The organism is Cedecea neteri NBRC 105707 = ATCC 33855 (genome assembly GCF_001571265.1).
GTDB classification, from domain to species: Bacteria; Pseudomonadota; Gammaproteobacteria; order Enterobacterales; family Enterobacteriaceae; genus Cedecea; species Cedecea neteri.
Genome location: NZ_BCTL01000001.1, coordinates 114,602 through 163,965, shown reverse-complemented (window position 1 = coordinate 163,965; position 49,364 = coordinate 114,602). Strand labels below are relative to the sequence as shown.

Annotated in this window: 50 protein-coding genes and 1 riboswitch (1 of these 51 cut by a window edge); of the genes, 21 read left to right on the top strand and 29 right to left on the bottom strand. The window is 53.4% G+C overall.

Annotated features, from left to right (window positions below; all coding sequences use genetic code 11):
• Positions 1-139: 139 nt before the first annotated feature.
• The gene (gene dadX, locus CNE01S_RS00790; RefSeq protein WP_061272300.1) at positions 140-1,210 is read right to left on the bottom strand and encodes a catabolic alanine racemase DadX; all 1,071 of its coding nucleotides are present in this window, start codon (positions 1,208-1,210) and stop codon (positions 140-142) included.
• A gap of 11 nt (positions 1,211-1,221) precedes the next feature.
• Complete coding sequence (locus CNE01S_RS00785) at positions 1,222-2,520, bottom strand: D-amino acid dehydrogenase (RefSeq protein ID WP_061272298.1); 1,299 nt, start codon at positions 2,518-2,520, stop codon at positions 1,222-1,224.
• 325 nt (positions 2,521-2,845) lie between these two features.
• Between CNE01S_RS00785 and CNE01S_RS00780 the strand changes: the two genes are divergently transcribed.
• Positions 2,846-4,378 carry a SpoVR family protein gene (locus CNE01S_RS00780; protein ID WP_061272319.1) on the top strand — a complete coding sequence of 511 codons (1,533 nt, stop codon included), beginning with the start codon at positions 2,846-2,848 and terminating at the stop codon, positions 4,376-4,378.
• 46 nt (positions 4,379-4,424) lie between these two features.
• On the opposite strand, the gene fadR is transcribed toward CNE01S_RS00780, so the two are convergent.
• On the bottom strand, positions 4,425-5,144 hold the full coding sequence (gene fadR / locus CNE01S_RS00775; protein ID WP_061272296.1) for a fatty acid metabolism transcriptional regulator FadR: 720 nt from the start codon (positions 5,142-5,144) through the stop codon (positions 4,425-4,427).
• Positions 5,145-5,372: 228 nt separating this feature from the next.
• Here fadR and nhaB point away from each other — a divergent pair, with 228 nt between their 5' ends.
• A complete protein-coding gene (gene nhaB / locus CNE01S_RS00770; RefSeq protein WP_061272294.1) occupies positions 5,373-6,938 on the top strand; it encodes a sodium/proton antiporter NhaB in 1,566 nt (521 codons plus the stop codon).
• A gap of 145 nt (positions 6,939-7,083) precedes the next feature.
• Positions 7,084-7,614: a disulfide bond formation protein DsbB gene (gene dsbB, locus CNE01S_RS00765; RefSeq protein WP_039294405.1), complete on the top strand. Its 531-nt coding sequence runs from the start codon at positions 7,084-7,086 to the stop codon at positions 7,612-7,614.
• A 50-nt stretch (positions 7,615-7,664) separates the two neighbouring features.
• Here the strand turns inward: dsbB and CNE01S_RS00760 are convergent, their stop codons facing one another.
• The 6 genes from CNE01S_RS00760 to CNE01S_RS00740 form a co-directional block, all read right to left on the bottom strand.
• Positions 7,665-7,904, bottom strand: coding sequence for a putative hemolysin (locus CNE01S_RS00760; RefSeq protein WP_061272292.1), 240 nt, complete (start codon positions 7,902-7,904; stop codon positions 7,665-7,667).
• A gap of 24 nt (positions 7,905-7,928) precedes the next feature.
• A complete protein-coding gene (ymcF, locus tag CNE01S_RS25695; protein WP_425430204.1) occupies positions 7,929-8,183 on the bottom strand; it encodes a cold shock small protein YmcF in 255 nt (84 codons plus the stop codon).
• 67 nt (positions 8,184-8,250) lie between these two features.
• A complete protein-coding gene (gene ycgN / locus CNE01S_RS00755; protein WP_061272290.1) occupies positions 8,251-8,697 on the bottom strand; it encodes a cysteine cluster protein YcgN in 447 nt (148 codons plus the stop codon).
• Positions 8,698-8,786: 89 nt separating this feature from the next.
• On the bottom strand, positions 8,787-9,446 hold the full coding sequence (locus CNE01S_RS00750; protein WP_061272288.1) for a fumarylacetoacetate hydrolase family protein: 660 nt from the start codon (positions 9,444-9,446) through the stop codon (positions 8,787-8,789).
• 90 nt (positions 9,447-9,536) lie between these two features.
• Positions 9,537-10,598, bottom strand: a complete 1,062-nt coding sequence (locus tag CNE01S_RS00745) for a lytic murein transglycosylase (RefSeq protein WP_061272286.1) — start codon at positions 10,596-10,598, stop codon at positions 9,537-9,539.
• Positions 10,599-10,673: 75 nt separating this feature from the next.
• Positions 10,674-10,949: a YcgL domain-containing protein gene (locus tag CNE01S_RS00740; protein WP_061272284.1), complete on the bottom strand. Its 276-nt coding sequence runs from the start codon at positions 10,947-10,949 to the stop codon at positions 10,674-10,676.
• A 126-nt stretch (positions 10,950-11,075) separates the two neighbouring features.
• Between CNE01S_RS00740 and minC the strand changes: the two genes are divergently transcribed.
• The 3 genes from minC to minE are packed head-to-tail and all read left to right on the top strand — an operon-like array spanning position 11,076 to position 12,902.
• Entirely contained in the window at positions 11,076-11,786 is a 711-nt protein-coding gene (minC, locus tag CNE01S_RS00735) for a septum site-determining protein MinC (protein ID WP_061272282.1), read from the top strand.
• Between the two features lie 24 nt (positions 11,787-11,810).
• Positions 11,811-12,623: a septum site-determining protein MinD gene (minD, locus tag CNE01S_RS00730; RefSeq protein ID WP_008454070.1), complete on the top strand. Its 813-nt coding sequence runs from the start codon at positions 11,811-11,813 to the stop codon at positions 12,621-12,623.
• Between the two features lie 3 nt (positions 12,624-12,626).
• Positions 12,627-12,902 (top strand): cell division topological specificity factor MinE, encoded by a 276-nt coding sequence (gene minE, locus CNE01S_RS00725; protein ID WP_008454068.1) that lies wholly within the window; start codon positions 12,627-12,629, stop codon positions 12,900-12,902.
• Between the two features lie 139 nt (positions 12,903-13,041).
• Here minE and rnd read toward each other — a convergent pair whose 3' ends face one another.
• From rnd to yoaA, 5 genes are all read right to left on the bottom strand, one after another.
• Positions 13,042-14,163, bottom strand: a complete 1,122-nt coding sequence (rnd, locus tag CNE01S_RS00720) for a ribonuclease D (protein ID WP_138089256.1) — start codon at positions 14,161-14,163, stop codon at positions 13,042-13,044.
• 69 nt (positions 14,164-14,232) lie between these two features.
• Entirely contained in the window at positions 14,233-15,918 is a 1,686-nt protein-coding gene (gene fadD, locus CNE01S_RS00715) for a long-chain-fatty-acid--CoA ligase FadD (protein WP_138089255.1), read from the bottom strand.
• 201 nt (positions 15,919-16,119) lie between these two features.
• Positions 16,120-16,710: a Slp family lipoprotein gene (locus tag CNE01S_RS00710; protein WP_061272276.1), complete on the bottom strand. Its 591-nt coding sequence runs from the start codon at positions 16,708-16,710 to the stop codon at positions 16,120-16,122.
• A gap of 42 nt (positions 16,711-16,752) precedes the next feature.
• On the bottom strand, positions 16,753-17,448 hold the full coding sequence (tsaB, locus tag CNE01S_RS00705) for a tRNA (adenosine(37)-N6)-threonylcarbamoyltransferase complex dimerization subunit type 1 TsaB (RefSeq protein WP_061272275.1): 696 nt from the start codon (positions 17,446-17,448) through the stop codon (positions 16,753-16,755).
• Between the two features lie 68 nt (positions 17,449-17,516).
• Positions 17,517-19,427 (bottom strand): DNA repair helicase YoaA, encoded by a 1,911-nt coding sequence (yoaA, locus tag CNE01S_RS00700; RefSeq protein WP_061272274.1) that lies wholly within the window; start codon positions 19,425-19,427, stop codon positions 17,517-17,519.
• A 128-nt stretch (positions 19,428-19,555) separates the two neighbouring features.
• Here yoaA and CNE01S_RS00695 point away from each other — a divergent pair, with 128 nt between their 5' ends.
• Positions 19,556-19,900: a RidA family protein gene (locus CNE01S_RS00695; RefSeq protein ID WP_039294440.1), complete on the top strand. Its 345-nt coding sequence runs from the start codon at positions 19,556-19,558 to the stop codon at positions 19,898-19,900.
• Between the two features lie 21 nt (positions 19,901-19,921).
• On the opposite strand, the gene CNE01S_RS00690 is transcribed toward CNE01S_RS00695, so the two are convergent.
• Complete coding sequence (locus tag CNE01S_RS00690) at positions 19,922-20,122, bottom strand: YoaH family protein (protein WP_061272273.1); 201 nt, start codon at positions 20,120-20,122, stop codon at positions 19,922-19,924.
• A gap of 62 nt (positions 20,123-20,184) precedes the next feature.
• Here CNE01S_RS00690 and pabB point away from each other — a divergent pair, with 62 nt between their 5' ends.
• The 3 genes from pabB (at position 20,185) to sdaA (ending at position 23,700) form a co-directional block, all read left to right on the top strand.
• Entirely contained in the window at positions 20,185-21,552 is a 1,368-nt protein-coding gene (pabB, locus tag CNE01S_RS00685; RefSeq protein ID WP_061272271.1) for an aminodeoxychorismate synthase component 1, read from the top strand.
• A 3-nt stretch (positions 21,553-21,555) separates the two neighbouring features.
• On the top strand, positions 21,556-22,152 hold the full coding sequence (locus tag CNE01S_RS00680) for a CoA pyrophosphatase (protein WP_061272269.1): 597 nt from the start codon (positions 21,556-21,558) through the stop codon (positions 22,150-22,152).
• A gap of 183 nt (positions 22,153-22,335) precedes the next feature.
• Positions 22,336-23,700, top strand: coding sequence for an L-serine ammonia-lyase (sdaA, locus tag CNE01S_RS00675; RefSeq protein ID WP_061272267.1), 1,365 nt, complete (start codon positions 22,336-22,338; stop codon positions 23,698-23,700).
• 142 nt (positions 23,701-23,842) lie between these two features.
• Here sdaA and CNE01S_RS00670 read toward each other — a convergent pair whose 3' ends face one another.
• Positions 23,843-24,703, bottom strand: coding sequence for a LysR family transcriptional regulator (locus CNE01S_RS00670; protein ID WP_061272265.1), 861 nt, complete (start codon positions 24,701-24,703; stop codon positions 23,843-23,845).
• A gap of 96 nt (positions 24,704-24,799) precedes the next feature.
• On the opposite strand from CNE01S_RS00670, the gene CNE01S_RS00665 reads away from it, so the two are divergent.
• Both CNE01S_RS00665 and pdeD read left to right on the top strand, forming a co-directional pair.
• The gene (locus CNE01S_RS00665; protein ID WP_061272263.1) at positions 24,800-25,813 is read left to right on the top strand and encodes a nitrilase family protein; all 1,014 of its coding nucleotides are present in this window, start codon (positions 24,800-24,802) and stop codon (positions 25,811-25,813) included.
• A gap of 197 nt (positions 25,814-26,010) precedes the next feature.
• The gene (pdeD, locus tag CNE01S_RS00660) at positions 26,011-27,609 is read left to right on the top strand and encodes a cyclic di-3',5'-guanosine monophosphate phosphodiesterase PdeD (RefSeq protein WP_061272261.1); all 1,599 of its coding nucleotides are present in this window, start codon (positions 26,011-26,013) and stop codon (positions 27,607-27,609) included.
• Between the two features lies 1 nt (position 27,610).
• Here pdeD and yoaE read toward each other — a convergent pair whose 3' ends face one another.
• Positions 27,611-29,173, bottom strand: coding sequence for a CNNM family cation transport protein YoaE (gene yoaE, locus CNE01S_RS00655; RefSeq protein ID WP_061272259.1), 1,563 nt, complete (start codon positions 29,171-29,173; stop codon positions 27,611-27,613).
• A gap of 475 nt (positions 29,174-29,648) precedes the next feature.
• Between yoaE and manX the strand changes: the two genes are divergently transcribed.
• The 5 genes from manX to mntP all read left to right on the top strand — a co-directional run bounded on the left by manX (position 29,649) and on the right by mntP (position 33,824).
• Complete coding sequence (gene manX / locus CNE01S_RS00650) at positions 29,649-30,611, top strand: PTS mannose transporter subunit IIAB (protein WP_061272257.1); 963 nt, start codon at positions 29,649-29,651, stop codon at positions 30,609-30,611.
• A gap of 63 nt (positions 30,612-30,674) precedes the next feature.
• Entirely contained in the window at positions 30,675-31,475 is an 801-nt protein-coding gene (locus CNE01S_RS00645; protein ID WP_038482086.1) for a PTS mannose/fructose/sorbose transporter subunit IIC, read from the top strand.
• A gap of 12 nt (positions 31,476-31,487) precedes the next feature.
• Positions 31,488-32,339: a PTS mannose transporter subunit IID gene (locus tag CNE01S_RS00640; protein WP_061272254.1), complete on the top strand. Its 852-nt coding sequence runs from the start codon at positions 31,488-31,490 to the stop codon at positions 32,337-32,339.
• Between the two features lie 60 nt (positions 32,340-32,399).
• Complete coding sequence (locus CNE01S_RS00635; protein WP_061272252.1) at positions 32,400-32,858, top strand: DUF986 family protein; 459 nt, start codon at positions 32,400-32,402, stop codon at positions 32,856-32,858.
• 198 nt (positions 32,859-33,056) lie between these two features.
• A riboswitch (yybP-ykoY riboswitch) is annotated at positions 33,057-33,245 on the top strand.
• Positions 33,246-33,251: 6 nt separating this feature from the next.
• Positions 33,252-33,824, top strand: coding sequence for a manganese efflux pump MntP (gene mntP, locus CNE01S_RS00630; RefSeq protein ID WP_061272250.1), 573 nt, complete (start codon positions 33,252-33,254; stop codon positions 33,822-33,824).
• Here mntP and rlmA read toward each other — a convergent pair whose 3' ends face one another.
• The 7 genes from rlmA to mgrB all read right to left on the bottom strand — a co-directional run bounded on the left by rlmA (position 33,825) and on the right by mgrB (position 39,070).
• Entirely contained in the window at positions 33,825-34,628 is an 804-nt protein-coding gene (gene rlmA / locus CNE01S_RS00625; RefSeq protein ID WP_061272248.1) for a 23S rRNA (guanine(745)-N(1))-methyltransferase, read from the bottom strand.
• 55 nt (positions 34,629-34,683) lie between these two features.
• On the bottom strand, positions 34,684-36,429 hold the full coding sequence (gene ftsI, locus CNE01S_RS00620) for a peptidoglycan glycosyltransferase FtsI (protein ID WP_061272246.1): 1,746 nt from the start codon (positions 36,427-36,429) through the stop codon (positions 34,684-34,686).
• Positions 36,430-36,660: 231 nt separating this feature from the next.
• Positions 36,661-36,870 (bottom strand): transcription antiterminator/RNA stability regulator CspE, encoded by a 210-nt coding sequence (gene cspE, locus CNE01S_RS00615; RefSeq protein WP_001062678.1) that lies wholly within the window; start codon positions 36,868-36,870, stop codon positions 36,661-36,663.
• A gap of 12 nt (positions 36,871-36,882) precedes the next feature.
• Positions 36,883-37,026: a DUF2627 domain-containing protein gene (locus tag CNE01S_RS24200; protein WP_008454022.1), complete on the bottom strand. Its 144-nt coding sequence runs from the start codon at positions 37,024-37,026 to the stop codon at positions 36,883-36,885.
• A gap of 546 nt (positions 37,027-37,572) precedes the next feature.
• Positions 37,573-38,574 carry an MBL fold metallo-hydrolase gene (locus CNE01S_RS00610; RefSeq protein WP_061272244.1) on the bottom strand — a complete coding sequence of 334 codons (1,002 nt, stop codon included), beginning with the start codon at positions 38,572-38,574 and terminating at the stop codon, positions 37,573-37,575.
• Positions 38,575-38,590: 16 nt separating this feature from the next.
• Complete coding sequence (locus CNE01S_RS00605; RefSeq protein WP_039294484.1) at positions 38,591-38,872, bottom strand: YebO family protein; 282 nt, start codon at positions 38,870-38,872, stop codon at positions 38,591-38,593.
• A gap of 54 nt (positions 38,873-38,926) precedes the next feature.
• Positions 38,927-39,070 carry a PhoP/PhoQ regulatory lipoprotein MgrB gene (gene mgrB / locus CNE01S_RS24195; protein ID WP_008454016.1) on the bottom strand — a complete coding sequence of 48 codons (144 nt, stop codon included), beginning with the start codon at positions 39,068-39,070 and terminating at the stop codon, positions 38,927-38,929.
• A gap of 159 nt (positions 39,071-39,229) precedes the next feature.
• Between mgrB and CNE01S_RS00600 the strand changes: the two genes are divergently transcribed.
• On the top strand, positions 39,230-39,469 hold the full coding sequence (locus CNE01S_RS00600; RefSeq protein WP_045784647.1) for a YobH family protein: 240 nt from the start codon (positions 39,230-39,232) through the stop codon (positions 39,467-39,469).
• 42 nt (positions 39,470-39,511) lie between these two features.
• On the opposite strand, the gene kdgR is transcribed toward CNE01S_RS00600, so the two are convergent.
• Positions 39,512-40,303, bottom strand: coding sequence for a DNA-binding transcriptional regulator KdgR (kdgR, locus tag CNE01S_RS00595; RefSeq protein WP_061272242.1), 792 nt, complete (start codon positions 40,301-40,303; stop codon positions 39,512-39,514).
• A gap of 176 nt (positions 40,304-40,479) precedes the next feature.
• On the opposite strand from kdgR, the gene CNE01S_RS00590 reads away from it, so the two are divergent.
• Positions 40,480-41,853: an MFS transporter gene (locus CNE01S_RS00590; protein ID WP_061272317.1), complete on the top strand. Its 1,374-nt coding sequence runs from the start codon at positions 40,480-40,482 to the stop codon at positions 41,851-41,853.
• Between the two features lie 45 nt (positions 41,854-41,898).
• Here CNE01S_RS00590 and htpX read toward each other — a convergent pair whose 3' ends face one another.
• The 4 genes from htpX to CNE01S_RS00570 all read right to left on the bottom strand — a co-directional run bounded on the left by htpX (position 41,899) and on the right by CNE01S_RS00570 (position 46,308).
• Entirely contained in the window at positions 41,899-42,780 is an 882-nt protein-coding gene (gene htpX, locus CNE01S_RS00585; RefSeq protein WP_061272314.1) for a protease HtpX, read from the bottom strand.
• Between the two features lie 194 nt (positions 42,781-42,974).
• The gene (gene prc, locus CNE01S_RS00580) at positions 42,975-45,011 is read right to left on the bottom strand and encodes a carboxy terminal-processing peptidase (protein WP_061272240.1); all 2,037 of its coding nucleotides are present in this window, start codon (positions 45,009-45,011) and stop codon (positions 42,975-42,977) included.
• A gap of 20 nt (positions 45,012-45,031) precedes the next feature.
• Positions 45,032-45,715 carry an RNA chaperone ProQ gene (gene proQ / locus CNE01S_RS00575; RefSeq protein WP_061272238.1) on the bottom strand — a complete coding sequence of 228 codons (684 nt, stop codon included), beginning with the start codon at positions 45,713-45,715 and terminating at the stop codon, positions 45,032-45,034.
• Positions 45,716-45,819: 104 nt separating this feature from the next.
• Positions 45,820-46,308 carry a free L-methionine (R)-S-oxide reductase MsrC gene (locus CNE01S_RS00570; protein WP_061272236.1) on the bottom strand — a complete coding sequence of 163 codons (489 nt, stop codon included), beginning with the start codon at positions 46,306-46,308 and terminating at the stop codon, positions 45,820-45,822.
• Between the two features lie 146 nt (positions 46,309-46,454).
• Between CNE01S_RS00570 and yebS the strand changes: the two genes are divergently transcribed.
• Both yebS and CNE01S_RS00560 read left to right on the top strand, forming a co-directional pair.
• Complete coding sequence (gene yebS, locus CNE01S_RS00565; protein ID WP_061272234.1) at positions 46,455-47,699, top strand: membrane integrity lipid transport subunit YebS; 1,245 nt, start codon at positions 46,455-46,457, stop codon at positions 47,697-47,699.
• Positions 47,668-49,364, top strand: the 5' portion of a protein-coding gene (locus tag CNE01S_RS00560) for a PqiB family protein (protein WP_061272232.1). Its footprint extends 937 nt past the window's final position; 1,697 of the gene's 2,634 nt are visible here — the first part of the coding sequence; the start codon lies at positions 47,668-47,670; the stop codon falls past the right edge of the window. The genes yebS and CNE01S_RS00560 overlap by 32 nt, the downstream gene beginning before the upstream one ends.

The following is a 49,364-nucleotide window of genomic DNA, read 5'->3' as shown; positions in this document are numbered from 1 at the left end:
AGTGACGGTGACTCCCCTAAGACGTTAACCGGTTCGGGAGCTACAGATAAAACAGAACTGGAAGTGAACGGAATATTCGCCAACGTTTCATGAACAGTATTAGTGACGACAAAACGGCCTCTCGAAATCAACAGACGTATTAACTCACCATCACCGGCACTCGCGGCGCTAACGCACACATCAGCTCATAACCAACCGTACCTGCGGCGCTGGCGACATCGTCAATTTTGACGTTTTTGCCCCACAGCTCAACCGGGCTGCCGATACCGGCCTGCGGGCATGGCGTCAGATCTACGGTGATCATATCCATCGATACTTTGCCTACTACGCGGGTCATGACGCCATCTACCATGACAGGCGTACCGTCTGGCGCAATGCGTGGGTACCCGTCGGCATAGCCGCCAGCCACAATCCCGATTCGCTGCTCGCCGCTTGCGGTATAGCGGCTGCCATACCCCACGGTGTCGCCTGCTTTCAGGTTCTGAATCCCGATAATTTCGCTGCTTAGCGTCATTGCCGGCTGAATACCGCTGGTGGCCACATCCTGCCATTGTCCGCTCGGAGAAGCGCCATAAAGGATGATGCCCGGGCGAACCCAGTTAAAATGCGCTTCAGGATGCCACAGCGTAGCGGCCGAATTTGACAGTGAGCGAGGTGCATCAATGCCCTCCGCGGCCTGCTCAATGCGTTTCATCGGCTCAACAATGCCTTCTGGCTGCTCAGCATCGGCAAAATGTGCCATCAGCGTCAGCTCACCCACATTCGGGATAGAACGGAGTTTTTGCCAGATGCCGTGCACCCGATCGGGCGTAAATCCGAGACGATTCATCCCGCTGTTAATTTTGAGATAAACATCCAGCGGCGCGCTCAGCTTTGCGTTGGCTATCGCCTTAACCTGCCAGTTGCTATGCAGGCTGGTGGTCAGCCGGTATTTGTCGAACAGCGCCAGCTCATCGGCATGGAAGAACCCTTCCAGCATCAGGATCGGCCCTTTCCAGCCGCGCTCACGCAGCAAAATAGCCTCTTCAAGGTTCAGCATGGCAAAACCATCGGTCGCGCTTAATGCCGACCAGACGCGGTCGAGTCCGTGGCCGTATGCATTGGCCTTAACAACCGACCAGACGCGTGAATGCGGCGCGGCTCTGCGTACCACATCAAGATTGTTGCGCAGCGCGCTGAGATCCAGCGTTGCAATCACAGGACGGGACATAACGGCTCCTTTTAGTTATGTGCGCCGTGAAGCTGCCGGGCGCTCAATGGCGTAAAGCCTGGCGCATAGCGGGCAATCCCTAAATCCTCGCTTGGGATAGCCGGCGTGCGCCCGGAGATCAGGTCGCTCAGCATCTGGCCTGAACCACAGGCCATCGTCCAGCCTAACGTGCCGTGCCCGGTATTCAGCCAAAGATTCTTGAACGGCGTGCGCCCCACAATAGGCGTTCCGTCCGGGGTCATTGGGCGCAGGCCGGTCCAGAAAGTCGCCTGTTCCACATGCCCACCGCGTGGATAAAGATCTTTGACGACCATCTCCAGCGTCTCGCGACGGGGCTGCAGCAGGTCAGTATTGAAGCCAACGATTTCCGCCATTCCACCGACGCGAATACGGTTGTCAAAGCGGGTAATGGCAATCTTGTAGGTTTCATCGAGAATGGTCGACACAGGCGCGCCCTGTTCATCAGCAATCGGGATAGTCAGCGAGTAGCCTTTTAAAGGATAGACAGGAATATCGGCAATGCCCTTAAGCAGGCCGGTAGAGTACGAGCCAAAAGCCACCACGTAAGCATCGCCCTTCACCACTTCATGGCCGCACTGCACGCCGCTGATTTGCTGATTTTCGTATAGCAGGCGATCGACAGGCGTATTGAAACGAAACTCCACGCCCGCTTCCGCCGCCATCCGCGCCAGATTTTGAGTAAACAGCTGGCAGTCGCCGGTTTCATCGTTCGGCAGGCGCAGGCCGCCGGTCAGTTTATGGGCGACATCTGCCAGCGCAGGTTCAACGCGATTGAGCTGGCTGGCTTCCAGCAGCTCATACGGTACGCCCGCATCTTTCAATACGGCAATGTCTTTGGCCGCGCTTTCATACTGCTGCTCGGTGCGGAACAGCTGCAGCGTGCCGCCCTGCCGCCCTTCATACTGGATGCCGGTGGTGTGGCGCAGCTCTTTCAGGCAATCGCGGCTGTATTCTGCCAGACGCACCATGCGGCCTTTGTTTTCCATGTAATGGCGCGTATCGCAGTTGCGCAGCATTTGCCACATCCACTTCAGCTGGAATTGGGTTCCGTCGAGGCTGATGGCCAACGGCGCATGGCGCTGGAACATCCACTTAATGGCTTTTAACGGGACGCCCGGCGCTGCCCAGGGAGCGGCATAGCCCGGAGAGATTTGCCCAGCGTTGGCCGCGCTGGTCTCTTGCGCCGACCCTGATTCGCGATCGATGACGGTGACTTCATGCCCGGCCTGACGTAAATACCAGGCGCTCGCCACGCCGACGACACCACTTCCCAGCACCACAACACGCATATCTGCTCCGCAATTAGCTAAAAGAATAATCTTCTGATTACATATTGATAACTCAGTTGAATATGTTATTCAACATATGGCTTTATTATGGTGACTGAACTCACAGAGTTGCCCGCCAGCGCTGGGGCGAGATAATTAGCATCTCCTGTACGGGAAAACATTTTCGCCAAAATAAAATGCTGCAAGATGGGCTAAAACCCCGCTATTGGGATCAATAAATCGCGAAGAAAAAATTTTACTTGTCGGCGCTATCTTTCAGGAGTTGTCTATTCTTGAGAGTGAGGCTTTCCATCCAGAGAAAGTTGAAAACAATGAGGGCGCGCTGATGGCTACCGTAACTGATTTCGCCACAAAGGATCCCATCCGTCTAAGCGACGGACCCGACTGGACGTTTGAGCTACTGGACATCTACCTGGCCGAGATTGACCGGGTAGCAAAGCTCTACCGGCTGGACACCTATCCCCACCAGATTGAGGTCATTACCTCAGAACAAATGATGGACGCCTATTCCAGCGTGGGGATGCCGATTAACTATCCGCACTGGTCTTTCGGCAAAAAATTCATCGAAACCGAGCGCCTGTACAAGCACGGACAGCAAGGGCTAGCGTATGAAATTGTCATCAACTCTAACCCCTGCATTGCCTATTTGATGGAAGAGAACACCATCACCATGCAGGCGCTGGTGATTGCTCATGCCTGTTACGGACATAACTCCTTTTTTAAAAACAACTACCTGTTCCGCAGCTGGACGGATGCCAGCTCGATAATCGACTACCTGATTTTCGCTAAAAACTACATCACACAGTGTGAAGAACGCTATGGCGTGGATGAGGTGGAACGCCTGCTGGACTCCTGCCACGCGCTGATGAACTACGGCGTAGACCGCTATAAACGCCCGCAGAAAATATCTCTGCAGGAGGAAAAAGCTCGTCAGAAAAGCCGGGAAGAGTATCTGCAAAGCCAGGTGAATACGCTCTGGCGCACGTTGCCGCGTAAGGAAGAGGAAAAAACGGCAGAATCAGCCCACCGCTTCCCTTCTGAGCCGCAGGAAAATCTGCTGTATTTTATGGAGAAGAATGCCCCGCTGCTGGAGCCGTGGCAGCGTGAAATCCTGCGTATTGTGCGCAAGGTTAGCCAGTATTTTTACCCGCAGAAACAGACCCAGGTGATGAACGAGGGCTGGGCTACTTTCTGGCATTACACCATTCTCAATCACCTGTATGACGAGGGCAAAGTCAGCGACCGTTTTATGCTTGAGTTTTTGCACAGCCATACCAACGTGGTGTTCCAGCCGCCCTATAACAGCCCGTGGTACAACGGCATTAACCCTTACGCGCTCGGGTTCGCCATGTTCCAGGACATCAAACGCATTTGCCAGTCGCCGACCGAAGAAGACCGCTACTGGTTTCCGGATATTGCCGGTAAAGACTGGCTGGAAACGCTGCATTTCGCCATGCGTGACTTCAAGGACGAAAGCTTTATCAGCCAGTTCCTGTCACCTAAGCTGATGCGCGATTTCCGCCTGTTCACCGTGCTGGATGATGACCGTAATAATTTCCTCGAGATTTCGGCCATCCATAATGAAGAGGGCTACCGGGAAATACGTTCTCAGCTGTCGGCCCAGTACAACCTGAGCAACCTCGAGCCGAACATTCAGGTCTGGGATGTGGATTTACGTGGGGACCGCTCGCTGACGTTGCGCTATATCCCGCATAACCGTGCCCCGCTGGATAAGGGCCGCCGGGAAGTGCTCAAGCATGTGCACCGTCTGTGGGGCTTTGACGTCGTGCTGGAGCAGCAAAACGCCGATGGCAGCGTGGAGCTGCTGGAGCGCTGCCCGCAGCGAAATCCGCTGTAAGAGTGAAAAAAAAACGCTTCCCTCGGGAAGCGTTTTTTATTCTGGCTTAGCGACTGTGCATCGCCAAATCACCGGGCAGGTTTTTCTGCATACGGTGCCAAATCTCGCCGCTCTCGCGGCCGTAATTACGCACGATCTCAAAGACCTGATCGTACAATCCCTGCTGGCAGATTTCCGCCAGACGGTGGTAAAAACCCAGCGCCAGGCTGCGGGCTTCAGGATTAGAGAAGTAGTGACGCCCTATGCGGGTGTACAACCCTTTCATCCCGTTCAGGATCAGCCCATAAATCGGGTTACCGGACGCAAACGCCAGGCCGCGGAAAATGTTGTAATCCAACTCTGCAAATGCATCAGCATGGTCTTCAACTTTGTTAGCCGTGGCCAGCACTTCCTGCGCCTTATCCGGATACTGGCGAATCGCCGTCCGGATAAATATCGTGGAGATGTTGGTACGCACTGAAAGCAGATTATCAATCAGCTGCGGCACGCTGTCGTGATCGAGACGGGCCAGCGTTTCCAGAATGTTTAAGCCTGACGTTTCCCAGAAATTGTTTACCCGCGTTGGCTTCCCGTGCTGAATTGTCAGCCAGCCGTCGCGTGCAAGACGCTGAAGCACTTCACGTAATGTGGTGCGCGTTACGCCAATCAGTTCTGAAAGTTCACGCTCTGCCGGCAGGATGGAGCCCGGCGGAAAACGGCTGTTCCAGATACTTTCTATAATATACTCTTCCGCGAAACCCGCTGGGCTCTGCGCCTTAATGACCATAGTAAGATTTCCATTACTCAGGTTTTGCAAATTGGACTCATCATACCAGATGCCATGCGCGCCAGATAGCGGGGGCAACGCGCAAATGCGGGATCGGCGTTGAATTTTGACGATAAATGCCTTAACTCAGGATTTCCTTCGGCTTGATCGCATGCGCCATAAGCGAGTACCCTGAAGCGTTATCTTTTTAAACATCAACATAATACAACGGATAATGGTAACTATACGATGGAAATGTCCTTTGGGCGGGCGTTGTACCGCAATTTTCTGGGTCAATCACCTGACTGGTACAAACTGACGCTGCTTCTCTTTTTAGTGGTTAATCCGCTGGTCTTTTGGTTTGTCAGCCCGTTTATCGCGGGCTGGATGCTGGTGGTGGAGTTTATCTTTGCGCTGGCGATGGCGCTGAAGTGCTACCCACTGCTGCCTGGCGGCCTGCTGGCTATTGAAGCCGTGCTGGTCGGCATGACGAGCCCCGACCACGTTCGGGCTGAGATCGCTTCAAACCTCGAAGTGCTGTTGCTGCTGATGTTTATGGTAGCCGGGATTTATTTCATGAAGCAGCTTCTGCTGCTGCTATTCACCCGCCTGCTGCTGGGGATCCGGTCGAAAGTTGCGCTGTCGCTGGCCTTCTGTGTTGCCGCCGCATTTCTTTCCGCATTCCTTGATGCCTTAACCGTCGTGGCCGTTGTCATTAGCGTGGCCGTGGGCTTCTACAGCATCTACCACCGCGTGGCATCCGAGGCACAGGATGACAGCAACGTTCAGGACGACAGCCATATTCGGAGCGACAGCCGCGAGGTCCTTGAGCAGTTCCGCGCTTTCCTGCGCAGCCTGATGATGCACGCCGGCGTTGGCACCGCACTGGGCGGCGTAATGACGATGGTTGGCGAGCCACAGAACCTGATCATTGCTAAAAACGCCGGCTGGCATTTCGGCGATTTCTTCCTGCGAATGATGCCGGTGACCGTACCGGTGCTGATTTGTGGCCTGTTCACCTGCGTTTTGCTGGAGCGTTTTAAAGTCTTCGGCTACGGGCAAACGCTGCCGGAAAAAGTCCGCGGTATCCTGTATGACTTTGATGCCCAAAGCGCGAAAAAGCGGACGAAGCAGGACAAGTTGAAACTGCTTATTCAGGCGCTGATTGGCGTCTGGCTGATTATGGCTCTGGCGCTGCATCTGGCAGAAGTCGGCCTGATTGGCCTGTCGGTGATTATTCTGGCGACATCCCTTTGCGGCGTTACCGATGAACATGCAATCGGCAAAGCCTTTACCGAAGCGCTGCCGTTTACCGCCCTGCTGACCGTTTTCTTCACCATCGTGGCGGTAATCATCGACCAGCATCTGTTCAGCCCGATAATTCAGTACGTACTGGATTCCTCCCCACACGCCCAGCTGTCGCTGTTTTACATCTTTAACGGCCTGCTCTCTTCTATCTCCGACAATGTCTTTGTCGGCACCGTTTATATCAACGAAGCGAAAGCCGCGCTGCAAAATGGCGCGATTGATATGAAACAGTTCGAGCTGTTGGCGGTAGCCATCAATACCGGGACTAACCTGCCGTCGGTGGCGACGCCTAACGGTCAGGCGGCATTCCTGTTCCTGCTGACCTCTGCGCTGGCACCGCTAATTCGCCTCTCTTACGGCCGCATGGTTGTGATGGCGCTGCCCTACACGCTGGTGCTGACGCTTGTCGGCCTGCTTTGCGTTGAGTACACACTGGTGCCCGCCACTGAATGGATGCTTGCCAGCGGCTGGTTAACCACGCCTGACACACTGGTTGCACCACACTAAGGCAATTTGACGGGAAGTCCGCTTCCCGTTACAAATTTTTTCCTTATAAACATCCGATTACTGCGTTATTTTCATCTGCGCTACTGGCGCAAAAAGGGAATTGGTTTACACTGCCGATTCTACGCATGCTGCAGGGAAACTGATTATGTTGCGATATTTAAACCAATGCTCTCTTGGGCGCACCGCATGGCTGCTTTTGGCCTTTACTGCATTTGCGCTTGAGATGGTGGCATTGTGGTTCCAGCACGTTATGGGGCTGAAACCTTGTGTAATGTGTATTTATGAACGTTGCGCGCTGTTTGGCGTGATGGGTGCCGGTATCGTGGGCGCGATAGCCCCTAAAAGCCCGCTGCGCTATGGCGCACTGGCCATCTGGCTGTACAGCGCAGGGAAAGGCGTTCAGTTGGCATGGGAGCACACCATGCTGCAGCTTCATCCGTCCCCGTTTGTGACCTGTGATTTCTTCGCTCGCTTCCCAAGCTGGCTGCCGCTGGATAAATGGCTGCCGCAGGTCTTCGTTGCCAGCGGTGACTGCTCCGTTCGCCAGTGGGAATTCCTGTCGCTGGATATGGTGCAGTGGCTGCTCGGGATCTTCGCCGTGTTCCTGATTATTGCGGTGCTGGTGCTGATTGCTCAGTTCTTCAAACCTAAGCGTCGCGATCTGTTTGGTCGCTAAGTTAACAAACACGTTAGACAAATAACCCACCTCTCGGTGGGTTATTTTTTTCAGGAATGATCGCGACGGTATAGCGCCCATTCATCGATTCGTTCTCCCCCAGGCAGCAAACAGTCGCTTCTTTCGCCCTGCGGCGTTTTCACCACGACCGATTTCCCACCTTTAGCCTGACAGTAAACCGAAGCCGGGTTCGCCATGCCCACACTGTGCGGGGGCTTCGGCGCCTCACGCTCCGCGGTTGCACAGCCACTGAGCAGCAATATGCCCATGATAGTTGTTAACTTTTTCATTTTTCCTCCTTTAAAGAAGGAATATTAGCAGCGTGGCTGAGAAGAAGCCAAAGGCGGTTGCGCCAACGGGCTGAAACCGGAGAAGGTCGCATTTAACGGACGATGAGCGGAAACCTGCATTGCGGATTTGCAAAAAATACAGACTGCGCCATGGGGATTTGATTCTCGGACATCGTAGAGGGAAGTGCGATACTGCGATCCGCCGCATGACGGACACTGGAATGTTAAATTCAGGATAAAAACTCTCTTATTTTGGTTATTGAAAATCCATCCTATCACAAAATCAGTTATAAGAAGGATTTATTTTCGCGCTCAACAATGACCAAAGCTGCGTACAGTGAACGCGTTAGTCCGCCCACTCGGGCTTGTTGAGGATATGGTCCTGCCAGTCGCGAACTTCAGACTCTTTCACCGCGATATGGCGCACTGAAATGCGCTCGCCGTGCATGGCGGCTTTTGAGCCGGTAATCAGCGGATGCCATTCCGGCAACGGTTTGCCTTCGGCCAGCAGACGATAAGCGCAGGTATGCGGTAGCCATTCAAAGGTCGGCAGATTGTCGCGGGTCAGTTTAATGCAGTCCGGCTCGTATTCGAAACGGCGGGCGTAGTTCTTGCACTGACAGGTTTTGATATTGAGCTGCTTGCACGCGACGTTGGTGAAGTAAATCTCGTCGGTATCTTCGTCCATCAGCTTATGCAGGCAACACTGGCCGCAGCCGTCGCACAGGGATTCCCACTCGGCGTCGCTCATTTCGTCGAGAGTTTTAGTTTGCCAAAAAGGAGTGGGTGTCATAGCGGTTCCTGCATTTAAAAATTAAGCTGCACCTTATAAACAGTCTGACACCCGGATGCAAGTTTTGCCGCCCTGAAGCGGCAAATTTTTTATAAAACGCGCGTCGTCAGGCTGTGGCCTGCAAAGCTCACTTCCAGCTCATCGCCGCTGAGCAGAGGGCCGACGCCTTCCGGCGTACCGGTCAGGATCACATCGCCCGCGCGCAGGGTGAAGAACTTACTCATATAGGCAATGAGCGGCACGATCTTGTGGATCATGTCTTCGGTATTGCCCTGCTGGCGAACTTCATCGTTGATCTTCAGCTCAAGCGGGGTATTTTGCGGATCGTGAGGAAACTGCGCCGCAGGAATAAACCCGGAAATTGGGCAGGAGTTATCAAATCCCTTCGCTTTTTCCCAAGGCTGGCCAGCTTTTTTCAGTTTGGCCTGCAGATCGCGCAGCGTGAGGTCCAACGCAACACCATAGCCGGCAATGGCTTTCTGCACGTGCTCTTCGCTTGCCTGCTTAAGGGTGGCGCCAATCAGGATAGCCAGCTCCACTTCATGGTGCACGGAACCAAATTCCTGCGGCAATGCCAGCGGCTGGCGAATATCACACAGCGCGCTTTCAGGCTTGATAAACACCACCGGTTCGTCCGGCGTTGCACTGCCCATCTCTTTAATATGTTTGGCATAGTTGCTGCCAACACAGACTACCTTGTTTACCGGAAAATCCAGCAGCGCACCCTGCCAGTTATGATGTTGATACATGCCTTTCCTCTGTGTCGTTTGTGTTAACTGCCTTTGATACTAGATAAAAAAATGCCTGCTGAATACCGGGGAAATGTTTCTAAGCGTGCCTTATTTATCTCCGATGGCATCCGCCATTTTGCCGATGCTAATGGCAAAGTAGTAAGAGCGGTTCCAGTGCATTAGGGTGCGGAAGTTGTTGTAGACGAGGAACGAACGCTCCAAACCATCGTCTGGCTTCACCAGCCAGGCCGTTTTTGAGGAGACAGGGAGATGGGCTCCTCCCGGCAAAGTTATCCCTAGTTTTTTCCACTGAGTCACGGACTTGCCCTGCCCCGGACTGGTGCCCAGCAATGCAGCATTAAAGCCTGCGGGCAGCTTCACCTCGTAGCCCCACGCCCCACCCCGCTGCCAGCCCTCTACCGCCAGGTAGTTTGCCGTGGAAGCAAAAACGTCGCGGGTGTTATTCCAGATATCAATTTTGCCGTCCCCGTCGCCGTCTTTGCCGTAACGCAGCAGTGAACTCGGCATAAACTGGTTTTGCCCCATCGCCCCGGCCCACGAACCTTTCATCTGCGCCGCGCTGGCATTACCCCGCTGGATGATTTTCAGCGCCGCCATAAGCTCGTGGGTGAAAAAGGCTTCACGGCGGCCTTCAAAGGCCAGCGTTGCCAAAGCAGAAATGACGTCTTCTTTGCCCTGCAGTTTGCCGAAGTTACTTTCCATTGCCCACAGGGCGACAATGTAGCGACTCTGAACGCCACTTTTTTCGCTGACCTTTTCCAGCTCTGTCCGATGCCGTGTGGCCAGACTGCGCGCCTGTTTTATTTTCGCGGGGGTAAGAACGCGGTTTAAATAGTCATCCAGCGTTATTTTCTTTTCTAGCTGATTGCGATCGGATTGAATGACCCGATCAACAAATTGAATATTGGCAAAGGCTTTTACCAGCGTCGCATTGCTGATGCCTTGCGCCCTGGCTTGTTGTTTTAATTTTTCGACATAAGCGGGGAATTCAGCGGGATTTCGCCCTTGTTCAGCGAGCGTTGTCGTTTGAGGTGTGCTGCTTTGAGGGACTGAGGCGGCTGGAGGAGCCGCCTCAGCGTGGGAGAGATAACCGGCCCCGCTGGCGAGTATTAAGGCGCTGAAGGTAGAACGCAAAGCTGCATTTTTCATCGTCTTTTCCGCAATAATGTGTTTCACACATTTTCAGGCTGAGCGCCTGGAAAAGATTTACCTTCAGTCCGAAAGTTATTTTTTAGGACTCTTTTCCAGGTGCATTGTCAGCAAACTTTCAACCGGAGGTGGGATCTGTAAATAATAACCCTCAGTTTCCAGCGCGTGTTTCACTTTATCCAAATCGGCATTCACCAGTTTTTTACTGCCGTCCAGCGGTAACAGCATAGACAGTACGGGTTTGCCGAAGCCTTTCATCAGTTCTTCCGGCACTCGGGAGAAATCGTCTTTTTTTTCGACATAAAGATATGTCTGGTCACGTTTAGTACTTCTGTAGATCACACAAAACATTTTTTTTACTCTATTTTCGCCAGCGAGTGGCTTGCCTGAATATAAGCTGGACTATAACATGCCTGGTGTACTTCGGAATATCGTCCCACAATAGTGGGGATTGAAACTGAATTGAGTAAGGCCAGGATGTCAAACACGCCAATCGAGTTAAAGGGCAGCAGTTTTACCTTATCTGTGGTTCATTTGCATGATGCACAACCTGAGGTTATTCGCCAGGCTCTGGAAGATAAAATCGCCCAGGCTCCCGCATTCTTAAAGAATGCCCCGGTGGTCGTTAACGTCGCCAGTCTCGATGGTTCCGTCAACTGGAAGAAAGTACAACAGGCCGTCACCGCAACCGGCCTGCGCGTGGTGGGTATCAGCGGCTGTAAAGATGAAGCCTTAAAGGCTGAGATTGAGCGCGCTGGCCTGCCCTTGCTGACCGAAGGGAAAGAAAAGGCCGCAAGAACGCCAAAAGCCGCGCCTGCAGAGCCCGTAGTGGTCACTGCGCCGGATGTTACACCGATCACAAAAACGCGTTTAATTGATGCGCCGGTCCGTTCCGGGCAGCGCATTTATGCGCCAAACTGTGACTTGATTGTGACCAATCACGTCAGCGCCGGTGCAGAACTGATAGCAGATGGTAATATTCATATTTACGGCATGATGCGTGGCCGTGCGCTGGCTGGTGCAAGCGGCGATCGAGATGCACAAATATTTTGTACTAACCTGGTAGCAGAGCTTGTCTCTATTGCGGGCGAGTACTGGCTGAGTGAGCAGATCCCAGCCGATTATTATGGAAAAGCGGCTCGCCTCAATCTGGCGAGTGGTGCGCTCTCCGTTCAATCTTTGAATTAAGCCCTTTTAACAAGGAAATCCTTTATGGCACGCATTATTGTTGTTACATCGGGTAAAGGGGGCGTCGGTAAGACCACGTCCAGCGCGGCCATCGCCACGGGTCTGGCCCAAAAGGGAAGAAAAACCGTCGTTATTGATTTCGACATCGGCCTGCGTAACCTTGACCTGATCATGGGCTGCGAACGTCGCGTTGTGTACGATTTCGTTAACGTTATTCAGGGCGATGCCACGCTGAATCAGGCGCTTATTCGCGATAAACGCACTGAACAGCTCTATATTCTGCCTGCTTCACAAACCCGCGATAAAGACGCTTTGACCCGCGAAGGCGTGGCCAAAGTGCTGGAAGACCTGAAAAACATGGACTTCGAATTTATCGTTTGTGATTCCCCGGCAGGTATCGAAACCGGCGCGCTGATGGCGCTCTACTTCGCGGATGAAGCGGTAATTACCACCAACCCGGAAGTCTCTTCGGTGCGTGACTCAGACCGTATTCTCGGCATTCTGTCGTCAAAATCCCGCCGCGCTGAAAACGGTGAAGAGCCCATTAAAGAGCATTTATTGCTGACCCGCTACAACCCAGGTCGCGTCAATAAAGGCGATATGCTGAGCATGGAAGACGTGCTCGAAATTCTGCGCATTCCGCTGGTTGGCGTTATCCCGGAAGACCAGTCAGTGCTGCGTGCGTCTAACCAGGGCGAGCCGGTGATTCTTGACGGTGAATCGGATGCGGGCAAAGCCTACGCCGATACCGTGGAACGCCTGCTCGGCGAAGAACGCCCTTTCCGCTTCATTGAAGAAGAGAAGAAGGGTTTCCTGAAACGCCTGTTCGGAGGATAAGTTATGGCATTACTCGACTTTTTTCTGTCACGAAAAAAGAACACCGCCAACATCGCGAAAGAGCGTTTACAGATTATCGTGGCTGAGCGTCGCCGTAGCGATGCGGAACCCCATTACCTGCCGCAGCTTCGTAAGGACATTCTCGATGTGATTTGCAAGTACGTGCAAATCGACCCGGAAATGGTCAGCGTTCAGCTTGAGCAGCGGGATGGAGATATTTCAATTCTGGAGCTGAACGTCACGCTCCCAGAAGCGGAAGAAGCCAGTAAGTCTGCATGAATAAAAAGCCCCCTGCATTTGTCAGGGGCTTTATTTTTACGCGGTCACTTAACGTTTATTAAGATCTTTCTCGTTGCAGCCTGCCAATATATTTCAACCTGAGAACAACACTGTAATTATTCCCAGATCATATAAACAATCAGTATTCAGCCAACAATTTCGTTAACGCTTCAGCCATTAATTCTGCCCGCCAGCCGCTAATTAATTCCGGCGCCACGCTTTGCGGTTTCAATTTCCAGTGCCAGTTTAGCAGCTGATTGATTTGGCGGCGGGAGGCAAGCAATTCGGCGCTCAGTCCTTTAGCCTCGCTCACTTCCTGTACCAGCGCTTTAATAGCTTTAAACACTTTGCGGTACCCCGGCATATCCACCAGATTTTGCAGCGGCTGAGGCAGCTCGCTCTCCGGCAGCGCCTGCGCCTCGGCCACCAGGGCGATAAGCGTTTTACCGTGGAAGCGAATTTCGCTGCCGCTCAGGCCCAGCGAGTCCAGCTCCCCCAGCGAGCCAGGCATGTATCTCGCCACCTGCCACAGGTTTTCTTCACGGACGACAAAATTCACCGCCATATCGCGCTCGCGGGCTTTGCGTAAGCGCCAGGCCGCCAGCTTCTTAAGGCAGGCGAGTTGGCGGGTACGCAGCTGCCAGGCGTTACCTATTTCGCGCCAGGCCTCTTCCGGGTCAAGCTGTTCGCGGCGGCGGGAGCACATTAAATGGCACTCACCAAGGGCCGCAGTCAGCCAACCCGCCGCTTCGGTTTCAGCCATCAGCTTCTCTGCGATAGGCAGCAGATAGAGCACGTCTGCCGCTGCGTATTCGCACTGACGCTCCGTCAACGGGCGTGCCAGCCAGTCGGTGCGGGATTCGCTTTTATCGAGCGCGATACCGGTATAGGACTCGACGATGGTGGCAAAGCCGCAAGACAGAGGGCGGCCGGTAAATGAGGCCAGAATCTGCGTATCGATAAACGGATCTGGCAGCATGCCAAAGGCATTCAGGAAGACTTCGAGATCTTCGCTGCCGGCGTGCAGATATTTGATGGTATCAGGATCCTGCAGCAAGGCTTTGAACGGCGACCAGTCGCTGATGGTTAAAGGATCGATCAGCGAAACCTGCTGGCCATCATAAAGCTGGATCAGCCCCAGCTGTGGATAGTAGGTACGGGTACGAACAAATTCTGTGTCCAGCGCCAGCGCGGGGAACTGACGTGCGGCCTGGCAAACGGCGGCCAGCCCTTCATCGGTAGTAATCATCTGGTAAGTCAAATTCAGTTCTCTTAGGTTGCGCCCATAAAAAATGCCGGCGAACCGGCATCAGGACGAGTGACTTGGAGCTCAGGCGTTATTGTTGCCTGTCTTGCCCGCTTCGTCACGCAGTTCTCGTCGTAAAATTTTCCCGACGTTGGATTTTGGCAATTCCGTGCGGAATTCTATCAGCTTCGGCACTTTATAGCCGGTTAACTGACGGCGGCAGAAAGCGATAAGCGCCTCTTCCGTTAGCGCAGGATCTTTTTTCACCACGAAGATTTTGACGTGCTCACCGCTTACGCCGGCAGGCACACCCACCGCCGCAACCTCCAGCACGCCTTCGTGCTGCATCACCACGTCTTCAATTTCATTGGGATAAACGTTGAAGCCTGAAACGAGGATCATGTCTTTTTTGCGGTCAACGATGTTCATGAAGCCTTCTTCGTTCATCACCGCAATGTCCCCGGTGCGCAGCCAGCCGTCTTTCAGAATTTCATCGGTCTCTTTCGGACGCTGCCAGTAGCCCAGCATCACCTGCGGGCCTTTAACACACAGTTCGCCAGGCTGACCCGGAGGAACTTCATTGCCTTCATCATCTATCAGCTTCACATCGGTAGACGGCACCGGCAGGCCAATAGAGCCGCTATGGTAATCCATGTCATGCGGGTTGGCGCTAACCAGCGGCGCGCATTCCGTCAGGCCGTAACCTTCAAGCAGGAAGCGCCCGGTTAACTTTTCCCAGCGTTCGGCAACGGCGTGCTGAACCGGCATACCGCCGCCCGCGGAAAGGTGCAGGCTTGAGAAGTCTAACTGCTGGAACTCTTTGTTATTTAATAAGGCGTTAAACAGCGTGTTCACGGCGGTCATGGCGGTGAAAGGATATTTCGCCAGTTCTTTTACCAGGCCTGGAATGTCGCGCGGGTTGGTAATTAGCAGGTTCTGCCCACCCATATCGATAAATAACAGACAGTTAATGGTCAGGGCAAAAATGTGATAAAGCGGCAGCGGGGTCACCACCAGCTCTTTCCCTTCATGCAGCAGCGGGCTATAGGCCGCCCTTACCTGCTCAAGGTTGGCCAGCATGTTGCGGTGCGTCAGCATCGCGCCTTTGGCTACACCGGTTGTACCGCCGGTATATTGCAGGAAAGCTAAGTCTTCATTGAGAATTTCAGGCTTGATGTACTGCATGCGGTAGCCGCTTTGTAACGCGCGACGGAAGGAGATAGCGTTCGGTAAGTGGTATTTAGGCACCAGCCGCTTGATGTATTTGACGACAAAGTTAACCAGCGTGCCTTTCGGGCCGGAGATCTGGTCTCCCAGGCGGGTCAGGATAACGTGTTTCACCTGGGTTTTATCAACCACTTTTTCCAGCGTATGGGCAAAGTTTGACACAATAACAATCGCGCTGGCTCCGCTGTCGTTCAGCTGATGCTCCAGCTCGCGCGGGGTATAAAGCGGGTTAACGTTAACCACCACCATCCCGGCACGCAGTATGCCAAAGAGCGCCACCGGGTATTGCAGCAGGTTTGGCATCATCAGCGCCACACGGTCGCCCTTTTTCAGGCCCAGCCCCTGCTGAAGATACGCGGCAAATGCCCGACTACGCTCTTCCAGCTTGCGGAAGGTCATCACCTCCCCCATGTTGATAAACGCAGGTTTGTCGGCATAACGAGTGACTGCCTGCTCAAACATATCAACCAGGGATTGATAGCGGTCGGGATTTATTTCAGCCGCAACGTCGGCCGGGTAGCGGTTAAGCCAAACCTTATTCAAGGATCCACCTCTGAAATTATTATTTGTCGTCATCACAACCCCAGGTAATACATTTCGTTAACATAATATTAACTCAGCGTACCAGTTTATTAATTAGCCTGATCAAAGGTTGCGAAGCACATCACTAAATTTTTTCATCCGTCCTGGATAAAAACAAACAGCGGCCAGGCCGCTGTTTGAAAATATATTAAAAACAACAGATTATTCGGTTACGACGGTTTGCACCTGTGCAGGCCCCGGATTGTACCAGCCGCCCCACATATCGTAATGGTGGCGGTACGGGTAAGGCCCGCCCCAGAACCACGGGTCGATCGGCTGTGGCGGCATGACGACCTGCTGAACGACATTCCAACGCTTGTAACCCGTCGCCTGCATAGTCATGAATTTATACGGCGTCTGGCCAACCTTGCCTTCTGCTGTACCGGTAATGGGCCCGACGACCGTAACCAGCTGATTACGAAAATCAACCGGGTCCAGGAAGCCGTTCACATCGGCATAAATACGCCCCTGCGAAGGCTCATTCAGCGCCGGTCGGGCACCTTCATCAAGGCTGACGGTGGCAATCTCCAGGCGAGTTTTGCCCTTCAGGTTGTCAACATTCACCACGCGCCCACCAAAACGCGCTTCCTGCCCGACATAAAGCTGGGGGGCATTCATCACCGTCGTCAGATCCTGCTGCGGGGTCGCGGAGGTTCCTTTAATTGCATCCGGCACGCTCACGCAGCCGCTCAGTACCAGCGCCGCAGCGGCGGCCAGCAGCCAGCTGCATTTTTTGACATTACAAACAGCCATACCTCATCTCCTTAACCTTCCCGCCGTTAAGCGTGGTCGGTATTACTCTCTGCCAGGAAGCTTTTTCCAGGTCACTTCATTGCGCAGGTAGACCGGTTCAGCGTTTTCTACGGCGACGGTTTTTCCGGCGTTAAAAGCCTGCTGTGCCAGAGGAAGCATGTCTTCAGCTTCAGGCAGCGTAGTTTCACCGTCCTGCAACAAAAGCGCGCTATCCTTCGCCATATCAGGCCAGGCCTGCCAGCCTGTTCCGACTGTAGCCCAGGTGCCGCTGAGATGCTTCAACCGCCCGGCAACGTCTTCAGGCTTGAGGACGGCTTCGCTTTCTTCACCGTGCCACACGCCCTGCTCGTCGCGCTCATATTCGGCCCAGTAGACTTCACCCATACGGGCATCTATGGCGGCGAGTACCCGGGTAGCGCCCGTTCTGCGCCATGCGCCCTGCGCCATAGTTGCCAGCGTTGAAACGCCGATCATCGGCAGTTCAGCGCCCAGCGCCAGCCCCTGCGCAATACCAATACCAATTCGCACACCGGTGAAACTGCCCGGCCCACGCCCGTAGGCAAGTGCGTTCACCTCAGACAAAGTAATCCCGCCCTGGTTCAGGATCTCTTTGACCAGCGGTAAAATTCTTTGCGTATGTTCACGCGGGCAGAGTTCAAAATGGGCGTAGGACGCCGCGTCGTTTTGCAGGGCAACAGAACAGGCTTCTGTTGCGGTATCGATGGCTAAAATTCGCATGGGCTTGCCAACCTCTGGCGGAGATAAGGTCAAAAAACGGCGCGCATCATACCATAGCCTGGCACAAATTACTGCGCGCCTGAGGTATTGAGGAACTCAACTGCCCGATTTATATCCCGGGTACGCGGCGTTGGCGGCAGGCTATTAAGGAAAACAGCGCCATAAGGCCGCATGACCAGACGGTTATCGCAGATAACCAATACCCCACGGTCTTCCACATCTCGTATCAGGCGGCCGACGCCCTGCTTGAGGGTAATCACCGCATCCGGTAACTGGACATCGTCAAACGGATCGCCTCCACGAATGCGGCAATCTTCCATTCGGGCCTTGAGCAGCGGATCGTCCGGGGAGGTAAAGGGCAGCTTGTCGATGATGACCAGGGATAAGGTGTCGCCGCGCACGTCTACGCCTTCCCAGAAGCTGCTGGTCGCCACCAGCAGGGCGTTACCGGCCTCAACAAACTGCTGCAACAGTTGGCCTTTGCTGGTTTCCCCCTGCAGAAGCACGGGAAGCGTCATGGTGGCACGGAACTGTTCCGCCAGCTCACGCATCATGGCGTGGGAGGTACAAAGCATAAAGCAGCGCCCGTTGTTCGCCTCGATAAGCGGACGCAGCAGGTTAGCCAGATGGCGGCCTGCATGGGGCTGATTCGGGGTTGGCAGACCTCTCGGCACGCACAGCAGCGCCTGCTTAGCGTAATCAAACGGACTGGCAAGCAGCAGCGTTTCCGCCTCGTCGATACCCAGTCGCTCGGTGAAGTGGCTCATTTTGTCATTCACCGCAAGCGTGGCCGAGGTAAAGACCCAGCAGCCCGCTTTTTCACGGATAACTTCCTTAAACTTGTCGGCCACGGACAGCGGCGTCAGGGCCAGCGTGAAGTGGCGGGCGTTGCATTCATACCAGTAGCTGTAGCCCGGCTGGTTAATCTCTTTCAGCCTTTTGATTCGCCCGCGATAAATCACCGCCCGTTCAAAAGCGGCATCCAGCAGCGCTGAGCGGCCAAGAGAAAGCTTCGCCACGTCATAACACAGCTCCAGCGCGTCATCGAGCAGCAGCAGCGAACGCTGGATATTGGCGTCAGCAAGCAGTTCACGCAGGTTGCCCCGGTAGCCCGGATCGCCTATTTGCAGGCGGAAGTCCTGCGTGCGCTGGGCAAGGCTGTCGGCGCTTTTTTGCAGCTGTTGAGCATCACGGACTTCTGTGCGGTAGGCAATGGAAATGTCTTTGGCGAGGTCGAGCAACTGCCGGCTGGAGATAGACTGGCCAAAATACTGACTGGCGATATCCGGGATCTGGTGGGCTTCATCGAAAATCGTCACTTCCGCCTCAGGGATCAGCTCCGCAAAGCCGCTCTCTTTCACCACCATGTCGGCCAGATACAAATGATGGTTCACCACCACCACATCGGCATCCATCGCCTTTTTGCGGGCCTTGACCACAAAGCAGTCCTGATACTGCGGGCAATCCTGCCCCAGACAGTTGTCGTTGGTACTGGTGACCATTGGCCAAACGGTGGAATCTTCGGCGACGGTGCCACAGGTACTGATATCGCCATCCACGGTTTCACTGGCCCAGCCGCGCAGATGCATCACGTCGCTTAACGCCTGCACGGGTAAATCCCCCCCGGCCAGCGACTGCTGCTCCAGCCTTTCCAGGCAAAGGTAGTTAGAGCGACCTTTCAGTAGTGCCACCCGCCCGGTGAATTTCAGCGCGCGAGAGATAGTGGGTAGATCGCGGGAAAACAGCTGATCCTGCAGCGCTTTCGAGCCGGTAGAAATAATGACTTTTTTGCCAGAACGCAGTGCGGGGGCAAGATAAGCGTAAGTTTTCCCTGTGCCGGTGCCGGCCTCTACCACCAGCTCTCCGCCGGCTTTAATCGCCCGGGTTACCGCCTCCGCCATTTCACGCTGCGCCTCACGCGGCCTGAAACCGGGAATGACCTTAGCCAGCTGGCCGTCTGCTGCAAAATCGTCCGTCACGTTACCCCCTGGTTAAATTGCCAGTGATTATGTCAGTCCCGGCGAGGTTTATCCAGCCAGGCGGTGGCACCGGGCAGCGGATTGTGGCAGTCTGTGCCGCACATATCGTTTGTTGTTAAGGAGTTGCCATGAGTATTGCGCGTATTAAACCTGAAGCCCGCTGGTCTGATGCAGTTATCCATAACCAGACCGTGTACTACACCGGCGTTCCGGAAAATCTGGATGCTGATGCCTACCAGCAGACGGCAAACACCCTGCAGCAAATCGACACCCTGCTGGCCGAACTCGGCAGCGACAAGACACGCATTCTGGATGCAACGATTTTCCTGCCGGATGGCGAAGATTTTGCGGCGATGAATAAAGCCTGGGATGAGTGGGTCGTGGCGGGTAAAGCGCCGGTACGCTGCACCGTACAGGCTAAGTTAATGAACCCGCGCTACAAAGTGGAAATCAAAATTATCGCCGCTGTGTAACGCTAAGTCGCTGAGGCCCGGCTAGTCCTGCGGGTCTTCTTCTTCGTCGTCTTCATCTTCAAAACGTGCGACGACGTTACCTCCGGTATGCGAGGCACGGATCTCACTGGCTACCAGGGCGATGGCTTCGCCGCTGCTCATGCCGTCGGCCATCAGTTCGTGAATACGCTCGACGGCCTGCTGCTGCTGCTCGTGGCTAAGCGCCGGTAATCCTGAAATCATATTGAACTCCTGTTACAGTGCTGAAGCCGCTACTTTACTCTGCTCCTGACGATGCTACCAAGATGAATGTGACAACCTCCCCCGCTTTTCGCGAACTCAGCTGGCAGGCCGATGCCGTTCAGCGCTATTTCCGTGTGGTTTCCGCTCAGCCCTGGGCCATGCTGCTTCATTCTGGCTTTGCCGACCACCCGCATAATCGTTTCGATATTATGGTTGCCAGCCCGCTTGCGACGCTGGTCACTCGCGGCCAGCAAACCGTTATTGAGCGCGACGGTCTTTCATCGCGGCACGGCGAATGCCCGCTCGACCTGTTACAGCAAATGCTGGACAGCTTTGACCTGACCACCACAGCCAATGACGATATCCCGTTCTGCGGCGGCGCGCTGGGGTTATTCAGTTACGATCTGGGCCGTCGCTTTGAAAACATCCCTGCGACAGCGGAGCAGGATTTAACCACGCCGGACATGGCCGTCGGCATTTATGACTGGGCGCTGATTGCAGACCATCATCTGCAGCGCCTGACGCTGGTTTGCCGGGGAGATATTGAGGCTCGTCTGGCCTGGCTGAATGCACTCTCGCCCCGGCAAGAGGTTCAGCCTTTCCGGCTGACCAGCCAGTGGCAGTCCAATATGTCCCGCGAAACGTACGGCGAGAAATTCCGCCAGATCCAGGCTTATCTCAGCAGCGGAGATTGCTACCAGGTCAACCTGGCTCAGCGGTTTAGCGCGCACTTTGAAGGGGATGAATGGCAGGCTTTTGAAACGCTAAATCAGGCGAACCGCGCGCCGTTCAGCGCTTTTCTACGCCTGCCAGACAGTTGCATTCTTAGCCTTTCCCCGGAGAGGTTCGTGCTGCTGGAGGACAAGCAAATCCAAACCCGGCCGATTAAAGGCACGCTGCCTCGTCTTGCCGATCCGCAGGCAGATGCCGGGCAGGCTGAGCGGCTGGCTAACTCTCCCAAAGATCGTGCTGAAAATCTGATGATTGTTGATTTGCTACGCAACGATATCGGCCGCGTCGCGGTGCCGGGCAGCGTCAAAGTGCCGGAGCTGTTTGTAGTGGAGCCTTTCCCTGCGGTACATCACCTGGTGAGTACCATTACCGCCGTACTGCCTGAGACGCTTAGCGCCTGCGATCTCTTGCGTGCCACTTTCCCCGGAGGTTCAATCACCGGTGCCCCCAAAGTTAGGGCAATGGAAATTATTGAAGAGCTGGAGCCTCAGCGGCGTAACGCATGGTGCGGCAGTATCGGCTACATTAGCTTCTGCGGAAAGATGGATACCAGCATCACCATCCGCACGCTGACCGCTGAAGGCGGAAAATTATACTGTTCTGCCGGGGGCGGGATCGTCGCCGACAGCAACGAAGCGGCGGAATATCAGGAAACTTTTGACAAAGTTAATCGTATTTTGCCTCTACTGGAGAGTTAATGCATGGCCGGTTCGTCCCTGACGCTGAATGATTTCCTCACCCGCTTTCAACTACTGCGCCCCACTGAAAGCGGCCCTGTCAGCAACAAACGTCAGGCGGCGGTACTGGTGCCGATAGTTCGTCGGCCTCAGCCGGGGCTTTTACTCACCCAGCGTTCCATCATGCTGCGTAAACACGCGGGCCAGGTGGCCTTCCCCGGCGGGGCGGTAGACGACACCGACAGTTCGCTGATTGCCGCCGCGCTGCGGGAGGCGCAGGAAGAAGTCGCTATTCCACCAGAATCCGTCGAGGTTATCGGCACCCTTCCGCCAGTAGATAGCGTGACGGGTTTCCAGGTAACGCCCATTGTCGGCATCATTCCTCCTGATTTGCCGTGGCGTGCCAGCGAAGATGAAGTGTCGGCGGTGTTTGAAATGCCTTTAGCCGAGGCACTGCGTTTGGGGCGCTACCATCCGTTAGATATCCATCGCCGCGGCAACGCGCATCGCGTCTGGCTTTCCTGGTATCAACGTTATTTTGTCTGGGGTATGACGGCGGGCATCATTCGGGAACTTTCTTTACAGGTAGATAGCGATCCAGACGACAGTTTAAAACGCTGAAAATGGCTATATTTAAGAACCATAAAGGCCATAAATCATCTGCTATTAGGTGGTTTATGGTTAAGCATTAGTTTAATTCATGTGAATAGTTTCCTGGTGGAACCAATAAATTTTTAAACTAGCGCTTAGCCATTTCAAAGCATCATGTTCCATGAAACAGGGTGCTACCAGAGGAGTTTTAGAGTGATTAGCATATTCGACATGTTCAAGGTCGGCATCGGGCCATCCAGCTCCCATACCGTCGGGCCAATGAAGGCCGGGAAACAGTTTGTCGACGCACTGATCGAGCAAGGGCTGCTGGACAGCACCACCCGTATCGCGGTGGATGTCTACGGTTCCCTTTCCCTGACGGGGAAAGGCCACCACACCGATATCGCGATTATCATGGGCCTGGCCGGCAACCAACCGGATAACGTCGATATCGATGCTATTCCTGCTTTTATCCGCGACGTGGAAACTCGTGGGCGCCTGCTGATCGCTCAGGGCCGCCATGAAGTCGATTTCCCGCAGGATAACGGCATGCGTTTTCGTAGCGACAATCTGCCGCTGCATGAAAACGGCATGCAGATCCACGCCTACAATGGCGACAAAGAGATCTACAGCAAAACCTATTATTCCATCGGCGGCGGCTTCATCGTCGACGAAGAGCACTTTGGGAAAGATTCGGTAAACGAAGTTTCCGTGCCTTATCCGTTCCATTCTGCCCAGGAAATGCTGCAGCACTGCAAGGACACCGGGCTGTCCGTGTCCGGGATGGTGATGCAGAACGAACTGGCGTTGCACAGCCGTCAGGAAATCGAAGATTACTTCGCCAACATCTGGCAAACCATGCGCGCCTGTATCGATCGCGGCATGAATACCGAAGGTGTGCTGCCTGGCCCGCTGCGAGTGCCGCGTCGTGCATCTGCCCTGCGCCGCATGCTGGTGTCCAGCGACAAGCTCTCCAGCGACCCGATGAACGTGGTTGACTGGGTGAACATGTTTGCCCTGGCGGTGAACGAAGAGAACGCCGCCGGCGGCCGCGTTGTTACGGCCCCAACCAACGGTGCCTGCGGTATTGTTCCGGCGGTATTGGCCTACTACGACCACTTTATCGAGCCGGTCACGCCAGATACCTGGATTCGTTACTTCCTGGCTTCCGGGGCCATTGGCGTGCTGTACAAAATGAACGCCTCTATTTCTGGCGCTGAGGTGGGCTGCCAGGGTGAAGTCGGCGTCGCCTGTTCGATGGCGGCTGCAGGTCTTGCGGAAATAATGGGAGCCGCTCCAGAGCAGGTTTGCATCGCAGCAGAAATCGGTATGGAGCACAATCTGGGTCTGACGTGCGACCCGGTCGCCGGACAGGTACAGGTGCCTTGTATCGAGCGTAATGCTATTGCCTCGGTGAAAGCGATCAACGCCACCCGCATGGCGATGCGTCGTACCAGCGCCCCACGCGTTTCGCTCGATAAGGTCATTGAGACCATGTACGAGACAGGTAAAGACATGAACGCCAAATACCGCGAAACTTCGCGAGGCGGGCTGGCGATTAAGGTTCAGTGCGATTAAGCCGTAACCCCGAAACGCTGCTTATGCGCTAAACCGCGTTCGTTATAAAATGAGCGGGAAATATCTTACGGTATTTCCCGCTCATCTCGTTTTACTGAACATCCGCATGTTCTTTCCCCGATGTTCAATCCGGCAGAGTCATTCAGCCGGCCACAATCTTCAAGAAGTTGTCTCGCACAGGATCGTTTAACTGGGCATTCCAGGCAATGCCGGTTTGCCAGGCAGTATGCTCGCCTTCAAGTGCCACCAGCCTGACTCCAGCGGGAAGAATATGAATAACACCCGCCGGCAGTAATGCCACCCCTTCTCCAGCGGCAACGAGTGCCAGCAAGGTCTGAATATCATCTGCTGCTGAAACCGTCCGGGGAGCGAGGTTATTTCCCGAGAGAAAGCTCGATGTCTGTGCCGAGAGCCCTTCTCCCCGATTGCGTGATAGCTGCAACAGCTGATTCATTTTAAGCAACTCAGCCGCAGCAGCGGTTTCCGTATTAGCTGTCTGGGCCACGGCAAGAACTAGCTGCTCTTCCGCCAATATTTTACTCTTCAGATGTTCAGGGGCCGGCAGCCGCACAAATCCAATCTGAAGACTGCCCTCTGTCAACTGCCGGAACTGTTCTGCTGAGGGCATATCATTCAGGGATACCTGCACATCAGGAAACTGGCTGCGAAAAACAGCCACGTGTCGGGGGGCAAGACGGAAGGAGGAAATCCCAAAACCCATGGTCAGCTTACCGGCCTTCCCTTTCTGGATACCGGACACTTCGGAACAGAAAAGATCATAACGGTCGAGTACCGCAGAAGCCCCAGGGAGTAACAGTTCCCCTGCTACGGTCAACCTTGCCCCGTGACGACCTCGCTGAAACAGCGTCACTCCGGATAGGGACTCCAGCGTCTGGATCTGTTTGGTCAGTGCGGGTTGCGTGACGCACAGTTTTTCAGCGGCTAAGTGATATGACCCTGACTTTGAGAGGGTAACGAAGGCGCGCAGCAGTTTTATATCCATTCTGTCTGGTTATCGAATGAGGTGAAATCGTGATTATACACGCGAACGTACTCTCTGATGGAATAGCCTCCGAATCGTCAGATGAGGAGTGAAAAAATGGAAAGAAGCATTCGTACTGCCACCGTTCAGTTTTGCCACCGGGCGGGAGACAAACACTACAATTTATCGGTCATGGAAAAATTTATTATTCAGGCTGCCAGGGAGGAGGTGAAAATTCTGGCCTTCCCTGAAATGTGCATCACCGGATACTGGCATGTGCCGGATCTCAGCCGTCAGGCGCTGGACGCGCTGTCTGAGCGGGCTGACGAAAGCTCATCACTAGCCCGGATAGCCCTCCTTGCGGAAAAATACCAGATGGCTATTGGGGCTGGATTCCTTGAAATGGGCAGCGACGAGCGATTGTATAATGCCTATGCCATCTGCATGCCTGACGGCAAGCGGCATGTACACAGAAAGCTGCATGCTTTTGAACACCCTGATATTGCCTCCGGCAACAGTTTTACTGTTTTTGATACACCGTGGGGAGTGCGCGTTGGAGTGCTTATCTGCTGGGATAATAATCTCGTTGAAAATGTGCGTATTACGGCCTTGCTGGGTGCCGACATTCTTATCGCTCCGCACCAGACAGGGGGAACGCATTCGCGAAGTCCTTTCGGCATGAAACCTATTCCGGCCAGCCTCTGGGAAAACAGACATAGCGATCCGCAAACGCTGGAGGCAGCCTTACGCGGTGAAAGTGGCCGTGGTTGGCTGATGCGCTGGTTACCTTCTCGCGCACATGATAATGGCTTTTTCATTCTGTTCAGTAATGGGGTCGGCCTGGATAATGGAGAGGTTCGGACAGGTAATGCCATGATTATTGATCCCTACGGCCGGATAGTCAGCGAAACCGGTTCCTGGGAGGATACAATCGTGTACGCCGACCTCGCTCTGGAATTGCTGCCGATGTCCACCGGCCGCCGGTGGATTCACGGCCGACGGCCTGAGTTGTACGCCACCCTGTGTGAATCTCAGGGCTACGAGCGCGATGCAAGGACAGCTAGATTTTCGGAGGATGTGCCTTCTTTTGGTAGTCACACTCGAAGAGAGGCCGAAGATACGAGTAAATAGGTTGCCAGAAAGCCGGGAGTAAGAAACCAATACTCCCCCTCATTCAGGCTTAAACCAGAAATATAAACCCTATCCGGCGCCGCTTGTGCGGCGTTTTTTACCTTATCTTTTTTTATTTTTTAGCACTCTGATATCCCGCTACACTTTGATGATAACGTTACGCCTCACGTCTTGCGGCGAAAAACAGGGAAACAGGGATGCAAACGGCACAGCGGATTATTTCTGACTATCGCCGCAGGCGAGTTATTGTCTGCGCCGTACTCGCCATTTTAGTTTTAATTGTCACGCTTAGCGTCAGATACGCAACAGAGCGCAATCTTAACGAACAGCGCGTCATCCAGTTTAATCAGCGGGTCATTACCACGCTCGACACACTTCTTGCCCCGCTGAACACCGTCAGCGACGATATTATGCAGCTTATCGGTACCTCCTGTGAGGACGCCCAATTAAAAATTCGCGAACACGCCGCCAAAATGCAAACGGTACGCGCCATTGGTTTAATCAAGGATGGCGTGCTGTATTGTTCCAGTATTTATGGCAGCCGCAACGTGGGTATTCATCAGCTCCATACGCGCCTGCCGTCAGAGGAGCCGCTGCTGTTTTTATCCCGCGACAGCTCGCTGTTAAAAGGCACCCCGGTGCTGATTTTCTGGCGCCCACAGCCAGGGGAAACCCACGATGGCGTGATGCAGATTATTAATATCCAGATGCTAACCAGCCTGTTGCTAAAACCGGAACACCCCTGGGTGACGCGTGCCGTGCTTAACGTTGGCAACGATCACCTGGAATACGGCGCTGACTTGTTAGCCAAGATAGTGACGGACGAGGACCAGGTTTCCCGGCAAACGGCATCAAAGCTTTACCCTTATTCCATCACCGCCATTGGCCCGTCGGCCGACCAGTTAACGTTGCAAAACTTACCGTCACAGCTTCCGCTGGCTTTATTGCTCAGCCTGCTGGTGGGCTATATTGCCTGGCTGGCGACCGCCAACAGAATGAGCTTTTCCTGGGAGATAAACCTCGGCCTCGCCGCTCGGGAATTTGAAGTCTTTTGTCAGCCACTGGTGAGCGCCCGAAACTTAGAATGCGTTGGCGTGGAGCTATTGCTGCGCTGGAATAACCCCAGACAGGGCTGGATTTCGCCGGAGGTGTTTATTCCCCTGGCGGAACAGCAGCAGCAAATTGCTCCGCTCACGCGCTTTGTGCTGGATGAAACGGTACGTCACCTGGAGATTTTTCCCAAAACGCTGGGGTTTCATATCGGCCTGAACGTTGCCGCCAGCCACTTCCACGACGGGGCGATTATTCGCGACCTGAAACGTTATTGGTTCCCGGCCACGCCTAAGCAAAAATTGACGCTGGAACTCACCGAGCGTAACGCCTTGCCTGACGTGGATCATAGCGTGGTTCAACAGCTGCATAAGCTGGGGATTGACCTTGCTATCGATGACTTTGGCACCGGACACAGCTCGCTCGCTTATCTTGAAACGCTGAATCCCAACGTGTTGAAAATCGATAAATCCTTTACCGCCGCCATCGGTACCGATGCGGTGAATTCGACGGTCACGGACATTATTATTGCGCTCGGGCAAAGGCTGGGTATCGATCTGGTGGCCGAAGGGGTGGAAACGCAGGAGCAGGCAGAATATTTACGACGTAACGGTGTGGATGTGCTGCAGGGCTTTTTGTACGCCAAACCCATGCCGCTGCGGGATTTTGCTCACTGGCTCGAGGGCAACACGCCGCCGCCCCCTCGCCATGAAGACCGGGCTATTCCGGCCTTCCCTGTGCGCTGACTTACTCTTCTTCGTCTTCGTGTGGAGATCGTTCTTTCTCCACGCGAACCAGATCGACACGGTAATCGTTGGCTTCGACTATCTGAATACGCAAAGGTGCTACCTCAATCACATCCCCAACTTTAGGGATATGGCCATTCACCGCAATCACCAGACCGGCGATAGAAGCAATGTCTTCTTCGCTGTGCATCAGGCGATGAATATCCAGACGCTGTTGAAGCGCATGCAGGTCCGTAGAGCCTTTGACCAGCCAGCCGTCACCATCGCGAACGATTTCCGGCGTTTCATCCGCATCGGGGAATTCACCGGCAATCGCTTCCAGCACATCCAGCGGCGTGACCAGCCCCTGCACCACGCCAAATTCGTTGTTAACAATAACGAAGCTGCCGCGGGCCCGGCGCAGCACGCCAAGCAGATTGATCGGGTCCAGCGTTTCCGGCACAACAATCGCCGGTGACTGCGCCGCAATCGCCGCCACGTCAACACCTTCATCCAGGGCAACCAGCAGCTCTTTGGCGCGTACAACGCCAATAATTTCGTCCAGTTCACCACGGCACACCGGGAACAGGCTATGGGGAGACTCCAGCAGCTGTTCACGAATCTCCGGCACACTCTTCATCGCATCAACCCACGAAATCTCACCGCGCGGCGTCATGATGGTGCGCAATGAGCGTGAAGCCAACGTCAGCACGCCATTAATCATATAGCGCTCTTCTTCGGCAAAGGATTCCGCCTCGATTGGCGTCATGGCTTTGCTGTCTTCGCTGCTTTGCGCACGTTCCTGACGCTTGCCGCTCATCATGCGCAGAATCGCATCGGCAGTACGCGCGCGCAGAGGCTGGCGCGACTGATGGCGAATAAAGTTACGACGAGCGATCTGGTTAAACAGTTCGATAATGATCGAGAAACCGATGGCCGCGTACAGATAGCCTTTTGGAATATGGAAGCCAAAACCTTCTGCAACCAGGCTCAAACCAATCATCAGCAGGAAGCTCAGGCAGAGCACCACCACCGTCGGATGTTGATTAACAAAGTTGGTCAGCGGCTTAGAGGCAAGCAGCATGACACCCATCGCAATGACGACCGCAGCCATCATCACCGGCAGATGGTTTACCATCCCCACGGCGGTAATTACCGCATCCAGCGAGAAGACGGCGTCCAGCACTACAATCTGCAGTACCACCACCCAGAAGCTGGCATAACCCTTACCATGCCCGTCGTCGTGCTGGCGGTTTTCAAGGCGTTCGTGCAGTTCCGTGGTCGCTTTAAACAGCAGGAAGATCCCCCCCACCAGCATAATCAGATCGCGGCCCGAGAAGGTGAAATCAGCAACGCTGAACAGCGGCGCGGTTAATGTTACCAGCCACGAAATCAGCGACAGCAGCGCCAGACGCATGATCAGCGCCAGCGACAGGCCGATCAATCGAGCCTTATCGCGCTGCTTAGGTGGAAGCTTGTCCGCGAGAATGGCGATAAACACCAGGTTATCAATACCCAGTACGATTTCCAGCACAACAAGCGTGAGCAAACCGGCCCAGATCTGCGGGTCCATTAACAGTTCCATGTCAGACTCCCGTTAAGGGCGCAGCAAATCGGCATTCCGTAGGTTACGGACGCAAAGCGGCTGGTGAATCGTATTTGCGGGCATAAAACGCCGCTGAGAGGGTGGGATTTAGGCATCCCGGCAGTGAAAAGACGTCGGTGACGGTCCATAGGGTGGGCTACTGCCCGCTACTCCTGAAAGTGAATCGGACGCTAACATTATCAAAGTAAACCAGGGCTTGGCAAAGATTTACCTGACTTTGCAATTTTTTTGCAACTTACGCTGACCATATTTTACCGCGTAATGGCATGAAATCGCGGCAAAGTTAAATTACGGATCTTCATCACATAAATTATTTTTTCACTGTCTAAAATAATTCCGGCAAATGGTTTGTTCTTTCTTGAACGTGTTATCTGAATCGATTCGCTAAACACGATCCCGATACACCACCGCACCCTTCGAGGGGTGTTGTAATGACAAAAACAGGAGGTAGCAAGTGACTATTGCTATTGTCATAGGCACACATGGCTGGGCAGCGGAACAATTGCTGAAAACCGCCGAAATGCTATTAGGCGAACAAGAGAACGTTGGCTGGATAGATTTCGTCCCGGGTGAAAATGCTGAAACCCTGATCGAGAAATATAACGCTCAGCTGGAGAAACTAGACACCAGCAAAGGCGTGTTATTCCTCGTGGATACCTGGGGTGGCAGTCCATTCAATGCAGCAAGCCGTATCGTTGTAGATAAAGAACATTACGAAGTGGTCGCCGGGGTGAATATCCCGATGCTGGTCGAAACCCTGATGTCTCGCGACGACAACCCTACCTTCGACGATCTGGTCGCACACGCGGTAGAAACCGGCCGTGAAGGCGTGAAGGCGCTGAAGGCCAAACCGGTAGAAAAAACTGCCCCAGCTGTCGCCGCCGCGCCGAAAGCCGCAGCACCGGCCAAACCGATGGGGCCAAACGACTACATGAATATCGGTCTGGCACGTATCGACGACCGCTTAATTCATGGTCAGGTTGCTACCCGCTGGACAAAAGAAACTAACGTCACCCGCATCATCGTCGTTAGTGATGAAGTAGCGGCGGACACGGTCCGTAAAACCCTGTTGACTCAGGTCGCACCGCCGGGCGTTACCGCGCACGTCGTGGATGTCGCGAAAATGATCCGCGTTTACAACAACCCTAAATATGCCGGCGACCGCGTGATGTTGCTGTTCACCAACCCAACTGACGTGGAGCGTATCGTCGAGGGCGGCGTAAAAATTACCTCCGTTAACATCGGCGGTATGGCATTCCGCCAGGGAAAAACCCAGGTGAATAACGCCATTTCCGTAGATGAAAAAGATATCGAAGCCTTCAAAAAACTGAATGAGCGCGGGATTGAGCTTGAAGCGCGGAAAGTATCTACCGATCAAAAACTGAAAATGATGGATCTGATCGCTAAAGTTAAATGATTGTCATCACTAATAATATTGCTCAGATTTCACACATAAGTCATCGTCAATAGGAGAAGTACAATGGAGATTACCACTCTTCAGATTGTGCTGGTGTTTGTCGTAGCCTGTATCGCCGGTATGGAGTCGGTGCTCGATGAATTTCAGTTCCACCGTCCGCTTATCGCCTGTACTTTAATCGGCGCCGTACTCGGCGACATGAAAACCGGCATCATCATCGGCGGTACGCTGGAAATGATTGCTCTTGGCTGGATGAACATCGGTGCCGCCGTTGCGCCTGATGCCGCCCTTGCCTCAATTATCTCTACCATCCTGGTCATCGCCGGGCACCAAAGCATCGGGGCGGGTATCGCGCTGGCGATTCCACTTGCCGCCGCGGGCCAGGTACTGACCATTATCGTTCGTACTATTACCGTGGGCTTCCAGCACGCAGCGGATAAGGCCGCCAACAACGGCAACCTGACGGCGCTGTCCTGGATTCACGTCTCTTCCCTGTTCCTGCAGGCAATGCGTATCGCTATTCCAGCGGTTATCGTCGCCATCTCCGTGGGCACCAGTGAAGTTCAGAACATGCTGAACGCCATTCCTGAAGTGGTGACCAGCGGCCTGAACATCGCCGGCGGCATGATCGTGGTGGTGGGTTACGCGATGGTCATCAACATGATGCGTGCGGGCTACCTGATGCCGTTCTTCTACCTCGGTTTCGTTACCGCGGCGTTCACCAACTTCAACCTGGTGGCACTGGGCGTGATTGGCGCAGTCATGGCCATCCTCTACATCCAGCTGAGCCCGAAATACAACCGTAGCGCGGGCGCGCCGGCCCAGGCTTCTGCCGCTAACGATCTTGATAACGAACTGGACTAACAGGTGAGCGAAATGGTTGATTCCACTAAATTAGCGACTGAAAAGAAAATCACCCAGAGTGATATCCGTGGCGTATTCCTGCGTTCTAACCTGTTCCAGGGTTCATGGAACTTCGAGCGTATGCAGGCATTAGGCTTCTGTTTTTGTATGGTGCCGGTTATCAAACGCCTGTATCCGGAAAATAACGAGGCGCGCCGCCAGGCTATTAAGCGTCACCTGGAGTTCTTTAACACCCACCCTTACGTTGCTGCCCCGGTGCTTGGCGTTACGCTGGCGATGGAAGAGCAGCGTGCTAACGGCGCAGAGATTGACGACGGCGCGATTAACGGCATCAAAGTTGGCCTGATGGGGCCGCTGGCGGGCGTAGGTGACCCTATTTTCTGGGGCACCGTGCGTCCGGTCTTTGCGGCCCTGGGCGCCGGTATCGCCATGAGCGGTAGCCTGCTTGGCCCGCTGCTGTTCTTTATTCTGTTCAACGCGGTGCGCCTGCTGACCCGCTACTATGGCGTGGCCTATGGCTACCGTAAAGGCGTCGATATCGTTAAGGATATGGGCGGCGGCTTCCTGCAAAAACTGACGGAAGGGGCGTCTATTCTCGGCCTCTTTGTCATGGGGGCGTTAGTTAACAAGTGGACGCACGTTAACATCCCGCTGGTGGTATCAAAAATTACCGACCAGACCGGGGCTGTTAAAGTGACCACCGTGCAAACGATCCTCGACCAGCTGATGCCGGGCCTGGTGCCATTGCTGCTGACCTTTGCCTGTATGTGGCTGCTGCGCAAAAAAGTCAACGCGCTGTGGATAATCATGGGCTTCTTCGTCATCGGGATTGTGGGTTACGCTATTGGCCTGCTGGGCCTGTAATTTGTTCTGACAACCGGGGGCATTTAGCCCCCGGTTTTTTTATCTTTGACGGGAGGTTTCATGACGTTAACGGATGTCGTGCTGGTTATTTTTATCGCCTTGCTGCTGGCTTTTGCCGTTTACGATGAGTTTGTTATGGACAAGCTGAAGGGCAAAACCCTGCTCAAAATCCCCCTGCTTCGCCGCAATCGCGTGGACAGCACCATCTTTGTCTTTCTTGTCGGCATCCTTATCTACAACAACGTGACCTCTCATGGCACCCCGCTAACCACATGGTTATTATCTGCTCTGGCGCTAATGGCCATTTATCTTTCCTGGTTCAGGCAGCCGAAGATCATCTTCAAAAGTCATGGCTTTTTCTTCGCCAATGTTTGGGTGGAATATAACCGCATTAAAGAAATGAATTTATCGGAAGACGGCGTGCTGGTGATGCAATTAGAACAGCGACGCTTATTGATTCGAGTTAAGAATATTGACGATCTCGAAAAAATATCCAAACTAATGCTTTCAACTCAATGAGTTATAATTATAGCAAAGTCTATATTGGTGGGTTATTTTTCACCATTTTAAACATAGCCTTTGCTATTTCATAAGATTTGCATGGCTTTATTTTAACCTTTTCATTGCATATCCAGTTAAAATGCAAATCGTTATCAATAAATAATGAGAAAAATAGAATTCAAAGATTGTTTTAATTTAAAAAAATATGTTAAGGTTGCGGCCGTCATTGGGGAGTAGCCGATTTCTGCCATAGGCAGAAATGTACATGTCAACATACTCGTTATATCCGTTCCTGAGATTAACGTGGCATGTACGCCTCAGAGTTCTGAGTAGGCGAGACCATAGGCACGCGCCATCGTAAAGTTGGGGATGGTTTGCGTGTATATGGATATCCCCAACTGAGGCGTAATGATGAATCTCTCCGCAACAATCCTGCTTGCTTTCGGCATGTCCATGGATGCCTTCGCCGCTTCCATCGGCAAAGGTGCCACATTGCACAAACCTAAATTCTCAGAAGCGCTGCGTACCGGTTTGATCTTTGGCGTCATTGAAGCCATTACTCCGCTTATCGGCTGGGGCCTTGGCCTGCTGGCAAGCAAGGTCGTGCTGGAATGGAACCACTGGGTAGCTTTTATTCTGCTGGTTTTCCTCGGCGGCCGTATGGTGCTGGAAGGCTTCCGCGGAGCGGCTCAGGAAGATGCGCCCAAAATTCATCGCCACGGTTTTTGGCTGCTGGTGACCACCGCGATTGCCACCAGCCTTGATGCGATGGCCGTAGGCGTTGGGCTTGCTTTTTTGCAGGTCAATATTATTCAGACTGCGTTAGCCATCGGCTGCGCTACCGCGATTATGTCCACGTTAGGCATGATGGTCGGTCGCTTTATCGGGCCTATATTAGGCAAACGCGCCGAGATCCTCGGCGGTATCGTCCTGATAGGCATTGGCTGCCAGATCATGTACAGCCACTTCGCCCCTTTTAACTGATCAATCGCGCTGCCAGACCCGCACCACAAAATCAGTTTCACAGCTAAACGCCGTTTCTGCCTTCAACGCATCCCACACTTCCGGGCGGGCGCGCCAGGCGAACGGCGTCATTTGCAACAGAGCGGCAGCCTCATCCCCACGCAGGTTCATCATCCAGCCAGGCTGTAGCGTCTGTTGCAGCGTAAAGCCCGGCATGGCTTCAACCTCTTCACTGTGCAAGACGATATCCTGATAAATCAGCCCTTTTAGCTGCATCAAATGACGTGGGCCAGGCGTAGCGGTCACCACAACGCCGCCATGTTTCACGACTCGCGCAAGCTCTTCAGCCTTGCAGGGAGCAAAAATACGCACAATCGAGTCCATACTCTCATCGGCAAACGGCAGGCGGTGGCTGGATGCCACGCAAAATTTAACCTCCCGGTAGCGCTTTGCCGCGTAGCGAATCGCAACTTTTGAAACATCCAGCCCCCAGGTCTCACCGCCCTGTTCAGCCACAACCGCCGCAAACCCCGCCGTGTAATAACCTTCCCCGCAGCCAATATCCAACAGCGCAGAGGGCGAAATCTCTTTTAACAGCTCGCAAAGGGTATCGCGTAGAGGCTGATAATGTCCGGCATCGAGAAATGCCCGGCGAGCCTGCATCATTTCCGCGCTATCACCCGGGTCTTTTGAACGTTTATGCTGAACGGGCAGCAAATTGACATAGCCTTCTTTGGCGATATCAAATTGATGCCCCTGAGGGCAGCGGTAGCTGTTCGCGCTGGCGCTAAGCACGGAATGGCAGAGTGGGCAAAGCCAGGACATAGAAAACTCCGGAGACAACAAAGGGCGCAAGTTTAGCGCCCCTTTTGCCAAACCGCTACATAGCGGCGTGGTCATTCTCCATTTTGTTCAACACCATCATGCTGTTGTCTCCGGCAGGCAGTCCGTCTGGCTCAATATTTTCCAGGCGTAAAACATCGCCCATGATTTGGCTGAAAACAGGGGCAGAAACCGCACCGCCATAATACTTCCCGTTGGAAGGATCGTTAATCACCACCACCAGCGCATAGCGAGGATTGCTGGCCGGCGCCACGCCAGCCGTGTAGGCAATGTATTGATCGACATATTTACCATCAGGACCGATCTTTTTGGCCGTCCCCGTTTTCACCGCCACCCGGTAGCCATGAACTGCAGCCTTAACGCCCCCGCCGCCGGGCAGCGCCACGCTCTCCATCATATGCTCCACTTCATGCACGATTTCTTCTGGCATAACTCTTTTCCCTTCCACCGGCGGGTCAACGCGCGTGATGGACAGCGGACGTGAAATACCAAAGCTGCCGATAGTCGCATAAACGTGAGCGAGCTGAAGCGGCGTTACCATCAGGCCATAGCCAAATGCAAAAGTCGCTCTGTCCAGCTCCCCCCAGCGCTGACGAACCGGCAACAGGCCTCGGCTTTCGCCCGTCAGGCCGATTGCGGTGGGCACACCAAAGCCAAATTTATGATACGTGTCCCAAATATTCTGAATAGGCATTGCCAGTGACAGACGAGAAACGCCGGTATCGCTCGATTTTTGCAGCACTCCCGTCAGGGTGAGTTGCGGATAATACCCTACGTCGCGGATGTGATGTCCGTCCAGGGTAAATGGATGCGTATCTATAACGCTGTCAGGCCGGACAATCCCCTGCTGCAGCGCCGTCATCACCACCATTGGCTTCACCGTCGAGCCGGGTTCGAAGGTATCGCTAATCGCCCGATTGCGGAAATCATCGAGCTTTGCGTCATCACGGTTGTTCGGATTAAAGGTTGGGTAGTTAGCCATCGCCAGCACTTCACCGGTCTGCACATCAATGACCACCGCCGCGCCAGATTCGGCCTTGTTCCAGGATACAGCGTTGCTAAGCGCATCTTCCGTCACAGTTTGCAGTCGTTCATCGATGCTGAGCTGGATATTGTGCGCGGGGCTGGCAGGGTTCTCGGTGATATTTTCCACCACATGTCCGTAGCGGTCTTTGCGCACCAGACGCTCACCTTCTTTGCCGGTAAGTTGCTGGTTAAAGCTTTTTTCGATCCCCTCAATGCCCTGATCGTCAATGTTGGTGAACCCGATCAGGTTCGCCCCGACCCGGCCTGCAGGATAAAAACGGCGAGATTCATCGCGCAGTGCGATGCCAGGGATATTCAGTTTGTCGATGTATTGCGCCTGCTGGGGATCCAACTGGCGAGCAAGATAAATAAAGCGACCGCGTTCATTGCTGTGAATACGTGCGGCAATCTCGCCGAGAGGGACATGCAGCGCGGAGGCCAGCGCCTGCCAACGGCTGTTAACCAGTACGCCGCCCTTCTCCATTACCGTTTTTGGATCGGCCCACACCGCCTCAACGGGCACGCTGACCGCCAGCGGTTTGCCGTTGCGGTCTTCAATCATTCCGCGAGGAACGTCAATCGGCTCTTCGCGCAGGGAGCGCATGTCCTCCTGCTTAACCAGGTTATCCGGAGAGATGATTTGCAGCCAGGCAATGCGCCCAAGCAAAAAAACCAGGCTTCCGGTGATGGCCACACACAGCAGCGCAAAACGCCACTGGATAAAATTACCGGTTAATGCGGAAACACCCTTCTTCACAACCACTCCTGGAACGGCCTAAGCGATTGAAAGATTTAACCAGATTTGACCATTTTTACCGGGAGAACAGTGCTAAAACCTTCGCAGCTTTGCAACAAGAGGCAACAAATGATTCAGTCTGTTAATAATTTGAAAAACAGCAGGTTAGCAACAGACATGAAAAAGCCCCGTCGAAACGGGGCTTTTATCTCAATTCGGCGTTATTCGCGCCTGAGCTCTAATCCAGAAGAATTAGATGGCAGTCACGTTAACTGCAGCAGGGCCTTTCTGGCCGTCCTGGATTTCGAATTCAACGTTCTGGCCTTCAGCCAGAGTTTTGAAGCCGTTACCCTGGATTGCAGAGAAGTGTACGAATACATCTTTGCTGCCGTCAGCTGGAGTAATGAAACCAAAACCTTTAGACTCGTTGAACCACTTAACTTGACCTTTAATCTTTGCCATTTTGCAAATTCCTTAGATTGTATTCTTCGCCCGCAGGCATAACTTAGATAAAACAGAGACATTACTGCATGAGGCACTAATATAAGGCTCGGCAGAGAAGCGGTATTCAACGACAACGTGTTTACTCAGGTCTTCTTTACTGAAAATGCCACACATAAACAGAACTGTACCTCGTTTAACCCAACGTGTTATCACACACAACGTAAACAATGGCAAGCCATTTTTAAGCATGTGTCGATCTGCCGCACAGATTCAGAAAATTACACGATTACCTTAAGAAAGTAATCTGCGTTTTTTGACGTATATTTTCATCATAGAAAATTGTCGCAACAGGTTGTGTTTTAACAACATTCCGACAACTTCTGAACCTTAGCGTAAACCGTACTTTTCGTCCAGATATTCGCTTAATAAAATCCGCTTTTGAGGATATATCTTTATGATTTTTTATGCATATCTATGCACAAATTAACCTAAAGCAAGTCATTGTGACCGGTCACCGGATTACATTGCTGTATTTTTTACGCCCAACAGAATAAAGCCTGTACAACACCGCTGTTATTTTGCACCAATATAATGAAAGTTTAATGACACTTTGCCCCAGAATAAGGCAATAAAAACGTTTCGATGCCTTTAATGCGTGATTGCCAGGGGGGGGGTAATTTAGCTCGACAGAAATAAAGCCGTCATTGCAGACAATAATAATTAATTCTTATCTTTGCTAAAGCGCAAACTTTGACCGATTCGCAGCGGTGAAAACAGATCGTGGTTTTCCCCCCGCTCGTGCAGGGCCGCAAGCAATTCTTTTGGCGGCTTATCGAGAGACTCATCGGCCAGTTCGAATACGCCCCAGTGAATAGGAATTGTCGCGGGTTTCCCGATCGCTTGCCATAAAGTCACTGCCTGCTGAGGGTCCATGTGATGATCCCCCATAAACCAGCGAGGTTCGTAGGCACCAATGGGCAACGCGGCCATATCAAACGGCCCCAGACGTTTCGCTATCTCGATCAGCGACTCAGTGTAACCGGAGTCACCGCTAAACCAAAAACGCCAAGGCCCCTGCTCTACAACCCAGCCGCACCAAAGCGAACGATTACGATCCCAAAACGTTCGCATACTCCAGTGTCGGGCCGGCACGGCAGTGAAAACCATGCCACACCAGTTAAAGCTTTGCCACCAGTCCAGCTCTGTTACCTGCTCAATGCCGCGCTGGCTGAACCACGCCTTCAGGCCCAGAGGCACAAAAAAATGAACGTCGGGAAAACGCTTAATCAACCGGCGAACCGTTTTTTTATCCAGATGGTCGTAATGATTATGGGAAATGAGCACGGCATCCAGTCGAGATAACTGGTTGAGATCGAGCGGGACTTCGGTTCGCCGGGCAGGACCGGCAAACGAAACCGGAGATGCACGACGGGAGAATACAGGATCGGTCAGCAAAAAATGGCCATTAAGCCGTAATAAAAGGCTGGCATGCCCCAGCCACCATACGCGGTCATCGCTGCCGCTCAGATTGGCCTGTTGCCACCAGCGTTCAATAAATGCGGAGTAACCTTCACCGGGAGGATGTGGAAGCTTCTGCGCTTTGCGCTCCTGCCGCCACTTTTGGACGTCACCAGGCTGCCGTATCGCGGGTTCCGTATTGCGAAACCCCTCGGGCAAATGGTGGGATAACAGTGGATTGTACCAAGGGTTTTTCCAGCTCATCCCACCTCCAGCCAGATTAGCGTTCCGCTACCAGACGCACAAAGTCGTCGTCATTTTCTTCTTCAACCTTCGCAGCCGGTTTGTGTTCCGGCTCAGGTTCGTTCGCTTCGCACAAACGGCGTAGCAAGGCATTTTGACGCTTCTGTAAATCCACCAGCTCTTCGAGCAGTGCAATCTGTTCGTTTGCACGGCTACTGGAACGATTGACAAAAAACCACAGGACAAGACCGACAATCAACGTCACTAGCGATATCGCCAGCGGCATGATAGTTAAAGCACTAAAACCCAATTCGTTCATCTTACCACCTCAAAAAAAACGCATTCTACACCTGAGGCAGAGAGAGAAAAATCACTACCAGGGGATAAATTTATTAATGGTACAAATGCCGCTGAAAAATTGCACATCCTGGTCGCACATCACATTTATCATTTGAGTCCATAGCAGCAGGCAGGTAACAACAATCACCAAAACGATCACCCATCTGTACTTTCTCACTACATCGCCACCTCTTGACCATAGAATTTCGGTAATTTAACACTAACCAACTAAACCATGAGTAACGTTTCCTGCTTTTTCATTTCAGAATCATCAGATTGTGATGTCAATTATTTAGAGTAGGGTTGATGCAGGATTGGATTCATGTTTGAGGTCAGTATGCGAGCGATCATTCGTACGATTGTTGTTATCGCCATCATTTGGATTGGCTTGTTGCTTTCAGGCTATGGCGTTTTAGTCGGCAGTAAAGAAAATGCGGCAGGGCTTGGGCTGCAATGTAAATACCTGACGGCACGTAATACCGTGACAGCACAGTTTATTCACACCGACAGCGGGATTATTGGCTTAACCGACTGCCCGCTCCTGCGAAAAGTCGACACGCCGATTGATAACGGCTAACGCGGCAGGGCCGCGTTTTTTACGCGGCCTGATTTCACAAAATCAGAAAGGATAATGGTGATAGCCCACTTGCTGTGACAGCGTTCGCGCGGCCTGATGAAGAATGCGGACGTATTCAGCCAGCCCTTCATCCGTGTAGCGAATTGTTGGAAATGAAATGCTCATGCCCGCGATTACAACCCCAAAACGATCGAACACCGGCACCGCGACACAGCGAATCCCCTCTTCCTGTTCCTCGTTGTCCTCACCATAGCCCTGCGCTCGCACCTGCTCGAGCACCGGGAGAAGGGTTTCTGTACTGACGATTGTACGTTCCGTGCTGCGAACATATTCAACATCCGAAAGAATCTCCAGAATCTCGTCGTGTGGCCGCCACGCCAGCAAAACCTTACCTATGGCAGTGCTATACAACGGATTCCGTCGTCCGACACGTGAATACATACGCAAGTTATAAAGCGAATCTATTTTGTGGATATAGACAATACTGCTGTCCTCAAGCGCCCCCAGGTGAATCGCTTCTTTCGTTCGCCGGGAAAGTTCACGCATCTGTATATCCGCGCTGCGGATAAGGTCAATGTTCTGCAATGCCCCGCTGCCCAGTTCAAAAAGCTTCAGCGTCAGGGCATATTTCTCCGATTCTTCTTCTTGTGACACGTAACCGAGAGATTTCATTGTTTGCAGAAACCGATACACGGTGCTTTTGGACATCATGACACGCTGAGACAGTTCGGTGATACCAATCTCTTTTTCTTCACCAAGGGCCTGTAAGATGCCGAAAACCTTCAGCACGGAAGAGACTGCATCAGGCTGCTTATCGGGGTCTGAGAGAGCCATACATCACCTCGGGTGTTATTGTTTTATAAAAATTGGAACCGCTTTTTAGTATATTGATGCCCTATGATAGCCGCAATCAAAGCCTGCTGATTCGTTACAAATCTGCGGCATTGACAAGATTAATTGATGATAAAATCATTACCCTCCTAACGACTTCAGACAGCCAAATTTTAAATATGGATAAATCAGTATCCGATGGCTTACCGACGCCCCAGCGTTACGGTGCCATTTTCACGATTGCGCTCGGGATCATGATGGCCGTGCTGGACGGCGCTATCGCTAACGTCGCTCTGCCGACAATTGCACACGATTTGAATGCCAGCCCGGCGGAATCTATTTGGGTGGTAAACGCCTATCAAATAGCCATTATTGTCTCGCTTTTGTCGCTCTCGTTTCTCGGCGATATTTTTGGCTACCGCCGTATCTATCAGTGCGGCCTGGTCCTGTTCTGCCTGACCTCGCTGTTTTGCGCCGTTTCTACCTCACTGCCGATGCTCACCTTTGCCCGAGTGCTGCAAGGTTTTGGCGGCGCGGCATTAATGAGCGTGAACACCGCACTCATTCGTTTGATTTATCCTCAACGTTTTCTTGGCCGCGGGATGGGTGTTAATTCATTTATCGTTGCCGTCTCCTCCGCCGCAGGTCCTACCGTTGCCGCTGCAATTCTTTCGGTGGCCTCCTGGCAGTGGCTGTTTTTAATCAACGTGCCGATTGGCATTGTTTCGTTGATTCTGGCGCTGCGCTATTTACCGCCCAATCAGCAAAAATCCCAGGGCCAGCGCTTTGACATTCCGAGCGCGGTAATGAACGCCCTGACCTTCGGCTTGCTTATTTCGGCTATCAGCGGCTTTTCGCAGGGCCAGCCCGGCTCAGTGATTATTGGCGAGCTGGCCGCACTGGTGGTGATTGGCTATTTCTTTATTCGTCGCCAGCTACGCCTTCCGTTCCCGCTGCTGCCGGTTGACCTGCTGCGAATCCCAATTTTTTCGTTGTCTATCGGTACCTCGATATGTTCGTTTGGCGCCCAGATGCTGGCGCTGGTCTCCCTGCCCTTTTTTATGCAAAGCGTGCTGGGGCGGAGTGAGGTTGAAACCGGGCTACTGTTAACGCCGTGGCCGCTGGCAACGATGGTGATGGCGCCGCTGGCAGGTTATCTTATCGAGCGAGTTCATGCCGGGCTAATGGGTGCTATCGGGCTTTTGGTGATGGCCTGCGGGTTGTTTGCTTTGGCCATGCTACCGCACAATCCGTCCGACCTGGATATCATCTGGCGTATGGTGTTGTGTGGCGCTGGATTCGGCCTCTTCCAGTCCCCGAATAACCACACCATCATCTCCTCAGCGCCCCGCCATCGCAGCGGTGGCGCAAGCGGTATGCTGGGGACTGCCCGCCTGCTTGGTCAAAGCTGTGGTGCCGCATTGGTCGCGCTAATGTTTAACTTGTTTGGCACAAGTGGAACGCACGCTTCGCTGATACTTGCAGGCATATTTGCCACCATTGCCGCCGTCGTCAGCGGGCTGCGAATCTCGCAACCCCGGGTGCAGGCATAAAAAAAGCGTGCCGCCTGGGCACGCTTTTTCATTTCAGAGTTTCAATTACTTCAGGTATTCGCCGCTGCGCAGCGCTTCGATACGTTTGTCCAGCGGCGGGTGCGTCATGAACAATTCGCTCATTGATTTGGCCTTACCGTTGATGCAAAACGCCATCATGCTGCTGGCTTCCTGCGGCTCATAGCTGGTTTTCAGGCGTTGCAGCGCAGCAATCATCTTCTCGCGACCCACCAGCTTCGCAGAACCGGCATCGGCGTGGAATTCACGATGGCGTGAGAACCACATGGTGATGATGCTCGCCAGAATACCAAATACCAGCTCCAGCACCGTGGCAACCGCAAAGTAAATCAGCGGGTTACCGTTACTGCTTTCGTTATCATCACGGTTCCCGGACAGGAAGCCGGAAGCCACCTGAGCGATGATACGGGAGATAAAGATAACGAAGGTGTTCACCACACCCTGAATCAGCGTCATGGTCACCATGTCGCCGTTGGCGATGTGGCTGATTTCGTGCGCGATAACCGCTTCCGCTTCGTCACGGCTCATGTTCTGCAGCAGACCTGTACTGACCGCAACCAGAGAAGCGTTACGCCGCGCTCCGGTAGCAAAGGCATTAATGTCTGGCGCATGATAAATCGCAACCTGCGGCATGGCGATGCCTGCCTGCTGCGACTGTTGGCGCACGGTTTCCATCAACCAGTGCTCCGTTTCATTACGAGGCTGCTCAATTACCTCACCGCCTACTGAACGTAATGCCATCCATTTTGACATCAGCAGGGAAATAAAAGAGCCGCCAAAGCCAAACAGGACCGCCATGATCATCAGACCCTGAACGCTGCTCGACTGGATCCCCGTCAGGCTTAGCACCAGCCCGAAAACGACCATTACCGCAAGGTTGGTCAGCAGGAAAAGCCCGATACGCATCATAATTTTCTTTTTACCTCGGTTAAAAACACGCTCTTTGCGCTCCACAACATCGTAGGGGCGCGCCGCCTATTTTCAAGCATCTGACGCCGCCAAGTGATTAATAATACATAACTTTACATTTTGTATGCATTTGTCTTACATCGCTGGAGACAGGTAAAAAAATGGGCACCGTTTCGGGTGCCCATCTGGGAGAGTTATTTTGCCGCTGCCGGCTGCTCCGCCGGCCTGTCCTGCTCTATGCCAGCCAGATCGACGGCAATATGAACCGTTTCGTCCAGATACGGATCGGCTTCCTGGTAGTCCTTCGGCAAATCGTCGAGTTTCTTAATCGGCGCTTTGCCTTCACGTTTGAAGCGATCGTTGATTCTTGCCAGGCGAGTAGCATCGTCTTCCTGATTCTCTTTTTCACGCTGGGCGTAATTCAGAGAAACAACGTTACGTTTTTCCTTCAGGGCATTGAAGCGAGCAATGTCCTTCATGATGTACTGGAACTCAGGATCTTTGGCGATGCGATCCTGATGCAGCTTCAGCAACTCAGGTTCGAACGGCGTAAGGTCACCGGTCTTCACGTAGGTCGCCGCATTGATGCTGTCCCAAGGCAACGCATTGTCTTCGAACTTCTCGCCAGTTTCCGTTTGCTCGGTCCCGGTTGGCATCATGATATCTGGAGTAACACCTTTCCGCTGGGTACTGCCGCCGTTAATGCGGTAGAACTTCTGGATGGTGTACTGAACAGAACCCAATGCAGGCCATTCCGGACGCAGCATCTGGTCGTAAATGCGATTCAGCGACCGGTACTGCTGTACGGTACCTTTCCCGAAGGTCGGCTCGCCGACAATCAGCGCGCGACCATAGTCCTGCATAGCCGCAGCAAAGATTTCAGATGCCGAGGCGCTAAAGCGGTCAACCAGCACCACCAGAGGCCCTTTATAGTAGACCACGCCATCGGTGTCGCTATCTTCACGGACTTTGCCGTTGTTGTCGCGAACCTGAACAACCGGGCCACTTGGGATAAACAGACCAGACAGAGACACAGCTTCCGTTAGCGCGCCGCCGCCGTTAGAACGCAGATCGATAATCACGCTCTTCACGTTCTGTTTTTCCAGTTTCTGCAGCTGAACCTTCACATCATCAGTGAGGCCAACGTAGAAGCCAGGAATATCCAGCACGCCGACTTTGTCTTTGCCGACCGTCTTCACCGACATCTTGACCGCGCGGTCTTCAAGACGGATACGCTCACGGGTCAGCGTCACGGTACGCGTTTTGGTGCCTTTGCCCGCAGGCAGGATCTCAAGGCGAACTTTGCTGCCTTTTGGCCCTTTAATCAGCGCCACAACGTCGTCCAGACGCCAACCGATCACGTCAACCATCGGTTTACCCGTCTGGCCTACGCCAACGATGCGATCGCCGACGGTAATAGCCTTGCTTTTCGCCGCAGGACCACCGGCAACCATAGAGTTGATCAGCGTATAATCATCGTCCATTTGCAATACCGCGCCGATGCCCTCTAAAGAAAGGCTCATTTCGGTGTTGAACTGCTCGGTGCTGCGTGGGGAGAGATAGTTGGTATGCGGGTCAATCTCATGAGCAAACGCGGTCATCGCCAGCGAGAACACGTCTTCGCTGTTACTTTGCGTGAGACGACGAATGGCAAACTGATAGCGCTTGGTCAGGGTTTCACGAATTTCCTGCTCGGTTTTACCGGTCAGCTTCAGGCTCAGTTCGTCGTATTTAACTTTCGCATCCCAGAGCTTATCCAGCTCATCGACGCTTGTTGGCCACGGAGCCTTGCTGCGATCCAGATTGATGGTGTCGTTACCGGTGAAATCCATCGGCTTCGCTAACACCTTCAAGGCATACTGATAGCGTTCAAAACGGCGCTTCTGCCCCAGATTATAGAGGTCGTAAAAGACATCGAGCTTACCGCTACGCAACTCATCGCCAATCTGCCCTTTCTTCGCGGCAAACTGGGCGATGTCACTTGCCAACAGCACGTTATGGCTGTAATCCAGCAAATTAAGGTAGCGGTCAAAGATTTTTGCCGAGAAGTTGGCATCCAGATCGAACTGGCGGTAATGCGAACGCGTAAAACGTGAGGTCACGCGCTCGCTTACCGTTGCGTGCTGAGCTTCTTCCTTTAACTGAGGAATTTGATCGGCACGGGTAATGTTGTCCAGGGCCAGGGCACTGCCTGCCACGAACAGCAAGCTGGCGATGGCCAGTTTGTTCATGCCTGAGTCAGGCCTCCGTTTCAGAACTGCAAGTGTTCTGCGCGTACGATCATTGCCATACCAGAAGTCAGCTGTACACGGACGCCATCTTTGGTAATTTCCAGTACGGTAGCATCCATTGCGTTGTTACCGGCTTTGACTTTAATGGCCTGTCCAACCTGCAGAGCAGCAATATCGGTCACCGGTGTACGACGCTCTTCACGAGGTGCCTTAGGTGCCGGTTTCTCAGCGCGAGGTTTACGCTCTGCCCCTTCTTTACGACGCGGTGCTGCGGCCGGGCGAGGTTTACGTTCGCGACGTGGAGCCTCCTCCGTGACGCCTGCGGCTGCGGCCGCTTCACGTTTCTTCGCCTGCTGCTCAGCGCGCTGCGCCTGAACGCGGGCCTTAGCTTCTTCCAACTGCTGACGAGCATGTTCTACATGCTGTTCGTCCAGCTCACCGCAAGGATTACCATCAAGGTCGACGCGAGTCGCGCCAGCTTTGATGCCGTACAGGTAGCGCCAGCTTGACGTATAAAGACGTAACGCTGAACGAAGCTGCGTTTTGCTGAGGCTCATTTCGCCTTCAACACGAGAGACTAAATCCTGGAAGATACCAATCTTCAACGGACGAGCTTCACCTTCAGCGCTAAAACATTGAGGGAAACGCTCGGCCAAAAATGCGATAACTTCTTTACTGCTATTCAACTTAGGTTGATTTTCCATGAAATTTCCTGATTACAACGGAATTGCCAATAAGTCGCAGGCATGAACAGGCGACATTATAATGACGCCATCGCTAAATGCCACGTTATCCGTTGCTTATCATGCTATCGAGGGAAGAATTTTTTAAAATCAGTGCCGCTAAGCACGTCTGAAAGCCGCGAAACCAAGGTTTTTAAACCCATTTCGTCTTCTTCTGAAAAACGGCCATACTCGGTGCTGTCGATATCCAGGACGCCAATTGTCTGGCCATCCACCGTCAGCGGCAGCACAATTTCCGAATTGCTGGCCGCATCGCAGGCAATGTGCCCATCAAAAGCGTGCACATCTTCGACGCGTTGAATGGTGCCCGTTGCGACAGCGGTACCGCACACACCCTTGCCGACGGGGATTCTTACGCAGGCAATTTTGCCCTGGAAGGGCCCCAGAACTAGCGTTTGGGCTTCAAGAAGGTAGAATCCTGCCCAGTTGACGCCGTCAAGGCGCTCAAAGAGCAAAGCACTGGTGTTCGCCAGCGTTGCGAGGAAACTGGTTTCACCTGCCATTAATGCACTAAAATCGCGATTCAAATCCGCGTAAAATTGTTCTTTGTTCATTAAATAACCGTTATGTTGTCTTGCTTTACTTTGTAGCATACTAAAATAAGCATTAAATGCACGGTGCCACAAGGTGTATCATTTTATGAATTACGATAGGCTAAATACATTATTCAGATAACAACGCTCCCGGCTTACGACGCACAATGAAAATACACGCCATCAGTCAGGAATTGCCTCAGGCACGTTATCAGCGTTGTCCCCAATGCGATACCCTTTTCTCTCTGCCCCAGGTTAAATCGACACAAAGTGCCTACTGTCCCTGCTGCGATGCACGAGTACACCACGGTCGCGACTGGTCATTGACGCGCCTGGGAGCAATGGCCGTGGCGATGCTGGTGCTCATGCCCGTCGCCTTTTCCGATCCGCTGCTTCGCATTTATCTGCTGGGCTCAAGTATTGATGCCAATGTGATGCAGGGGATTTGGCAGATGGCAAGTCAGGGGGACGTGCTCACCGCTGCCGTAGTGCTCTTTTGCGTGGTAGGCGCGCCGGCCACGCTGGTCGCGGCTATTGCCTACCTCTGCTTTGGCAACATTCTCGGGATGAACCTTCGCCCGGTGCTGCTGATGCTGGATAAGCTTAAAGAGTGGGTGATGCTGGATATCTATCTGGTGGGGATTGGCGTGGCCTGCATTAAAGTTCGCGAGTACGCGTTTATACAGCCAGGTCCCGGACTGATCGCTTTTATCGCGCTGGTGATCCTAAGTCTGTTGACCATGATCCACCTGAATATTGAGCAGCTTTGGGAGCGTTTTTACCCTCAGCGCCCGCCGCGTGCCTTTAACGCCCAACTGCGAGTTTGCCTGGGCTGTCATTTCACCGGTGTGCCGGACGAGCGAGGCCGCTGCCCTCGATGCCACGTGCCGCTGTACCATCGCCGTAAGCAAAGCTTACAAAAATCCTGGGCAGCGCTGATTGCTTCTCTGGTCTTTCTGCTGCCGGCAAACCTGCTGCCTATTTCCATTATCTATGTGAACGGCGCCCGCCAGGAAGACACCATCATGTCGGGCATTATCTCTCTGGCACACAGCAATATCGCCGTTGCCGCCGTGGTATTTATTGCCAGTATCCTGGTGCCGTTTACTAAAGTTATTGTATTGATTACGCTACTGATAAGCATTCATTTCAAATGCCAGCAAGGGCTACGCACCCGCATATTATTGCTGCGCTTTGTCACCTGGATTGGCCGCTGGTCTATGCTCGATCTGTTTGTCATCGCTTTGATGATGTCACTGGTTAACCGTGACCAGCTGTTAGCATTTACGATGGGTCCCGCCGCGGTCTTCTTTGGCGCGGCGGTTATATTAACTATTCTTGCCGTCGAATGGCTGGATAGCCGACTACTTTGGGACGCACATGAGTCAGGAAACGCCCGCTTCACCGACTGAAGCGCGAATTAAAACGAAACGCCGGATCTCTCCTTTCTGGTTATTACCTGTAATTGCGTTACTGATTGCCGGCTGGCTGATCTGGACGACTTACCAGGAGCGCGGCAATACCGTGACCATCGACTTTATCTCCGCCGACGGGATAGTCGCTGGCCGCACCCCCGTGCGCTACCAGGGCGTTGAAGTGGGTACCGTGCAAAACATCAGCCTGAGCGATGACCTGCGTAAAATCGAAGTCAAAGTCAGTATCAAAAGCGATATGAAGGATGCGCTGCGGGAAGACACACAGTTCTGGCTGGTGACGCCGAAGGCCTCCCTTGCTGGCGTATCCGGACTTGATGCCCTGGTTGGCGGGAACTATATAGGCATGATGCCAGGTAAAGGCGAACCGCGAGACCATTTTACCGCCCTCGATACCCAGCCTAAATATCGCCTTGATAACGGTGAACTGATGATTCACCTGCATGCCCCGGATTTAGGCTCCCTTAACAGCGGGTCGCTGGTCTATTTCCGCAAAATTCCGGTTGGCCGCGTGTATGACTATGCCATCAATAAGAACAAGCAGGGCGTCACTGTCGACGTGCTTATCGATCGCCGCTTTACCAGCCTGGTGAAAAAAGGCAGCCGTTTCTGGAATGTATCCGGAGTGAAGGCCGATGTTGGCCTGAGTGGCGCTAAAGTTCAGCTAGAAAGCCTTGCGGCCCTGGTCAATGGCGCGATTGCGTTCGACTCTCCTGACAACTCAGAACCGGCCAAAGCGGATGATGAATTCGGCCTTTACGAAGACCTGGCGCACAGCCAGCGCGGCGTCATCATTAACCTCGACCTCCCGAGCGGGGATGGCCTAAAAGCAGGGTCAACGAAGTTGATGTACCAGGGGCTGGAAGTCGGTTCTCTGACCAAGTTAAACCTTAATCCGGGCGGTGCCGTCACCGGCGAAATGACCGTTGATCCCGGCGTAGTTAGCCTGATGCGCAGCGGTACGCGGATCGAACTCCGCAGTCCTAAAATCTCGCTGGATAATCCGAGCATCAGTACTTTACTGACGGGCAGCACCTTTGAACTTGTGCCGGGTGACGGCGAGCCGCAGGATCGCTTCACCGTGGTCTCCAGCGACCAAACGCCGCTGCAGCAGCCAAATGTACTCACGCTTTCGCTGACGGCACCTGAAAGCTACGGCATTGATGCCGGGCAGCCCATCATCCTGCACGGGATACAAATCGGCCAGGTGGTCGAGCGGGCACTGTCGGCCAAAGGCGTCACGTTCTCCGCCGCCATTGAACCGCAATACCGCCATCTGCTGCAGGGCGACAGCAAATTCGTGGTTAACAGCCGCATTGACGTCAAGCTCGGCATGGACGGCGTTGAGTTCCTGGGCGCCAGCGCTAACGAATGGGTAAACGGCGGTATTCGCGTGCTGCCGGGTAGCAAAGGCGAGATGAAAAGCAGCTACCCACTTTACGCCAACATGGAAAAAGCGATTGAAAACAGCCTGAGCGACATCCCGACCACCACGCTGACGCTGACGGCATCCAGCCTGCCTGATATCCAGACAGGCTCCGTGGTGCTGTACCGCAAATTCCAGGTGGGGGAGATAATCACCATCCGCCCTCGCGCCGAGAACTTTGATATTGATGTTCACATCAAGCCCGAATATCGCAAGCT

What these genes read in the sequence shown, in the direction of transcription:
- dadX (WP_061272300.1), bottom strand. Translation starts at nt 1,210, where the DNA reads ATGTCCCGTCCTGTGATTGCAACGCTGGATCTCAGCGCGCTGCGCAAC.
- CNE01S_RS00785 (WP_061272298.1), bottom strand. Translation starts at nt 2,520, where the DNA reads ATGCGTGTTGTGGTGCTGGGAAGTGGTGTCGTCGGCGTGGCGAGCGCC.
- CNE01S_RS00780 (WP_061272319.1), top strand. Translation starts at nt 2,846, where the DNA reads ATGGCTACCGTAACTGATTTCGCCACAAAGGATCCCATCCGTCTAAGC.
- fadR (WP_061272296.1), bottom strand. Translation starts at nt 5,144, where the DNA reads ATGGTCATTAAGGCGCAGAGCCCAGCGGGTTTCGCGGAAGAGTATATT.
- nhaB (WP_061272294.1), top strand. Translation starts at nt 5,373, where the DNA reads ATGGAAATGTCCTTTGGGCGGGCGTTGTACCGCAATTTTCTGGGTCAA.
- dsbB (WP_039294405.1), top strand. Translation starts at nt 7,084, where the DNA reads ATGTTGCGATATTTAAACCAATGCTCTCTTGGGCGCACCGCATGGCTG.
- CNE01S_RS00760 (WP_061272292.1), bottom strand. Translation starts at nt 7,904, where the DNA reads ATGAAAAAGTTAACAACTATCATGGGCATATTGCTGCTCAGTGGCTGT.
- ycgN (WP_061272290.1), bottom strand. Translation starts at nt 8,697, where the DNA reads ATGACACCCACTCCTTTTTGGCAAACTAAAACTCTCGACGAAATGAGC.
- CNE01S_RS00750 (WP_061272288.1), bottom strand. Translation starts at nt 9,446, where the DNA reads ATGTATCAACATCATAACTGGCAGGGTGCGCTGCTGGATTTTCCGGTA.
- CNE01S_RS00745 (WP_061272286.1), bottom strand. Translation starts at nt 10,598, where the DNA reads ATGAAAAATGCAGCTTTGCGTTCTACCTTCAGCGCCTTAATACTCGCC.
- CNE01S_RS00740 (WP_061272284.1), bottom strand. Translation starts at nt 10,949, where the DNA reads ATGTTTTGTGTGATCTACAGAAGTACTAAACGTGACCAGACATATCTT.
- minC (WP_061272282.1), top strand. Translation starts at nt 11,076, where the DNA reads ATGTCAAACACGCCAATCGAGTTAAAGGGCAGCAGTTTTACCTTATCT.
- minD (WP_008454070.1), top strand. Translation starts at nt 11,811, where the DNA reads ATGGCACGCATTATTGTTGTTACATCGGGTAAAGGGGGCGTCGGTAAG.
- minE (WP_008454068.1), top strand. Translation starts at nt 12,627, where the DNA reads ATGGCATTACTCGACTTTTTTCTGTCACGAAAAAAGAACACCGCCAAC.
- CNE01S_RS00710 (WP_061272276.1), bottom strand. Translation starts at nt 16,710, where the DNA reads ATGGCTGTTTGTAATGTCAAAAAATGCAGCTGGCTGCTGGCCGCCGCT.
- tsaB (WP_061272275.1), bottom strand. Translation starts at nt 17,448, where the DNA reads ATGCGAATTTTAGCCATCGATACCGCAACAGAAGCCTGTTCTGTTGCC.
- CNE01S_RS00695 (WP_039294440.1), top strand. Translation starts at nt 19,556, where the DNA reads ATGAGTATTGCGCGTATTAAACCTGAAGCCCGCTGGTCTGATGCAGTT.
- CNE01S_RS00690 (WP_061272273.1), bottom strand. Translation starts at nt 20,122, where the DNA reads ATGATTTCAGGATTACCGGCGCTTAGCCACGAGCAGCAGCAGCAGGCC.
- pabB (WP_061272271.1), top strand. Translation starts at nt 20,185, where the DNA reads ATGAATGTGACAACCTCCCCCGCTTTTCGCGAACTCAGCTGGCAGGCC.
- CNE01S_RS00680 (WP_061272269.1), top strand. Translation starts at nt 21,556, where the DNA reads ATGGCCGGTTCGTCCCTGACGCTGAATGATTTCCTCACCCGCTTTCAA.
- CNE01S_RS00670 (WP_061272265.1), bottom strand. Translation starts at nt 24,703, where the DNA reads ATGGATATAAAACTGCTGCGCGCCTTCGTTACCCTCTCAAAGTCAGGG.
- CNE01S_RS00665 (WP_061272263.1), top strand. Translation starts at nt 24,800, where the DNA reads ATGGAAAGAAGCATTCGTACTGCCACCGTTCAGTTTTGCCACCGGGCG.
- pdeD (WP_061272261.1), top strand. Translation starts at nt 26,011, where the DNA reads ATGCAAACGGCACAGCGGATTATTTCTGACTATCGCCGCAGGCGAGTT.
- yoaE (WP_061272259.1), bottom strand. Translation starts at nt 29,173, where the DNA reads ATGGAACTGTTAATGGACCCGCAGATCTGGGCCGGTTTGCTCACGCTT.
- CNE01S_RS00645 (WP_038482086.1), top strand. Translation starts at nt 30,675, where the DNA reads ATGGAGATTACCACTCTTCAGATTGTGCTGGTGTTTGTCGTAGCCTGT.
- CNE01S_RS00640 (WP_061272254.1), top strand. Translation starts at nt 31,488, where the DNA reads ATGGTTGATTCCACTAAATTAGCGACTGAAAAGAAAATCACCCAGAGT.
- CNE01S_RS00635 (WP_061272252.1), top strand. Translation starts at nt 32,400, where the DNA reads ATGACGTTAACGGATGTCGTGCTGGTTATTTTTATCGCCTTGCTGCTG.
- mntP (WP_061272250.1), top strand. Translation starts at nt 33,252, where the DNA reads ATGAATCTCTCCGCAACAATCCTGCTTGCTTTCGGCATGTCCATGGAT.
- rlmA (WP_061272248.1), bottom strand. Translation starts at nt 34,628, where the DNA reads ATGTCCTGGCTTTGCCCACTCTGCCATTCCGTGCTTAGCGCCAGCGCG.
- cspE (WP_001062678.1), bottom strand. Translation starts at nt 36,870, where the DNA reads ATGGCAAAGATTAAAGGTCAAGTTAAGTGGTTCAACGAGTCTAAAGGT.
- CNE01S_RS24200 (WP_008454022.1), bottom strand. Translation starts at nt 37,026, where the DNA reads ATGTGTGGCATTTTCAGTAAAGAAGACCTGAGTAAACACGTTGTCGTT.
- CNE01S_RS00610 (WP_061272244.1), bottom strand. Translation starts at nt 38,574, where the DNA reads ATGAGCTGGAAAAACCCTTGGTACAATCCACTGTTATCCCACCATTTG.
- CNE01S_RS00605 (WP_039294484.1), bottom strand. Translation starts at nt 38,872, where the DNA reads ATGAACGAATTGGGTTTTAGTGCTTTAACTATCATGCCGCTGGCGATA.
- CNE01S_RS00600 (WP_045784647.1), top strand. Translation starts at nt 39,230, where the DNA reads ATGCGAGCGATCATTCGTACGATTGTTGTTATCGCCATCATTTGGATT.
- kdgR (WP_061272242.1), bottom strand. Translation starts at nt 40,303, where the DNA reads ATGGCTCTCTCAGACCCCGATAAGCAGCCTGATGCAGTCTCTTCCGTG.
- CNE01S_RS00590 (WP_061272317.1), top strand. Translation starts at nt 40,480, where the DNA reads ATGGATAAATCAGTATCCGATGGCTTACCGACGCCCCAGCGTTACGGT.
- htpX (WP_061272314.1), bottom strand. Translation starts at nt 42,780, where the DNA reads ATGATGCGTATCGGGCTTTTCCTGCTGACCAACCTTGCGGTAATGGTC.
- prc (WP_061272240.1), bottom strand. Translation starts at nt 45,011, where the DNA reads ATGAACAAACTGGCCATCGCCAGCTTGCTGTTCGTGGCAGGCAGTGCC.
- proQ (WP_061272238.1), bottom strand. Translation starts at nt 45,715, where the DNA reads ATGGAAAATCAACCTAAGTTGAATAGCAGTAAAGAAGTTATCGCATTT.
- CNE01S_RS00570 (WP_061272236.1), bottom strand. Translation starts at nt 46,308, where the DNA reads ATGAACAAAGAACAATTTTACGCGGATTTGAATCGCGATTTTAGTGCA.
- yebS (WP_061272234.1), top strand. Translation starts at nt 46,455, where the DNA reads ATGAAAATACACGCCATCAGTCAGGAATTGCCTCAGGCACGTTATCAG.